The sequence below is a fragment of the Paraburkholderia saeva genome (genome assembly GCF_907164555.1).
GTDB lineage: Bacteria > Pseudomonadota > Gammaproteobacteria > Burkholderiales > Burkholderiaceae > Paraburkholderia > Paraburkholderia saeva.
Genome location: NZ_CAJQZC010000005.1, coordinates 450,506 through 507,242 on the forward strand (window position 1 = coordinate 450,506; position 56,737 = coordinate 507,242).

52 protein-coding genes and 1 other RNA gene (2 of these 53 cut by a window edge) are annotated in these 56,737 nt (G+C 63.3%); 34 read left to right on the top strand and 19 right to left on the bottom strand.

Annotation, left to right across the window (positions count from 1 at the left end; genetic code table 11):
• Positions 1-185, top strand: partial view of a molybdopterin synthase catalytic subunit MoaE gene (gene moaE / locus LPA36_RS16470; RefSeq protein ID WP_228878600.1) — the 3' portion only. Its footprint begins 286 nt before the window's first position; only the last 185 of its 471 coding nucleotides appear in the window; the start codon falls outside the window, past its left edge; the stop codon is at positions 183-185.
• Between the two features lie 63 nt (positions 186-248).
• On the opposite strand, the gene LPA36_RS16475 is transcribed toward moaE, so the two are convergent.
• Complete coding sequence (locus LPA36_RS16475) at positions 249-788, bottom strand: group III truncated hemoglobin (RefSeq protein ID WP_228878602.1); 540 nt, start codon at positions 786-788, stop codon at positions 249-251.
• Between the two features lie 280 nt (positions 789-1,068).
• On the opposite strand from LPA36_RS16475, the gene LPA36_RS16480 reads away from it, so the two are divergent.
• Together LPA36_RS16480 and clpB are read left to right on the top strand one after the other, a co-directional pair.
• Positions 1,069-1,578, top strand: a complete 510-nt coding sequence (locus LPA36_RS16480) for an RrF2 family transcriptional regulator (RefSeq protein ID WP_228878603.1) — start codon at positions 1,069-1,071, stop codon at positions 1,576-1,578.
• A gap of 119 nt (positions 1,579-1,697) precedes the next feature.
• A complete protein-coding gene (gene clpB / locus LPA36_RS16485) occupies positions 1,698-4,295 on the top strand; it encodes an ATP-dependent chaperone ClpB (protein WP_228878605.1) in 2,598 nt (865 codons plus the stop codon).
• A gap of 120 nt (positions 4,296-4,415) precedes the next feature.
• Here the strand turns inward: clpB and LPA36_RS16490 are convergent, their stop codons facing one another.
• From LPA36_RS16490 to trxA, 10 genes are all read right to left on the bottom strand, one after another.
• Complete coding sequence (locus tag LPA36_RS16490; RefSeq protein WP_228878608.1) at positions 4,416-4,850, bottom strand: YidB family protein; 435 nt, start codon at positions 4,848-4,850, stop codon at positions 4,416-4,418.
• A gap of 128 nt (positions 4,851-4,978) precedes the next feature.
• On the bottom strand, positions 4,979-5,533 hold the full coding sequence (locus tag LPA36_RS16495) for a ComEA family DNA-binding protein (RefSeq protein WP_228878615.1): 555 nt from the start codon (positions 5,531-5,533) through the stop codon (positions 4,979-4,981).
• A gap of 288 nt (positions 5,534-5,821) precedes the next feature.
• Positions 5,822-7,204: an MATE family efflux transporter gene (locus LPA36_RS16500; protein WP_228878618.1), complete on the bottom strand. Its 1,383-nt coding sequence runs from the start codon at positions 7,202-7,204 to the stop codon at positions 5,822-5,824.
• A 2-nt stretch (positions 7,205-7,206) separates the two neighbouring features.
• Positions 7,207-8,961 carry an ArnT family glycosyltransferase gene (locus LPA36_RS16505; RefSeq protein ID WP_228878620.1) on the bottom strand — a complete coding sequence of 585 codons (1,755 nt, stop codon included), beginning with the start codon at positions 8,959-8,961 and terminating at the stop codon, positions 7,207-7,209.
• A gap of 290 nt (positions 8,962-9,251) precedes the next feature.
• A complete protein-coding gene (locus tag LPA36_RS16510) occupies positions 9,252-9,515 on the bottom strand; it encodes a type B 50S ribosomal protein L31 (RefSeq protein WP_228878622.1) in 264 nt (87 codons plus the stop codon).
• Positions 9,516-9,651: 136 nt separating this feature from the next.
• Positions 9,652-10,503, bottom strand: a complete 852-nt coding sequence (locus tag LPA36_RS16515; RefSeq protein WP_228878625.1) for a M90 family metallopeptidase — start codon at positions 10,501-10,503, stop codon at positions 9,652-9,654.
• Between the two features lie 3 nt (positions 10,504-10,506).
• A complete protein-coding gene (locus LPA36_RS16520) occupies positions 10,507-12,063 on the bottom strand; it encodes an MFS transporter (RefSeq protein ID WP_228878627.1) in 1,557 nt (518 codons plus the stop codon).
• Positions 12,060-12,608, bottom strand: a complete 549-nt coding sequence (locus tag LPA36_RS16525) for a MerR family transcriptional regulator (RefSeq protein ID WP_228878630.1) — start codon at positions 12,606-12,608, stop codon at positions 12,060-12,062. Before LPA36_RS16525 ends, LPA36_RS16520 begins: the two co-directional genes overlap by 4 nt.
• 153 nt (positions 12,609-12,761) lie before the next feature.
• Positions 12,762-14,024: a transcription termination factor Rho gene (gene rho / locus LPA36_RS16530; protein ID WP_228878634.1), complete on the bottom strand. Its 1,263-nt coding sequence runs from the start codon at positions 14,022-14,024 to the stop codon at positions 12,762-12,764.
• Between the two features lie 213 nt (positions 14,025-14,237).
• Entirely contained in the window at positions 14,238-14,564 is a 327-nt protein-coding gene (trxA, locus tag LPA36_RS16535; RefSeq protein WP_006048864.1) for a thioredoxin TrxA, read from the bottom strand.
• A 454-nt stretch (positions 14,565-15,018) separates the two neighbouring features.
• Between trxA and ffs the strand changes: the two genes are divergently transcribed.
• The 8 genes from ffs to LPA36_RS16575 all read left to right on the top strand — a co-directional run bounded on the left by ffs (position 15,019) and on the right by LPA36_RS16575 (position 23,221).
• An RNA gene (gene ffs, locus LPA36_RS16540) (signal recognition particle sRNA small type) lies at positions 15,019-15,117 on the top strand.
• Between the two features lie 224 nt (positions 15,118-15,341).
• Positions 15,342-17,891, top strand: a complete 2,550-nt coding sequence (locus tag LPA36_RS16545) for a DNA polymerase III subunit gamma/tau (protein ID WP_228878637.1) — start codon at positions 15,342-15,344, stop codon at positions 17,889-17,891.
• A gap of 84 nt (positions 17,892-17,975) precedes the next feature.
• Positions 17,976-18,302, top strand: a complete 327-nt coding sequence (locus LPA36_RS16550) for a YbaB/EbfC family nucleoid-associated protein (protein WP_007182071.1) — start codon at positions 17,976-17,978, stop codon at positions 18,300-18,302.
• Positions 18,303-18,408: 106 nt separating this feature from the next.
• Positions 18,409-19,005 (top strand): recombination mediator RecR, encoded by a 597-nt coding sequence (gene recR / locus LPA36_RS16555; RefSeq protein ID WP_228878640.1) that lies wholly within the window; start codon positions 18,409-18,411, stop codon positions 19,003-19,005.
• Between the two features lie 75 nt (positions 19,006-19,080).
• A complete protein-coding gene (locus LPA36_RS16560; protein WP_228878641.1) occupies positions 19,081-20,286 on the top strand; it encodes a CaiB/BaiF CoA transferase family protein in 1,206 nt (401 codons plus the stop codon).
• Positions 20,287-20,415: 129 nt separating this feature from the next.
• On the top strand, positions 20,416-21,453 hold the full coding sequence (locus tag LPA36_RS16565; protein WP_228878643.1) for an ABC transporter substrate-binding protein: 1,038 nt from the start codon (positions 20,416-20,418) through the stop codon (positions 21,451-21,453).
• A gap of 90 nt (positions 21,454-21,543) precedes the next feature.
• Entirely contained in the window at positions 21,544-22,356 is an 813-nt protein-coding gene (locus LPA36_RS16570) for an ABC transporter ATP-binding protein (RefSeq protein ID WP_228878645.1), read from the top strand.
• A 40-nt stretch (positions 22,357-22,396) separates the two neighbouring features.
• Positions 22,397-23,221, top strand: coding sequence for an ABC transporter permease (locus LPA36_RS16575; RefSeq protein WP_228878647.1), 825 nt, complete (start codon positions 22,397-22,399; stop codon positions 23,219-23,221).
• 110 nt (positions 23,222-23,331) lie between these two features.
• On the opposite strand, the gene LPA36_RS16580 is transcribed toward LPA36_RS16575, so the two are convergent.
• Positions 23,332-24,306, bottom strand: coding sequence for an NADPH:quinone oxidoreductase family protein (locus tag LPA36_RS16580; RefSeq protein WP_228878649.1), 975 nt, complete (start codon positions 24,304-24,306; stop codon positions 23,332-23,334).
• A gap of 195 nt (positions 24,307-24,501) precedes the next feature.
• Here LPA36_RS16580 and surE point away from each other — a divergent pair, with 195 nt between their 5' ends.
• The 5 genes from surE to LPA36_RS16605 are packed head-to-tail and all read left to right on the top strand — an operon-like array spanning position 24,502 to position 29,238.
• Positions 24,502-25,260: a 5'/3'-nucleotidase SurE gene (surE, locus tag LPA36_RS16585; protein ID WP_228878650.1), complete on the top strand. Its 759-nt coding sequence runs from the start codon at positions 24,502-24,504 to the stop codon at positions 25,258-25,260.
• Positions 25,257-26,387, top strand: a complete 1,131-nt coding sequence (locus LPA36_RS16590) for a protein-L-isoaspartate(D-aspartate) O-methyltransferase (RefSeq protein WP_228878652.1) — start codon at positions 25,257-25,259, stop codon at positions 26,385-26,387. Before surE ends, LPA36_RS16590 begins: the two co-directional genes overlap by 4 nt.
• Before the next feature lie 5 nt (positions 26,388-26,392).
• Positions 26,393-27,358 (top strand): peptidoglycan DD-metalloendopeptidase family protein, encoded by a 966-nt coding sequence (locus LPA36_RS16595; protein ID WP_228878654.1) that lies wholly within the window; start codon positions 26,393-26,395, stop codon positions 27,356-27,358.
• A gap of 11 nt (positions 27,359-27,369) precedes the next feature.
• Positions 27,370-28,461, top strand: a complete 1,092-nt coding sequence (gene rpoS / locus LPA36_RS16600; RefSeq protein WP_228878657.1) for an RNA polymerase sigma factor RpoS — start codon at positions 27,370-27,372, stop codon at positions 28,459-28,461.
• A gap of 3 nt (positions 28,462-28,464) precedes the next feature.
• Positions 28,465-29,238, top strand: a complete 774-nt coding sequence (locus LPA36_RS16605; protein WP_228878660.1) for a 3'-5' exonuclease — start codon at positions 28,465-28,467, stop codon at positions 29,236-29,238.
• A 98-nt stretch (positions 29,239-29,336) separates the two neighbouring features.
• On the opposite strand, the gene LPA36_RS16610 is transcribed toward LPA36_RS16605, so the two are convergent.
• Positions 29,337-30,239, bottom strand: coding sequence for an endonuclease/exonuclease/phosphatase family protein (locus tag LPA36_RS16610; protein ID WP_228878663.1), 903 nt, complete (start codon positions 30,237-30,239; stop codon positions 29,337-29,339).
• Between the two features lie 53 nt (positions 30,240-30,292).
• Between LPA36_RS16610 and rlmD the strand changes: the two genes are divergently transcribed.
• Complete coding sequence (gene rlmD / locus LPA36_RS16615; RefSeq protein WP_267478573.1) at positions 30,293-31,741, top strand: 23S rRNA (uracil(1939)-C(5))-methyltransferase RlmD; 1,449 nt, start codon at positions 30,293-30,295, stop codon at positions 31,739-31,741.
• Between the two features lie 134 nt (positions 31,742-31,875).
• On the opposite strand, the gene LPA36_RS16620 is transcribed toward rlmD, so the two are convergent.
• Positions 31,876-32,676, bottom strand: coding sequence for an outer membrane protein assembly factor BamD (locus LPA36_RS16620; protein ID WP_228878668.1), 801 nt, complete (start codon positions 32,674-32,676; stop codon positions 31,876-31,878).
• Positions 32,677-32,825: 149 nt separating this feature from the next.
• On the opposite strand from LPA36_RS16620, the gene LPA36_RS16625 reads away from it, so the two are divergent.
• The 6 genes from LPA36_RS16625 (at position 32,826) to phaR (ending at position 40,311) form a co-directional block, all read left to right on the top strand.
• Positions 32,826-34,073 carry an RluA family pseudouridine synthase gene (locus LPA36_RS16625; RefSeq protein ID WP_228878671.1) on the top strand — a complete coding sequence of 416 codons (1,248 nt, stop codon included), beginning with the start codon at positions 32,826-32,828 and terminating at the stop codon, positions 34,071-34,073.
• Positions 34,070-34,903, top strand: a complete 834-nt coding sequence (gene pgeF / locus LPA36_RS16630) for a peptidoglycan editing factor PgeF (RefSeq protein ID WP_228878674.1) — start codon at positions 34,070-34,072, stop codon at positions 34,901-34,903. The genes LPA36_RS16625 and pgeF overlap by 4 nt, the downstream gene beginning before the upstream one ends.
• Before the next feature lie 453 nt (positions 34,904-35,356).
• Positions 35,357-37,315, top strand: coding sequence for a class I poly(R)-hydroxyalkanoic acid synthase (phaC, locus tag LPA36_RS16635; protein ID WP_228878676.1), 1,959 nt, complete (start codon positions 35,357-35,359; stop codon positions 37,313-37,315).
• Between the two features lie 140 nt (positions 37,316-37,455).
• Entirely contained in the window at positions 37,456-38,637 is a 1,182-nt protein-coding gene (locus LPA36_RS16640; RefSeq protein WP_228878678.1) for an acetyl-CoA C-acetyltransferase, read from the top strand.
• Between the two features lie 220 nt (positions 38,638-38,857).
• Positions 38,858-39,598 (top strand): 3-ketoacyl-ACP reductase, encoded by a 741-nt coding sequence (locus LPA36_RS16645; RefSeq protein ID WP_228878681.1) that lies wholly within the window; start codon positions 38,858-38,860, stop codon positions 39,596-39,598.
• Positions 39,599-39,729: 131 nt separating this feature from the next.
• A complete protein-coding gene (gene phaR / locus LPA36_RS16650; RefSeq protein ID WP_228878685.1) occupies positions 39,730-40,311 on the top strand; it encodes a polyhydroxyalkanoate synthesis repressor PhaR in 582 nt (193 codons plus the stop codon).
• A gap of 48 nt (positions 40,312-40,359) precedes the next feature.
• Here the strand turns inward: phaR and LPA36_RS16655 are convergent, their stop codons facing one another.
• Together LPA36_RS16655 and LPA36_RS16660 are read right to left on the bottom strand one after the other, a co-directional pair.
• Positions 40,360-40,644 (bottom strand): helix-turn-helix domain-containing protein, encoded by a 285-nt coding sequence (locus tag LPA36_RS16655; RefSeq protein ID WP_228878687.1) that lies wholly within the window; start codon positions 40,642-40,644, stop codon positions 40,360-40,362.
• Positions 40,637-40,951: a transcriptional regulator gene (locus LPA36_RS16660; protein ID WP_228878866.1), complete on the bottom strand. Its 315-nt coding sequence runs from the start codon at positions 40,949-40,951 to the stop codon at positions 40,637-40,639. The genes LPA36_RS16655 and LPA36_RS16660 overlap by 8 nt, the downstream gene beginning before the upstream one ends.
• A gap of 309 nt (positions 40,952-41,260) precedes the next feature.
• On the opposite strand from LPA36_RS16660, the gene rimO reads away from it, so the two are divergent.
• The 5 genes from rimO to LPA36_RS16685 all read left to right on the top strand — a co-directional run bounded on the left by rimO (position 41,261) and on the right by LPA36_RS16685 (position 46,816).
• Complete coding sequence (gene rimO, locus LPA36_RS16665; protein WP_228878688.1) at positions 41,261-42,652, top strand: 30S ribosomal protein S12 methylthiotransferase RimO; 1,392 nt, start codon at positions 41,261-41,263, stop codon at positions 42,650-42,652.
• Positions 42,653-42,655: 3 nt separating this feature from the next.
• Entirely contained in the window at positions 42,656-43,582 is a 927-nt protein-coding gene (locus LPA36_RS16670; protein WP_228878690.1) for a sugar kinase, read from the top strand.
• Between the two features lie 84 nt (positions 43,583-43,666).
• Positions 43,667-44,851 carry a beta-ketothiolase BktB gene (gene bktB / locus LPA36_RS16675; RefSeq protein WP_228878867.1) on the top strand — a complete coding sequence of 395 codons (1,185 nt, stop codon included), beginning with the start codon at positions 43,667-43,669 and terminating at the stop codon, positions 44,849-44,851.
• A gap of 39 nt (positions 44,852-44,890) precedes the next feature.
• Positions 44,891-45,502, top strand: a complete 612-nt coding sequence (locus tag LPA36_RS16680) for a hypothetical protein (protein ID WP_407674292.1) — start codon at positions 44,891-44,893, stop codon at positions 45,500-45,502.
• A 129-nt stretch (positions 45,503-45,631) separates the two neighbouring features.
• On the top strand, positions 45,632-46,816 hold the full coding sequence (locus LPA36_RS16685) for a cystathionine beta-lyase (RefSeq protein ID WP_228878691.1): 1,185 nt from the start codon (positions 45,632-45,634) through the stop codon (positions 46,814-46,816).
• Between the two features lie 84 nt (positions 46,817-46,900).
• Here LPA36_RS16685 and serB read toward each other — a convergent pair whose 3' ends face one another.
• Complete coding sequence (gene serB / locus LPA36_RS16690; protein ID WP_228878693.1) at positions 46,901-47,740, bottom strand: phosphoserine phosphatase SerB; 840 nt, start codon at positions 47,738-47,740, stop codon at positions 46,901-46,903.
• Between the two features lie 212 nt (positions 47,741-47,952).
• On the opposite strand from serB, the gene LPA36_RS16695 reads away from it, so the two are divergent.
• The 4 genes from LPA36_RS16695 (at position 47,953) to LPA36_RS16710 (ending at position 53,537) form a co-directional block, all read left to right on the top strand.
• A complete protein-coding gene (locus tag LPA36_RS16695; protein WP_228878695.1) occupies positions 47,953-49,179 on the top strand; it encodes a cytochrome P450 in 1,227 nt (408 codons plus the stop codon).
• A 184-nt stretch (positions 49,180-49,363) separates the two neighbouring features.
• Positions 49,364-50,326, top strand: a complete 963-nt coding sequence (gene ku / locus LPA36_RS16700) for a non-homologous end joining protein Ku (RefSeq protein WP_228878696.1) — start codon at positions 49,364-49,366, stop codon at positions 50,324-50,326.
• Positions 50,327-50,380: 54 nt separating this feature from the next.
• The gene (ligD, locus tag LPA36_RS16705) at positions 50,381-53,155 is read left to right on the top strand and encodes a DNA ligase D (protein WP_228878698.1); all 2,775 of its coding nucleotides are present in this window, start codon (positions 50,381-50,383) and stop codon (positions 53,153-53,155) included.
• A gap of 52 nt (positions 53,156-53,207) precedes the next feature.
• A complete protein-coding gene (locus LPA36_RS16710; protein ID WP_228878700.1) occupies positions 53,208-53,537 on the top strand; it encodes a hypothetical protein in 330 nt (109 codons plus the stop codon).
• On the opposite strand, the gene LPA36_RS16715 is transcribed toward LPA36_RS16710, so the two are convergent.
• The gene (locus LPA36_RS16715; protein WP_228878708.1) at positions 53,534-54,472 is read right to left on the bottom strand and encodes a LysR family transcriptional regulator; all 939 of its coding nucleotides are present in this window, start codon (positions 54,470-54,472) and stop codon (positions 53,534-53,536) included. The genes LPA36_RS16710 and LPA36_RS16715 overlap by 4 nt on opposite strands.
• Positions 54,473-54,646: 174 nt before the next feature.
• Between LPA36_RS16715 and LPA36_RS16720 the strand changes: the two genes are divergently transcribed.
• Positions 54,647-55,678, top strand: coding sequence for a zinc-binding alcohol dehydrogenase family protein (locus tag LPA36_RS16720; RefSeq protein WP_228878710.1), 1,032 nt, complete (start codon positions 54,647-54,649; stop codon positions 55,676-55,678).
• A gap of 199 nt (positions 55,679-55,877) precedes the next feature.
• Positions 55,878-56,426 (top strand): DUF6013 family protein, encoded by a 549-nt coding sequence (locus tag LPA36_RS16725; RefSeq protein WP_228878713.1) that lies wholly within the window; start codon positions 55,878-55,880, stop codon positions 56,424-56,426.
• Positions 56,427-56,504: 78 nt separating this feature from the next.
• Here the strand turns inward: LPA36_RS16725 and LPA36_RS16730 are convergent, their stop codons facing one another.
• A protein-coding gene (locus LPA36_RS16730) for an ABC transporter permease (protein ID WP_228878716.1) crosses the window boundary here: on the bottom strand, positions 56,505-56,737 show its end. Its footprint extends 583 nt past the window's final position; only the last 233 of its 816 coding nucleotides appear in the window; the start codon falls outside the window, past its right edge — the gene reads right to left on this strand; its stop codon occupies positions 56,505-56,507.

A 56,737-nucleotide genomic window follows, 5' to 3' on the forward strand; every position in this document is an offset into this window, starting at 1 on the left:
CGACCACCGCCGCGCATCGCGGCGAAGCGTTCGCTTCGTGCGAATTCGTAATGGATTACCTGAAGACGCAGGCGCCGTTCTGGAAGAAGGAAAAGACAGAACACGGCGAGCGCTGGGTCGATGCGCGCGTCGCGGATGACACCGCGCTGGCACGATGGGGTCTGGACTCGGGTAACGCGACGTAGCGGGTCGACGCGTGCCCGCCTTGAGGGCGTTACGCCGTCCGGCTTCTCCGTCTGAGCGCGCGCTCAATCCTTCGTTGACCGGCCGATGATCTTCGTCGGGAACGGCTCGTCGCGTGCAGGTGGCGCATCGGGCGTGTCGCCGTCTTTGCGGCGGCGCGGCGCGAGTTGCTCCAGCAGCGCCTGCTGTTCCTCCGGAATCGTATAGTCCCAGCCAAATTTCGACAGTTGCAGGCTCTGCGCGATACGGAGCGCAGGCTCCATGAAGCGTACGGCAGCCGCGGGCGCGTAGCGCGATTCCACCGTATCCAGAAACAGGTACAGCCACCGGCTGAAATGCTGCGGCTCGATCCCCAGCAACGGCTGGTGAGCCTGCTGCACGTTGCCGCGATATCCCTTCTGGCCAAGCGCGATGCTCGACCAGAACGTGCACATCTTCGGCAGATGCTCGTCCCAGCGTCCTGCCAGCTTCTGCTCGAACACAGGCCCCAGCATCGGGTCAGCCTGGACACGGTCGTAGAACGCGTAGACGAGCGCGCGGATGTTGTCTTCGGTCGGTTCGGACTCGCGCGCGACGACGGGTTGAGGCGGAAAAGTCGGATTCATTCGGTGACCACGGTGAAAAAGTGAGCGCCCCCGAAGCGGGCACGCTGTAAAACACATCGGGACAGCGCCATCTCACTGCTGCGTGTAGCCGCAACCAGCGCCTCACACAACGAACAGCGCCGAAAACACTGGCAGGCACGCTAGATAGTCGCATCCGGTCGGCATGTTATTGCGTACATAGGGGATCGACAACCCTTGCGCCGACGCGGTCTGCATTCGGTCCGCTCGTTCCGGACCGGCGCGGCGGACCGCTCTTGCCGCTCATCGCGACGACCCTGTCATGAGATTAACCGACTATACCGATTACTCCGTGCGCGTGATGCTGTACCTCGCAGTCCGGCGGGAAGGGCTGGCGACGATCCAGGATATTTCAGACGCCTACGGAATCTCCAAGAATCATCTGATGAAGGTGGTCCAGCGGCTCGGCGAGCTCGGCTGGGTCGAGACGATCCGTGGACGTAACGGCGGCCTGCGGCTTTCCGAACGCTCGGAATCGTTGACGGTCGGCGAAATCGTGCGCGCAACGGAAAACGACTTTGCGCTTGTCGGCTGCCTCGCCACGCAGCGCGGCGAGCGCGGTGAGCCCGGCCAGCGGCAGTCCTGCGTCATTCAGTCACAATGCGGATTGAAGCGCGCGCTCGAAGCCGCCCGCGCAGCGTTTTTTGCCGAACTCGACAGGCATACGATCCGCGATCTGGCTCAGCCGGCCGAGCCCCTTGCCGCGCTGCTCCGGATCGGGCAGATTGTCCCGATCGCGCCGGTTCGCACCGCCTCGTCCGGCCGACGCTAAAACGGGCTTCGGCGGTTTGTTGGCTGATTTGACAAAAAACGCCACTCGAATGCGATCAGGCGCTTGAAACCCGCACAAAACGCCTCATTTTGGTGATATTCGAAATTGGAGGTCTCTTGATGAGAATCGACAAACTCACCACCAAATTCCAGGAAGCGTTGGCGGATGCGCAAAGCCTGGCTGTCGGTCACGACAATCAATACATAGAACCCGTCCACGTTCTTGCCGCGCTCGTCGCGCAGCAGGATGGCTCGGCCCGCTCGCTGCTATCGCGTGCAGGCGTGCACGTGCAGCCGCTGCAAACAGCGTTGAACGACGCGATCACGCGCCTGCCGCAGGTGCAGGGCACCGACGGCAACGTGCAGATCGGCCGCGAACTGACTGGCCTGCTCAACCAGGCCGACAAGGAAGCGCAAAAGCTCAACGACACGTTCATCGCAAGCGAGATGTTCCTGCTCGCCATCGCCGACGACAAAGGCGAGGCAGGCCGGCTCGCGCGCCAGCACGGCCTGTCGCGCAAGTCGCTGGAAACGGCGATCGTCGCGGTGCGTGGCGGCTCGCAGGTGCACAACCAGGACGCCGAGAGCCAGCGCGAAGCGCTGAAGAAATACACGGTCGATCTGACCGAGCGCGCCCGCGCTGGCAAGCTCGATCCCGTGATCGGCCGCGACGACGAAATCCGTCGTTCGATCCAGATCCTGCAACGTCGTACGAAGAACAATCCGGTGCTGATCGGCGAGCCGGGCGTGGGCAAGACGGCGATCGTCGAAGGCCTCGCGCAGCGCATTGTCAACGGTGAGGTGCCGGAGACGCTGAAGGGCAAGCGCGTACTGTCGCTCGACATGGCGGCGCTGCTCGCCGGTGCGAAGTATCGCGGCGAGTTCGAAGAACGCCTGAAAGCCGTGCTCAACGATATCGCGAAAGACGAAGGGCAAACCATCGTCTTCATCGACGAAATCCATACGATGGTTGGCGCGGGCAAGGCCGAAGGCGCGATGGACGCGGGCAACATGCTGAAGCCGGCGCTCTCGCGCGGCGAACTGCATTGCGTCGGCGCGACCACGCTCGACGAATACCGCAAGTACATCGAAAAGGACGCGGCGCTCGAACGCCGGTTCCAGAAGGTGCTCGTGGACGAGCCGTCGGTGGAAGCGACGATCGCGATCCTGCGCGGTCTGCAGGAAAAGTACGAGTTGCATCACGGCGTCGACATCACCGACCCGGCGATCGTCGCCGCGGCCGAGCTGTCGCATCGCTACATCACGGACCGTTTTCTGCCGGACAAGGCAATCGACCTGATCGACGAAGCGGCTTCGAAGATCAAGATGGAAATCGATTCGAAGCCGGAAGAGATGGACCGGCTCGATCGTCGGCTGATCCAGCTGAAGATCGAACGTGAAGCCGTCAAGAAGGAAAAGGACGAAGCGTCGCAAAAACGTCTGCAGCTGATCGAAGAAGAAATCGAGCGGCTCGACCGCGAATATTCGGATCTCGAAGAAATCTGGACGGCCGAAAAAGCGGCGGTGCAGGGCAGCGCGCAACTGAAGGAAGACATCGAGAAAACGCGTGCGGAAATCGTGCGTCTGCAACGTCTCGGCAAGCTCGAAAAGGTGGCCGAACTGCAGTACGGCACGTTGCCGCAGCTCGAAGCGCAATTGAAGCAGGTCACGCAGGCCGAGGCGCAGGAGCAGAACAATCCGACGCGTCCGCGTCTGTTGCGCACGCAGGTGGGTGCCGAGGAAATCGCGGAAGTCGTATCGCGTTCAACCGGTATTCCGGTCTCGCGGATGATGCAGGGCGAGCGCGAAAAACTGTTGCAGATCGAAGAGAAACTGCATGAACGCGTGGTCGGTCAGGACGAGGCGATCGGCTCGGTGGCCGATGCGATCCGTCGTTCGCGCGCGGGTCTCGCCGATCCGAACCGGCCGTATGGTTCGTTCCTGTTCCTTGGACCGACGGGCGTCGGCAAGACGGAACTGTGCAAGGCGCTGGCTTCGTTCCTGTTCGATTCGGAAGATCATCTGATCCGTATCGACATGAGCGAATTCATGGAAAAGCACAGCGTCGCGCGTCTGATCGGTGCGCCGCCGGGATACGTCGGTTACGAAGAGGGCGGTTATCTGACTGAAGCGGTACGTCGCAAGCCGTACAGCGTGATCCTGCTCGACGAAATCGAGAAGGCGCACCCGGACGTATTCAACGTGCTGCTGCAGGTGCTGGACGATGGTCGTATGACGGATGGCCAGGGACGCACCGTCGACTTCAAGAATACGGTGATCGTGATGACGTCGAACCTTGGGTCGCAGGTGATCCAGTCGATGGTCGGCGAACCGCAGGACGCGGTGAAGGATGCCGTCTGGGAAGAAGTGAAACTGCACTTCCGGCCCGAGTTCCTGAACCGGATCGACGATGTCGTCGTGTTCCATGCGCTGGATCGCTCGAACATCCAGTCGATTGCGCGGATCCAGTTGCAACGTCTGCACGAACGGCTCGCGAAGCTCGACATGCAGCTCGTCGTGTCCGAAGGCGCACTGGAGCACATCGGCAAGGTTGGCTACGATCCGCTCTTTGGCGCACGGCCGCTGAAGCGCGCGATCCAGCAGGAGATCGAGAATCCGGTCGCGAAGCTGATTCTGGCTGGCAGGTTCGGTCCGAAGGATGTGATACCGGTCGAGGTGGACAACGGCACGCTGGTTTTCGAGCGCGTCGTGCATTGAGTGAGGCAAGCGGGCGGCGAGTTGCGTCGTCGCCCGCGATAAACGCGGTCATGTAAAAAGGGCAGCGAGTTTTCTCGCTGCCCTTTTTTTCGACTTTACGACAGCGCGGTCGCGCGTCTATCAAGCCGTCTTGTCATCCTTGCCGAGGAACGAAGCAAGACCGCCGAGCGCGCCGAGCACGGTCGTGGCGTTGAGCTTGCCTTCGGCCGGCACTTCGCCTTCAGGCGTCGCGGCGTTCACCACGTGCGGCAGGATCTGCGAGAGCAGGCCGCTAACCTGGTCGGGCGCGACGCCTGCCTTCGCTGCGAGATTCGTCACGGTGTCCGAACCGAGCACGTTGTGCAGCGTGTCCGGCGAAATCGCCTGATTCTCGCCGTTGCTGACCCACGAACTGATGATGTCGCCGGCGCCTTTTTCCCTGAACTGCTGGATCAGGCCGTTCAGGCCGCCCGGCTGGTTGTTCACGAATTCGAGTGCGGTGGCGATCAATGCCTGCTGTCCGCCGCCTTCGGGCGATTTGCCGAGCAGGGAACCGATGCTGTCGAGTAGGCTCATGGCTGTCTCTCTGGAGTGCCGGCGCGACACACATGCGCCAGCGGGTGAAATACGCCGCGCGGGGGCGCGGCGGGGAGGGTGCAGATCACACGGACCACGCGGCCCGCGGGATCGTCAGATGTCGAACGTCAGGCGCCCGATGCTGCCGATGCAGCCTTGGCCTTCTTCGATTTTTTCTTCGATGCTTTCGCGTCCGATGCGTCCGCCGGTGCACTGGCCGGTGCCGCCGCGGCTGCCGTAGTAGCCGGTGCCGAAGCCGTCGCGTCTGCCTTGCTCTTTTTCGACTTTTTGGTTGAAGATGCCGCTTCAGGTACGCTCGCGGGCGCCATCGTCGTCGTGGCTGCGGGCGTTGCCGGCTTGCTCGCGGGTTTCGATGCGGTGGACGTGGCAGCCTTCGCACCACTCGGTGCCGCCGTCGAACCGTTGATCGTCAAACCCGCTGCTTCGAGATTCACCACCGACTTGGTGCCGATTCCCTTCACGCGTGTCGCGAGATCGTCGGCGTCCTTGAACGGGCCGTTTTTGGTCCGCTCATCGATGATCGCTTTCGCATGGGCCGGACCAATGCCCTTGACCGATTCGAGCGCGGCCTGATCGGCTGTATTGACTTCGACGGCCGCCGCGAAACTGGCGGAAAAAGACAGGACAAGCGCAACGCAGAGCATTAACAGCTTCTTCAGCATGGCAGGCACTCCATTGAGGGCAAAAAAGTAGCCGGGAACGGACGACGCATCCAGTCAGCAGGCGCTGCCTTCCAGCATAGGATAGATTGCGCGCCCTTTTAATGAAAAGCGCCCGATTTATACCCATCGATTCGTGACAAGTAAATCAACACGGGCACTTTTTGACAATCGATGCCGTGAATAAGGCTTCCGGACGGAAAAGAAAGGCGGGCGCGGCAGATCCGCGTGCGACCGAAGTGATGCGTATTGCGTCACTTCGGAGTCAGTCGCAGATCACTTGCAACAGACCTATGCGACAGGGTCGGTGTGCGGTGTATGCGCTTCGGCGCGCCGATGGCGTGCGCTGACCGTTCGCCAGTAGAGCGCGAGACCGATGCCGGCAATCGCGAGGCTAGCCGCGTTGGCAACCCAGAAGCCGCGCGCGCCGGTAAGCCATTCGGGAATCGAGCCGCTAACGTTAAAGCCAAGCAGATAACCACCGCCAAGGCCCACGCCCCACAGCGCGACGGCATAGATCACGGTCGGTACGACGGCGACGCGATACGCGCGCAGCACGAACGCAGTGGTGATCTGGAGCGCGTCGAAGAGGTGATAGACGATCACGATCAGCACGAGCGGCATCGCGGCGAGCGCGACCTGTGCATCGGACGTGTAGCCCGCGATAATGAAGGGCCGCAATGCAAGCACGATGACGCCATAGCAGCACGCGATTGCGCACGCCATCAGGATGCCGTGCCGCGCCAGCGTATGAGCGTCAACGGGACGTTGCGCGCCGAGCGCCTGCGCGACGAGCGTCGATGATGCGATACCGATGGAAAGCGGCGTCATGTACAGCACCGCACCAAGATTGCCCGCGATCTGGTGACCCGCGAGCGTCGTTGTGCCGAAGCGCGCGATGAAGAGCGCCATGAACGTGTAGGACGTGACTTCGATCAGGTACGACAGTCCCATCGGAATGCCGAGCTTCAGCAACGCGGCCTGACGTTTCCAGACGGGCCAGCAGAAGTGCGAGAACGTAGCGAATGGCCGGAAAATATTCAGGCGCACCAGCAGCGTCATGCCGACAATCGCGAGCGTCCAGTTGATGAGGGTACTCGCGAGCGCGCAGCCTGGGCCGCCGAGCGCAGGCACGCCGGCGCCGCCGAAGATAAACCACAGGTTGAGCGGAATCTTGAGCAGCAGCGCGCCGACCTGCAGGATCATGACGAGTCGCGGCTGACCCACGGCGTTGGTCAGCGAACTGTAGACGCGAAACGCGAGGCTCGCGGGCAACCCGAACGAGAGAATCTGCAGATACGCGACAGTACGCTCACGCAGCGCTTCGGGCGCATGCGCGATGCGCAGCAGCGGGCCCGGAAAGTAGAGGATCGAAAAACCGAGCGCCATCAGGACCAGCGCGAGCCACAGCGCCTGACGCACTTCCTCGCCGATCTCGCCGTAGCGCCGTGCGCCGTAGAGCTGTCCGGTAATCGGCTGCAGCGCGGTGAGAATGCCGGTAAGACCGATATACACCGAGATATAGATCGAAGAGCCAAGGCCGAGCGCCGCGAGATCGATCGCGGAGTAACGCCCGACCATGGCGGTATCGATCACGCCGAACGCGATGATCGCAAGTTGTCCGATCAGCACAGGCCATGCGAGCGCGGCGATTTTCCGCACGTTGGCGAACATGGTCAATCCGGTTTGGGACGCGGAGTGCGGCGTTTGACCGGCGGCTTCGGACGGTCGATGCGGACATACAGACGGAAACGTTCGTCCCGGTCAGCCACGCGGCGGCCTTCCCAGACGAGCTTCCACACGAAGTTCGACATCGCGCTCGGCTCGCCAAAATCCTGCGTGTCCTGGCGCAGGATCACGTCGCAGTCGTCGTTGAACGAGAAATGCATCTGGCCGAAATAGGCGAACGTGGCGATCTGCGCATTGCCGAGCCGTACGGGCGAGATACACGTGTAATCGTCGGGCAGATGGCTCGAGATCTGTTGCGCGACGTCCTTGTACGTTCGGCTGTAGTTCACGACCGGCAGCCAGAGTGTCATCAGCAGCACCCACATGAGTGTCGTGCCGGCGCTCGACAGCACCACGCTGCGCCAGAGCACCTTCGGATGCCGCGCGATACGCCATTGAACGAGGGCGATCCAGCAGACCGTGACGGCGACCGCGCACACGAATGACAGGATCTTGAACTGTGGCGTAAAGCCCGGCGCGAGGCGCGCCAGATTACGCGCGAGCGGATGCGGGAAGCCGGTCAGACCGGCGAGCCAGACGAGCCATACGAAGGTGCCGAGGATCGTGAAGCTCAGCACGGCGAACCAGTCGATCGCGTTGATCGTGCCGCGCTTCAGCGTAGGCAGCGCGAACGTTGCGAGGACCGCGAGCGCGGGCAGCAGCAGCATGTAGAGCAGGTTCGTCGAGTAACTCTGCAGCACCGCGAGGATCAGAAGCGGAGCGATGACCGACACCGGAATTGCAACGTGTGGCGCACGGCGTAGCCCCGACCAGCTGACCCACGCCCAGATGCCAAGCGGCCACGCCGGCCAGGTAAAGAGCGGGAGATTTTTTAGCGCATAGTGCAGCACCGGGCCCGGCGGGCCGCCGAACGACGTGATGCTGACGTGGACCCACTGGTTGAGGAACCAGACGGCATCGTCGGGGAACGCAATCAGCGCTGCAACCGGCCACGCCAGCGACAGCACGAGCGCAACCGGCAAGCCGGCGAGCAGCAGCCAGCGCAACTGCGCTTCCCGCACGATGAGCGTCATGACCAGCGTCCCGACCAGCAGCGCGCAGACCAGCACCGGATTGCTCGTCAGTGCGACGAGCCCGAGCGCAAGGCCCCACAGCAAAGACCCTTGCACCGGTTTGTCGATCATCCGCACGAGCCCATACACAAGCATCGCAATGCAGACGAACTGCGCCAGCTGCGGCGTGGTTTCGTGGCCGCGTTCAGCGAGACCGAAGCAGCCGAGCAGAATCAGCAGGGCGCCGTCGGCGAGTGTGCGGCCGTAATCGCGCGGCTCAGGCTCGCCGCCGAACGCGTACTTGAATGGCTGCACTTCGGGACGACGGCCGAGCAGATACGCGGCGTACCAGACAAACGCGCAGGCCGCACAGAACAGCAGCCCCGTGAACACGCGCGACGCGTTGCTCGCATCGACCCACGGCGAGAGCACGCGGATCGAAATGGCGCCGAGCCAGTACCCGAGTGGCCCATACGCGGTGATGTATTTGCCGACGAGGTTCGGCAACAGCCAGTCGTGCGCGGTGCCTTTCGCCATTGTCCACATGACGCCGAAGCCCGCGGCATCTTCGTTCTTCCACGGATCGCGCCCGAAGAGCCCGAACGATGCATACACGATACAGATAGTAAGCAGCAGCCAGCGCGGTAGCGCGCTGGTGGCGGAAGCAGTCAGACGGACGACAGATCTCATGCAGTTGGGCGGTATCGGATAAACGGGCTGGCAGGCGGTAGACGGTGTGTCCGGGCGTGGCCGGCCCTGAGCATCCGGCATTGTAGACGGGCGGCACGGCGCGCGTCACGGAGCACGGCAGACGGCAACAGCGAGATTGCAACAGTTGACAACAGCCATGTCGGCGCGGGCGCCAGTTGCGGGGCGTCGCCCGGTTGCTGCGTAAACTATGGAGACAAAAAAAGGGCAGCGACTGCTGCCCTTTTTTTGCATCGACCGGCCTGTCAAACAGCGCCGGAGTCGAAACGGCATTACTTGGTCGCCTTGCCCGTGGCACGCGCGCCGAACTTCTTGTTGAACTTCTCGACACGGCCGGCCGTGTCCATGATCTTTTGCTGGCCGGTGTAGAACGGATGCGATTCCGACGACACTTCGATCTTGGCGAGCGGATACGTCTTGCCTTCGAATTCGGCCGTTTCGCGCGTCTGGATGGTCGAGCGGGTCACAAACTTGAAGTCGATCGACATGTCGACGAACAGGACTTCGCGGTAATCGGGGTGAATGCCTTCTTTCATGGTCTTTCCTTTAATCTGGCGGTAGCCAACCCGCGTGCCGTTGCGAACCGACGCAGCGGACTTCGGCGAGCCACTTGCCTAAGGTCGAAAAACGGCGATTATGCCAGAAAATCAGTCGCTTGACGAATTTCCCGGGCTATTTTGCGGGAGCGAGGCCGTTTTCCGGCAATAACCCGCCCACGCGTGCCGGATCCTGTCGATAAAAGCGGGCCAGAAGGCGATAAAGCTCCGGATATTCGGCCTCGAACGCCTGCGGCCGCACGAAGAGCGCCTCGCTGCATACCGCGAAAAATTCGGACGGATGGTCGGCTGCATACGGGTCGATCAGCGAATCGCGCTCGAAACGGGCCCAGCGCCGGTCCGGTACGGCGTCGACTTTTGCGCAGAACTGGTCGTAGGCCGCGTCGAACACGTCGGCCCACGCGGTTGCGTCGAGCGGCGCGTGCCAGCGACGGAAGAGCGGCGGGTGGCCGTCGGCTTCGCCCGTCAGCATGTCGATCTTGTGCGCGAATTCGTGAATGACGACGTTGTAGGCATCTGTGGCGTCGGTCATCTGTGCGTCTTCCCACGACAGCACGACGGGGCCGCCTTCCCACGCCTCGCCGCTCGCGTCGTGCTCGATTTCGTGAACCACGCCGTCTTCGTCTTCGACGGTCTTGCGGATCACGAATTCGCCGGGATAGACGATCACGCCAACCCAGCCGCGGTAAAGATCGAGGCTCAGGTTCAGCACTGGCAGCGAGGCCTGTGCCGCGATGGCCACCGTCATCGCGTCCGTCAGTTCGAGTTCGTGCGCGGTCGAAAACGACTTTTGCGCTATGAAGAGGCTCGTCAGTTCACGCAGGCGGACGAGTTCGGCGGTATCGAGATGCGCCAGAAAGGGCAGGCCTGCGAGCGTGGATTCCCACAGCGCGTCGGGGATCGCGTGCGTGCGCAGCGCGCGGTCGCGGCGGCGGGAGTCGAACCAGTGCGTGAGTTTCGAGAGCATGGGTCAGTCGATCTGTTTTTGCCACGCGGCGAAGATGCCGCCGCAGACGGCCACGCCGATCAGAAAATAGAAGCCATCCAGCGACGCAAGGAAGCTCGCCTGCTGCGCCACCCTCCGGCTCACCTCAACTATCGCCAGCGCGTGCGCTTCGCTGATTGAACGTCCGGCAGCAGCGAAACCGTTCGTCAACGTCGCGATCGTGTTCTGGAATACCGGATTGTACGGATTTGCGAACTCGGCGAGTCGCGACTGATGCAATGCCTGCCGGTGCTGCTCGACGATGATCACCGACGCCGTCGTAAGCGAGATCGTCAACTGGCGCACGACATTTTTCAGCCGGTAACCGTGCGTGAACTCTTCGACCGCAAAGATCCTGAACGTCAGATTGGCCACCGGCAGAACGATGAAAAGCAGCAACAGGCCGCGCAGCAGCAGCGGACCGGTCAACGCACGCTGGTCGACGTTGGGCGGCATATGCGCCATCCAGGCAGCGGCCAGCGCCGCGACGGCGAAACCTGGCACGATGATCCATTTCTTGCGCGGCAGCAGCTTTGCGTAGCGCAGATAGACGAAGAGCGCTGTCGACGATATCAGGGAGGTGATACCGACCAGCCGCCCCGCATTTTCGACGGGATAGCCGAGCCCCTGTTCGAGAAAGCGCGATACGAGATAACTGAAGCCGGTGGACTCATAGTAGTAGAACATGTACAGCACGAGACCGACCTGGAAGGTCTTTTCACGTAGCGCGTGCAACCGCATCAGCGGCGACGGATGATGCCATTGCTGATACGCAAACCACGCGAGCCCGACAATGCCCGCGACCGTCAGCATGATGAGACCCGGCGACGCGCTGAAGAGCTGGTAGCGCACCTGCTGCATGACGATCTGCAACGCGCCCTGCGCGAACGCGAAGATGATGTACGGCCAGAAATGCGACGCGCCACGTTCCTCCGGCACAAGGTTGCCCGAGTTGGGCAACACGAGCAGCGCGAGGCCCGCGAACAGGACGCCGGCCGGCGCGCTGCACATAAAGAGCGCCCGCCAGTCGAAATGCGCGACGAGCTGGCCGCCGACGAGCGGCGCAAGCGCACTGCCCAGCACGATCAGGATCAGGAATGCGCGTGTCGCGCCGGCACGCTGTTGCGGCGTGAAGCTGATCTGGATCAGGATGCGGCAGGTGCCCATCATCGGGCCGATGAAGTAACCCTGGAAGCCGCGCGCGAACGCCAGCTCGAACGATGTTTCGCACAGGGTCGCCGCGACTGCTCCGGCCGAAAACAGTAGCATGCAGCCGGCCACGTAGCGTCGGTAACCGACGCGCTCGACCCACCATTGCTGCTGCATGATGCCGAGCACGGCGGCGACCGCGTACGCGCTCGACGACCACACGAGTTCATCCGGCGAAGCGTTGATCCCGCCTGCGATATAGCTCGCGAAGAACGAGAAGATCGCGTTGTCGAAATAGTCGAGCCCGGTGACGAGTGCCAGCACCCACGGGAAAAAATCGCCGCGCAGCTTCGCGACGCTAAAAAGCGTCCTGCGCGAGGAGGTTGCGCTCATGCGTCGTCGTCGCCGCGAAGGGCCTTCTTGCTGAGTCGCGCTGCCGCGTCCGATCCTGTTTGCGCTTTCTTTGTCAGGCGGGCCGCGCTGCGTTGTGCGAGAAGCGCATCAGCGCTTTCGCCGGCGAGCCGGCGTTGCACGTAATCGAGGTCGTCGCTGAGTTCGGCTTTCAGGTTCTGCACTTCCTTCAGCTCGCGGCGCGCCGATTCGATGCGTGCGTCGAGCGCGTCGACCTGTTGCGCCAGCGCGTCGCGGATTTCCAGCAGGGATTCGGTGGAGTAGCGATTGCGTCCGCCTTCGCCAGGTTCGAGCGGCCGCTTGAGCATTTCGGTGATGCCTTGCAGCGAGAAGCCCAGGGCGCGAAATCGCAGGATTCGCGCAAACCGTTCGAGGTCATTTTCGTCGTAGAGGCGATAGCGACCTTCACTGCGCGTTGGCGTCACGAGCCCGCGCTCTTCATAGTATTTGAGCGTGCGCGGGGTGACGTTCAGGCGTTCCGCTGCATCGCGGACGGTCAGCAGGCTGGGAATTTCTTCGTTCGACATGGCGGCGCGGGGAGTTCGAAGTCTGCGTCGCATTATAGATCAACGTGAACGTTCACGTACAGGTTGTGGCCAGATGCGGAGTGCGGGCGAAAAAAAGCCGCCCGCGAATGAACGGGGGCGGCTTTTCTGAAGCTTGCTGCGCAGTGGCGGGTTCTAGCTGCCGCGACGCATCATGTCGAAGAACTCGGAATTGCTCTTCGTCTGGCGAATCTTGTCGAGCAGGAATTCCATCGATTCGACTTCGTCCATGTCGTGGATGAACTTGCGCAGCACCCAGATCTTCTGCAGCACTTCGGGCTTGATCAGCAGTTCTTCGCGACGCGTGCCCGACTTGTTCAGATTGATCGAGGGGTAGACGCGCTTTTCCGCAAGGCGACGCTCCAGGTGCACTTCCATGTTGCCGGTGCCCTTGAATTCTTCGTAGATCACGTCGTCCATGCGGCTGCCGGTTTCGATCAGCGCCGTGCCGATGATGGTGAGCGAGCCACCTTCCTCGATGTTACGGGCCGCGCCGAAGAAACGCTTCGGACGTTGCAGCGCGTTGGCGTCGACACCGCCGGTGAGCACCTTGCCCGAGGCCGGCACAACCGTGTTGTACGCACGCGCGAGACGCGTGATCGAGTCGAGCAGAATCACGACGTCGTTCTTCATTTCGACGAGGCGCTTCGCTTTTTCGATCACCATTTCGGCGACCTGCACGTGGCGCGCGGCCGGTTCGTCGAAGGTGGAGGCGATCACTTCGCCCGCCACCGAACGCTGCATTTCGGTCACTTCTTCCGGGCGTTCGTCGATCAGCAGCACGAACAGCACGATATCCGGATGGTTCTGTTTGATCGCATGTGCGATGTGCTGCAGCATCACGGTCTTGCCCGACTTCGGCGAGGCGACGAGCAGACCGCGCTGACCCTTGCCGATCGGCGAGATCATGTCGATGATGCGGCCCGTGACGTTTTCCTCGCCGCGCATTTCGCGCTCGAGCAGCATCACCTTGTTCGGGTGAAGCGGCGTCAGGTTTTCGAACATGATCTTGTGCTTCGAGGCTTCCGGCGGCTGGCCGTTGACCTTGTCGACTTTCACCAGCGCAAAGTAGCGCTCGCCGTCTTTCGGCGTGCGGACTTCGCCTTCGATCGTATCGCCAGTGTGCAGATTGAAGCGGCGGATCTGAGACGGGCTGATATAGATATCGTCGGTGCTCGCGAGATACGACGTTTCCGGCGAGCGGAGGAAGCCGAAACCGTCCGGCAGCACTTCGAGCGTGCCGTCGCCGAAGATCGTGTCGCCCGTCTTGGCGCGCTTTTTAAGAATGGCGAACATCAGTTCCTGCTTGCGCAGGCGATTGGCACTTTCGATCTCGAGGCCATTGGCCATCTCGATCAATTCGGACACGTGCAGAGTCTTAAGCTCGGATAAATGCATACGGAGAACCCGCCGGGGAGGAGAAGGTGCGACGAAATGGAATCTGGGAGGAGAAGTGAGCGGAACCGCTCAGGGACTTACACGTCTTTTCGACGTTTAATGGATTCTAGCATAGCACATGCCGGATTCCGCCAGTGCAGCGGAAAAGCCTGTTCACAGGGCGCGTTGTTGTCCGCTGACAACAACGCGCCCTGGGCGCATCACAAGACCGGCTTAAAGATTGCCGTCAAGGAAAGCGGTAAGTTGCGACTTCGACAGCGCGCCGACCTTCTGGGCGGCAACGGCGCCGTTCTTGAAGAGGATCAGCGTGGGAATACCGCGCACGCCAAACTTGACCGGCGTGGATTGATGTTCGTCGACATTGATCTTGGCGATCTGCAGGCGATCCGCGTAGTCCTTGGCGACTTCGTCAAGGATCGGCGCGATCATCTTGCACGGTCCGCACCATTCGGCCCAGAAGTCGAGCAGCACGGGTTTGTCGGATTTGACGACGTCCTGTTCGAACGATGCGTCGCTGATATGCTTGATTTGTTCGCTCATTGTATGAATACCTCTTTCGGATCGCGGTCGCCCTGATGGCTCGCCACGATACATCAAACCAGGAAAACTTCTGTTCGCCTCGCCGCATTCATCGCCCGGCGGGACACCCTTCGGCACTACCCGATGGACGCGCCGCGGACCATGACATTACGGGTCATTCGTTCGCCAGTTTAGCCTAAATCGCTATGCGTTGCCGGTGGTGATAGTAGTGATGCCGGCAGCGTAATGTGTGGATCGATGGCGTTCGTAAAGCCTGCTCTGCATTGACCTGCGCATTGGCAGGCGCGTTTGCACGTTGTGCTCCTTCGACGCGTATCTGGTGTCGCGCGCAGTAAAACACAAGAGCGCACAAGCGCGGCGAAAGCACGACAGTGGGGCGCCGGGATCAGGCCCTCGCGCATTTCGCCGCCATCAGGAGTCGCGTTATCCGGTGACCGGTGATAGAATGCTTCGTGACGGGCCTCCTCGCATGGAGGGATGGTCAACCTGGTCAGGTCGGGAACGAAGCAGCCACAGCCGTTTTCCACCAGTGCCGAGGGTCGGGCTCGTCACCTTCCTCCTTTTCCGCAGTTCGTTTTCTTCTTCCTTTTTCCTTCGTTTCTCCTCTCAACGGGTTCCGTCTGTTCGCACGTTTGTGCTCCCACACTTCGCGTTGCTATCGGCTGTCGTCCTGGTTTTGTTCTATTGCTTCGTTAGCAAAATACAATGAGGCGGAAGCGCGTCGTCGCGTCTTGCTGATTCGTCTTTGCATAGCATCGTTGCTGATACAATTTCCGGATGACCTATCAAGTTCTCGCACGCAAGTGGCGGCCGAAGGATTTCGCGTCGCTCGTCGGACAGGAGCACGTGGTGCGCGCGCTCACGCACGCGCTCGACGGCGGACGTCTGCATCATGCCTATCTGTTTACCGGAACCCGGGGCGTCGGCAAGACGACGCTGTCGCGCATTTTCGCCAAGGCACTCAACTGCGAAACCGGCATCACCGCGACACCATGTGGCGTGTGCCGCGCGTGCCGCGAGATCGATGAGGGCCGTTTCGTCGATTACGTCGAGATGGACGCGGCGAGCAACCGCGGCGTCGACGAGATGGCGGCGCTGCTCGAGCGCGCGGTCTACGCGCCAGTCGACGCGCGCTTCAAGGTCTATATGATCGATGAAGTGCACATGCTCACGAACCACGCGTTCAACGCCATGTTGAAGACGCTGGAAGAGCCGCCTTCGCACGTCAAGTTCATCCTGGCGACCACCGATCCGCAGAAGATTCCCGTGACGGTGCTGTCGCGCTGTCTGCAGTTCAATCTGAAGCAGATGCCGGCCGGGCACATCGTCTCGCATCTCGAGCGGATTCTCGGCGAAGAAAAAATCCCGTCGGAAGCGCAGGCGCTGCGCCTCCTCGCGCGCGCGGCCGACGGCTCGATGCGTGATGCGCTTTCACTGACCGATCAGGCGATCGCCTATTCGGCCAATCAGGTCACCGAGGAAGCCGTGCGCGGCATGCTCGGCGCGCTCGACCAGAGCTATCTGATCCGTCTGCTCGACGCGCTTGCAGCCGGCGATGGCGCGGGCGTGCTGGCAGTCGCCGACGAAATGGCGCTGCGCAGCCTGTCGTTTTCGACGGCGCTGCAGGATCTCGCGAGTCTGCTGCATCGGGTGGGCTGGGCGCAGTTTGCGCCTTCGTCCGTGCTCGACGAATGGCCGGAAGCGGGCGATATCCGCCGTTTCGCGGAGACATTGAGCCCGGAGCAGGTCCAGCTTTTCTATCAGATCGCGACAGTGGGGCGCAGTGAACTGGGTCTCGCACCCGACGAATACGCCGGTTTCACGATGACGCTGCTGCGGATGCTCGCGTTCGAGCCAGCGCCGAATGGCGGTGGTGGCGGGGTCGCGCCCGCCACGCGACCGGCAGGCACAGGCGCTGCGGCAGCTTCACGAACGGCCGCGCCTGTGGCGGCCGCCCGCCAAAGCGGCGCTTCCGGCAACGTGCGTACGGCTGTCGACGCAGCGGCGCCAGCGGATCGTGAACCGGTGAGTGCCCAGCCTGACAGGGGCGCGCGGCCGGTTGCGCCCGCGTCTGCGTTGGCTGATATCGCGCCGCGCGGCATGCAGCACGACCACGGCGCTACGTCCGCTTCGGTGAATGCGGATGCGCCGGCAGCGATCGAAGCTAATGAGGCCATTGCCAGAACTGTCGCTGCTGGGTTGCCCTCGAGCGAAGCGCCAGCCGAAGTCGCATTGCCGATAGGAATTGCGCGCGAAGGCGAGCAGCCAGTCGAAGCCTCTGCTTCGGCGGATCCGGTCTCGCGTGCCGACGAAAACCCGCACGCGCCGACCGTCAACGAACCCGTTGCCGGCGCACAGGAACAGCCGGCTGCTTTCGCACCCATTCCCGAATTTCCACCGCGCGAAACCGCGTCGGCCGTACCGTTGCAACAGGAATTCGCGGCCGTTCCGCGCCGCGCGGGCGGCGCGAGCGCGGCGCTCGACGTGCTGCGCAGCGCGGGCCTGAAAGTATCGTCCGATCGTGGCCGCGCCGCCGCGCCTGCCGCTGCCGCGCCTGCACCGAAGACCGCGATGCCAAAGCCGGCGCCGCGCGTCAATGTTCCGGTGCCGACACCTGGCGCACCGCGCCGTGCGCAGGAAACCGCACCCGCCCGCACGCCGGCGCAATCACAGGCCCGCAATAACGGCGGTCAGGGCGGTTCGCCCGTTCCGCCGTGGGATGACATTCCGCCGGACGACTACATGCCGGTCTCGTCGGACGAAGCGTTCTTCGCGCCGCCCGATGACAACTACATGCCCGTGTTCGACAGCGGCCCCGACGATGTGCGTCTCACGCCCGCTGCAAAGGAACCCGTACCCGTCGTCGACACGCGTCCGCTGCCGCCGGCCGTTCCGCTCGATGCAATTGGCTTCGAAGGCGACTGGCCCGCGCTTGCCGTCGGGCTGCCGCTGAAGGGCATCTCGTATCAACTGGCGTTCAACAGCGAACTGATGTCGCTCGATGGCACGACGCTCAAGCTGAACGTTCCCGTGCCGCAATACGCGGATGCCGCGCAGGTCGCGAAGCTGAAGGCGGCGCTTGCCGAGCGCCTCGGCAAGACGGTCGACGTGCTGGTCGAAGTGGGCGCCGCGCGCCGTACGGCCGCCGCGCTCGATGCCGCCGCGCGCGCGCAGCGTCAGCAGGACGCCGAGCGCGAGATCCGTCAGGACCCGTTCGTGCAATCACTGATTCGCGATTTCGGCGCGAGCATCGTGCCGGATTCGATCAGGCCGATCGCGCCGGATGCCGGGCAGGGCACGGCCGGCGGTGCATCCGCCTCGCATTAGACTGAACACACACCGAAAGGCGCGGCAGTTGCGAAGCGCCGTCGCCAGACCCCTGAATTTCAAACGATCAAGAAGGAGCACGCCATGATGAAAGGTCAACTCGCCGGGCTGATGAAGCAGGCCCAGCAGATGCAGGAAAACATGAAGAAGATGCAGGAGCAGCTCGCCCTGATCGAAGTCGAAGGACAGTCGGGCGCGGGCCTCGTCAAGGTGACGATGACCTGCAAGAACGACGTGCGCCGCGTATCGATCGACCCGAGCCTGCTCGCCGACGACAAGGACATGCTCGAAGACCTCGTCGCCGCGGCATTCAACGACGCCGTGCGCAAGGCCGAAGCCACCGCGCAGGAAAAGATGGGCGGTATGACCTCGGGCCTGCCGTTGCCGCCGGGATTCAAGCTGCCGTTCTGATCCGGCAGCGTCAGCATCGCGGGTTTTGCAACGGCCGATCCCCGGACCGGCCCGAAGCACGACCCGCAGCATTTTCGATTTGCCTTTTTGACGACGCCGATTTCGCATGAAACAACCTTCCGCCCTGTCGGCGCTCGTCGAAGCGCTGCGCGCGCTGCCCGGAGTCGGGCCCAAATCCGCGCAGCGCATGGCGTATCACCTGATGCAGCACGATCGCGACGGCGCCGAAAAGCTCGGTCGCTCGCTGCTGTTCGCAACGGAACATCTCCAGCATTGCGAGAGGTGCAACACGTTCACCGAGGCGCAGATCTGCGAGGTCTGTCTCGATGAGGAGCGCGATCCGTCATTGCTGTGCGTCGTCGAGACGCCGGCCGACCAGATCATGCTCGAGCAGACGATGACCTGGCGCGGCCTCTATTTCGTGCTGATGGGACGGCTTAGCCCGCTCGATGGCATCGGTCCGAAGGAGATCCATTTCGACCGCCTCGTGAAGCGCGCGTCAGATGGCGTCGTCAAGGAAGTCGTGCTCGCAACCAATTTCACCAACGAAGGCGAAGCCACTGCGCATTACCTCGGCCAGACGCTGAAGGCGCGCGGTCTTGCCGTGACGCGTCTGGCGCGCGGCGTGCCGGTCGGCGGCGAACTCGAATACGTGGATGCCGGCACCATCGCCCGCGCCATGCTCGACCGGCGTTCGATGTAACGCATCGCTCCTGTGCGCTGACGCGGATACCGGAAGCATCACTTCTCGCAGACACCAGCCAAACGAAGGAGACACATGAGCGCAACCCAGGGCCCGCTCGCGGGCGTCAAGGTGCTCGAACTCGGCACGCTGATCGCAGGTCCGTTTGCGGCGCGTTTCATGGGCGAGTTCGGTGCCGAGGTCATCAAGATCGAAGACCCGAAGGGCGGCGATCCTCTGCGCAAGTGGCGCAAGCTCTATCCGGAAGTCGGCGGTACCTCGCTGTGGTGGGCCGTGCAGGCGCGCAACAAGAAGTCGGTGACGATCAATCTGAAAGCCGAAGAAGGCAAGGAAATCGTCCGGCGTCTTGCGAAGGAAGCCGATGTCGTCATCGAGAATTTCCGGCCCGGGCTGCTCGAGAAGCTCGGCCTCGGCTACGACGTGCTGTCCGCAGAAAATCCCGGTCTCGTGATGGTGCGGCTTTCCGGCTACGGCCAGACGGGTCCGTATCGCGACCGGCCAGGTTTCGGCGCGATTGCTGAATCGATGGGCGGGTTGCGTCACATCACCGGTTATCCGGACCTGCCGCCGCCGCGCATCGGCATTTCGATTGGCGACTCGATCGCGGCGCTGCATGGCGTGATCGGCGCGCTGATGGCGCTGCATCACAAGCAGGTGAACGGCGGCAAGGGACAGGTCGTCGACGTCGCGCTGTACGAGGCCGTCTTCAACATGATGGAGAGCGTCGTGCCGGAGTACGGCGTGTACGGCATGGTGCGCGAGCGTACAGGGGCATCGTTGCCGGGCATCGTGCCGTCGAATACGTATCCGTGTCTCGACGGCAGCATTGTGATCGGCGGCAACAGCGATCCGATTTTCAAACGGCTGATGATCGCGATCGATCGCGAGGATCTCGCGAACGATCCTGGCCTCGCGCAGAACGATGGCCGCGTGCCGCGCACGCTCGAGATCGACGCCGCAATTGCGACGTGGCTTGCCACCCGCACGATCGACGAGGCGCTCGCCGTGCTGAACGCGGCGGACGTGCCGGTCGGGCGCATCTACAGCGTCGCCGACATGTTCACCGATCCGCAGTACCTCGCCCGTCAAATGATCCAGCGCTTCAAGTGGCAGGGCGACGCCGAAATCACGCTGCCGGGCGTCACGCCGAAGCTCTCGGACACGCCAGGCGAAACGCGCTGGCTTGGCCCGGAACTGGGTGAACATACCGATGAAGTCCTTCATTCGCTAGGTTATGATGCGGACGACATTGCCCGGATGCATGCGGCGCAGATCGTTTGACGTGACGTCCACGCATGGAGGCGTGAGGCGGCAGAACATGTGACACCGCGAGGCCAGCGTCTGGCCCGCAACAATCCGGCACACGGGGCTGGGTACAACAAAAAACACAATGAGAACGGAGACACCAGGATGCAACGCAGAACGTTCCTGAGCGGCTCGGCCGCACTGGCTGGCGCCGCGCTTGCCGGCACGCCGCTCGCCTTCGCGCAGGGCAAGCCGGAGACGACGAAAGTATCGATCGCCGTCGGCGGCAAGAACCTGTTCTACTACCTCCCGCTCACGATCGCGGAGCGCCGCAACTTCTTCAAGGACGAAGGCCTCGAGATCGAAATCTCCGATTTCGCCGGCGGCTCGCAGGCGTTGAAGGCTGCGGTCGGTGGCAGCGCGGATGTGGTTTCCGGTGCGTTCGAGCACACGCTGTTGCTGCAGGCGAGAAGCCAGATGTTCCGCGAATTCGTGTTGCAGGGTCGCGCGCCGCAGATCGTGCTCGCCGTCTCAAAGAAGGCGATGCCCGACTACAGGACGATCGCCGATCTGAAGGGCAAGAAAATCGGCGTCACAGCGCCCGGTTCGTCGACGTCGATCATGGCGAGCTTCGTGCTCGCGAAAGCGGGGCTCACTGCGAAGGATGTCTCGTTCATCGGCGTGGGCGCGGGCGCGGGTGCGATCTCGGCGCTGCAATCCGGCCAGATCGACGCAATGGCCAATCTCGATCCGGTGATGACAAAGCTCGAACGCGCGGGCGACATCCGGGTAGTGTCGGATACGCGCACGCTCGCCGATACGCGCACGGTGTTCGGCGGCAACATGCCGGCGGGCTGCCTGTACGCGTCGCAAAGCTTCATCACGAAGAATCCGAATACGACGCAGGCGCTGACCAACGCGATGGTGCGCGGGCTCAAATGGCTGCAGACGGCCACCGGCAGCGAGTTGATCAATACGGTGCCGGAGGGCTATCTGCTCGGCGACCGCGCGCTCTATCTCGACGCATGGCAGCACGTGAAGGAAGCGATGTCGCCGGACGGCCTGATGCCGGCCGACGGTCCCGCGACGTCGCTGAAAACGCTCCAGACGTTCGACGACACGATCAAGGGCAAGCCAATCGATCTGTCGAAAACGTGGACGAACGACTTCGTCAAGAAAGCGTTGGCGAACGTCAAGGCCTGAACGCCATTTCGCGTATGACGGGCCCCGGTGGCCGTTTCACGGCCCGTCACGCACACGAATTCCACCGCATCCGGAGAAGCGAGCCGAACGATGACCGTTCCTGCACTGGCGCTCGACAACATCACTTGCACATTCGCGTCGCGCAACGACCGCACGCAACGCTATACGGCCGTCAAGGACACGACGCTTCACATCGCGCCGGGCGAATTCGTGTCGGTCGTGGGTCCGACGGGTTGCGGCAAGTCGACGTTGCTGAACGTCGGCGCCGGACTGCTCGAACCCTCGTCGGGTAAGGTGACCGTATTTGGCGAGACGCTGACGGGCATCAACCGGCGCGCCGGCTACATGTTCCAGGCCGATGCGCTCATGCCGTGGCGCTCCGCGATCGATAACGTGATGGCTGGCCTCACGTTCCACAACGTGCCGCGCGACGAAGCCCGCCGGCGCGCTGACGAATGGCTGAAGCGCGTGGGCCTCGGCGGCTTCGGCGACCGGTATCCGCATCAACTGTCGGGCGGCATGCGAAAGCGCGTCGCGATGGCGCAGACGCTGATTCTCGATCCTGACATCATCCTCATGGACGAGCCGTTTTCCGCGCTGGATATCCAGACGCGTCAGCTGATGGAAAACGAACTGCTCGACCTGTGGGCCGCGAAACGCAAGGCGGTGCTCTTCATCACGCACGATCTTGACGAAGCGATCGCGATGTCGGACCGCGTCGTCGTGCTGTCGGCGGGGCCGGGCACGCGTCCGATCGGCGAATTCAAAATCGATCTGCCGCGCCCGCGCGATGTGGCCGAGATCCGCTCGCATCCGCGCTTCGTCGAACTGCATGCGCAGATCTGGAGCGTGCTGCGCGACGAAGTGCTCAAGGGCTACCAGCAGCAACTGACGGCCGCGTGAGCGCGGCCTTCCACCAACGGTCAACAAGGTGACGAAAGACATGTGGAAGCGTGTGCGCCCGAATCGCGCCAATCTGGTGATCTGGCAGTGGATGCTGCTCGTGCTGAGCTTTCTGCTGTGGTACGTGCTGACGAGCCCGACGCTGTTGCCCGCGTTCTATTTCGACGATGCGAACAAGGCGGCGTTCTTCTTCGGCGAACCGCAGAAAGTGCTCGTGCGCATCTGGGAATGGTTCTCGGGCGGCGAAATCTATTTGCATCTGTGGATTACGTTGATCGAAACAGTGCTTGCGTTCGCGATCGGCACGATCTCTGGCCTCGGCATCGGCCTGTGGCTCGCGCTCTCGCCGATGGCGAGCGCGTTATTCGATCCGTATATCAAGGCCGCGAACTCGATGCCGCGTGTGATTCTCGCGCCGATTTTCGGCGTGTGGTTCGGGCTCGGCATCTGGTCGAAGGTCGCGCTGGGCGTGACGCTCGTATTCTTCATCGTGTTCTTCAACGTCTATCAGGGCGTGAAGGAAGTCAGCCCCGTTGTGCTCGCCAACGCGCGCATGCTCGGCGCGAACCGCAAGCAGTTGTTGCGCAACGTCTATCTGCCAAGCGCGATGAGCTGGGTGTTCTCGAGCCTGCATACGTCGGTGGGGCTCGCGTTCGTCGGCTCGGTGGTCGGCGAATATCTGGGCTCGGCGCGTGGCGTCGGTTATCTGATCCTGCAGGCTGAGGGCACGTTCGATATCAATACCGTGTTCGCGGGCATCCTCGTGCTGACCGCGTTTGCGCTGATCCTGGACGGCATCGTTGGTGTGGCGGAGCGTCGTTTGATGAAGTGGCAGCCCCAGAATGGCGAAACCGGGAAGCTGTAAAAAAGACCTGGGAGAAAGCAGGTCAGCAAACGAAAAAGCGGCACGCGATGCGCATCCATCGCGCGCCGCTTTTCGTTGCGGCTCTGGAGCGTCGCAAATAACGCAGCGCTTCAGGGTGTGATGACGATCTTGCCGATCACGCGCCGTTCCGCCATGTCGCGCAACGCACGCGGCGTGTCTTCGAGCGCGTAGCGCGCCGAGATGTGCGGACGCAGCTTGCCCGCCTTCATCCAGCCGAGCATCTGCTCGAAGCCTGCAACGTTGTTCTGCGGCTCGCGACGCGCATAGTCACCCCAGAACACACCGACGATGCTCGCGCCTTTCAGCAGCGTCAGATTCAGCGGCAGCTTTGGAATCTCGCCGTTCGCGAAGCCGACCACCAGATAGCGGCCGCGCCAGCCGATGCTGCGAAAGGCGGGCTCCGAATAGATGCCGCCGACCGGGTCATAAATGACGTCTGGACCTTTGCCGTCGGTCAGCGCCTTGATCCGCTCGCGCAGATCCTCGCGGCTGTAGTTGATCGTCGCGTCCGCGCCGTGTTCGACACAGGTCGCGAGTTTTTCGTCCGTCGAAGCTGCCGCGATCACCCGCGCGCCGAGTGCCTTGCCGATCTCGACCGCGGCGAGGCCCACGCCGCCTGCGGCACCGAGCACGAGCATCGTCTCGCCGGCTTTCAGTTGCGCACGATCGACGACAGCATGATGCGACGTGCCATACGCCAGCGTGAACGCGGCGGCGACGGCGAAGTCGGCGTCGTCGGGCAGCGGCACGCAGGCGGACGCGGGCGCGACGGCCTGCTCGGCGAACGCGCCCGAGCCCGTGAATGCGACGACGCGCTGGCCCACCCTGAAATCGCGTACGCCGTCACCGACCGCGCGCACGACGCCCGCGGCTTCCGAGCCCGGCGTGAACGGCAGCGGCGGCTTCATCTGATACTTGTTCTCGATGATCAGCACGTCCGGAAAATTGACGCTGGCCGCCTTGACATCGATGACCACTTCGCCGGCCTTCGGTTCGAGATCGGAAAGCGTTTCGACGGTCAGCCTTTCCGGCGGACCATACTGATTGCAGCGAATTGCGCGCATCGTGTCTCCTTCATGATTGATCGGCGTGAACGATCGAGTGTAAAGCAATCCGTACGACCGTGCTATTCATGTCGGGCCGCGCTGAGCATCGCGTGTGGGCCTGGGAGCGGTCGAGCAGCGGGCCAGAAAGGCGAGACCTTACGGTGAGACCGTAACGCATGTTTAATCGCCATGTTCCTCGGTTACAATCGCCGCATGCGAATCCTGATCAGTAATGACGATGGTTATCTGGCACCCGGTCTCGCCGCGCTGCACGAAGCGCTGAAGCCGCTCGCCGATGTAACGGTGATGGCACCCGAGCAGAACTGCAGCGGCGCGTCGAACTCGCTGACGCTGTCGCGGCCGCTCTCGGTGCTGCGCTCGTCGAATGGTTTCTATTACGTGAACGGCACGCCGACGGACTCCGTCCACATCGCGCTGACGGGCATGCTGGACCACACGCCGGACCTCGTCGTCTCGGGCATCAACAACGGCCAGAACATGGGCGAGGACACGCTCTATTCGGGCACCGTCGCCGCCGCTACCGAAGGCATCATGTTCGGCGTGCCGGCCATCGCATTCTCGCTCGTCGACAAGGACTGGGCGCATCTCGAAGACGCCGCACGCGTCGCCGCCGAAATCGTCGCGCATTATCTCGCGCATCCGCTGTCGGGGCACCCACTGCTCAACGTCAATATTCCGAATCTGTCTTACGACGCACTCGGTGACTGGCAGGTGACACGACTGGGCAAGCGCCATCCGTCGCAGCCGGTGATTCGCCAGACCAACCCGCGTGGCGAACCGATCTACTGGATCGGGCCGTCGGGCAGCGCGCGCGATGCGAGCGAAGGCACCGATTTTCATGCTGTCGCGAACGGTCATGTGTCGATTACGCCGTTGCAACTCGATCTGACCCACACGCAGATGCTGCCCGCGGCGCGCGACTGGGCGCGCGCCGGGACGAGCGCTCAATGACGAGCGAACGCGCAAAGCGCTTTCCGCTCGGCCTCGCCGATCTCGTGCGTGAACCACGCCGCGCTGAAGGCCGCGCAGGCGAGACGCGTGCGGTGGCGAGCGGCAAGCCGTCCGTCGCGAAGCCCGCCACAACGGCCGCGCTGAAACCAGCGGCGCTCAAGCCCGCGATCCTGAAGCCGGCGAACGCCACGCCCGCGACCGTCAAACCGTTGCACGCCCGACCGGCCCCACCGATTGCCCGTCCAGCAGGCAGCAAGCCTGTCGTGGCCCAACCTGCGGCCGCGCAACCGGCGATCGTCAAACCGGTTGCCGTTAAAGCCGCTGCTGTCAAAACCGCCGCAGGCAAACCGTCGCCGGCCAAACCCGTGCCAGCGGCGACACCCGCTTTGAAACCGTCGCCGGCCAGACCGTCTCAGATAAGACCGGTCGCCACACACGCCGGACGCATGGCCGCACCAAACGTCGCGCTCAGCAGCGCGATGGCGCTGACATCGGAACGCGTTCGCGAGCGCATGGTCGAACGCCTGCGGGCGAACGGCGTGACCGACCAGCGCGTGCTGAATGCGATGGCCGTCGTGCCGCGCCACATGTTCGTCGACCCGGGTCTCGCGACCCAGGCTTACGAAGATGCGGCACTGCCGATCGGTCATCACCAGACGATCTCGAAGCCGTCAGTCGTTGCGCGCATGATCGAGCTGGCCGCGGCCGGCCGGCCGCTCGCGAATGTGCTCGAAATCGGCACCGGCTGCGGCTATCAGGCAGCCGTGCTGAGCCAGGTCGCACGCGATGTCTATTCGATTGAACGTATCAAGCCGCTTTTCGAGCGGGCCAAGACCAATCTGCGGCCGTTGCGCATTCCGAACATCCGTCTGCATTACGGCGACGGTCGCATTGGCCTGCCGGCGGTTGCGCCGTTCGATGCGATCGTGATCGCCGCCGCGGGCCTCGACGTGCCGCATGCGCTCCTCGAACAGCTGGCGATCGGCGGACGGCTCGTCGCGCCGGTCGGCTCGCAGGAAGGGCAGTCGCAGGTGCTGACGCTCGTCGAGCGCACGGGCCCCGCGCAGTGGCGCGAGTCGCGGCTTGATCGCGTTTTCTTTGTACCCTTAAAATCCGGAGTGATCTGAAACCGATGAGTATGTTGCGCGCGATGCAAACAACCAGCCTGAACGACTCGACCGTCATGACCGTAGCCCGGCGTAGTGCGTGCGTAGTCGCGCTCTCCCTGTTGACGGCCTGCGCGACGCGCTTTGACGCCGCGCCCGTCGTCGACCGCTCGGGTACGGGCGCGATCGGCACGCAGGCCGGCACCTCGGCGACGCAGCCGGCCGTGCCGCTCGGGCCGCCCCCTCCGGGTTACTACCGTGTGAAGCCGGGCGATACGCTGTACCGGATCGCGCTCGAAAACGGCCAGAACTATCGCGACATCGCGACCTGGAACAACCTGACGAACCCGAACCAGATCGAAGTCGACCAGTTGCTGCGCGTGGCGCCTCCGGGTGCCAACGTCGGCGCGCAGACACCGGGCGTTGCCACCGCGCCGATCGGCGGTGGCGGCGTGCAGGCCGCGCCGCTTGCCGGCAGCCCGGCACCCGGCGCCGTGGGTGCCGCCGGCGTCACAACGGGTGTTACTGCGGCGCCGCCGGTCTACGGTTCCGGCCTGACCGCGACGACTCCGCCCGTCGCCACGCCGCAGGCACCCGCAAGCGACGCCAATGCGGCCGCGAACGGCAACGTCGCATTTGCGTGGCCGGTACGCGGCCCGATCCTCGGCACCTTCGACGATTCGAAGAACAAAGGCGTGAATATTGGTGGTGCGGCGGGCGACCCGGTGAAGGCTTCGGCGGATGGACGTGTCGTTTATGCTGGAAATGGGCTGCGCGGATACGGCAATCTCATTATCATCAAACATGACGCGACTTATCTCACCGCATATGCACATAACCGTGCTTTGATGGTAAAAGAGGGTGACGCTGTAACCCGGGGGCAAAAGATCGCCGAAATGGGTAACAGCGATTCGGACCGCGTGATGTTGCATTTCGAAGTTCGCCGGCAGGGCAAGCCTGTCGACCCACTGAAGTATTTGCCGCCGCAATAAGCGATACGACCATGCCGAAATCGAAGCGCCGCCCGCTGCAAGCCGGAACCGAGACAGTCAGCCGTGCCACGTCTGTTTCAGTGGACGACGGCGGTGCTGTGAACGACGACGACAGCGTGGACGAAATCGACAATGCCGCCGAGCTTGACGAGCGTCAGGCCGGCGCGGAAGAGGGCGCTGATGCGCGCGATGGCGCAAACGATTCCGCTCCCGATGCGGACGATTTTCGCGCGCTACTGCAGGCGGAACTCACCGCCGACACGATCCAGCATTACCTGAACCGCATCAGCGTCAAGCCGCTTTTGACCGTCGAGGAAGAGCAGCGTTACTCGCGGCTCGCCAAGGCCGGCGAGTTCGAGGCGCGGCAGGTGATGATCGAGCGCAATCTGCGGCTCGTCGTCAGTATCGCCAAGGGTTATCTGAATCGCGGCGTGCCGCTGCTCGATCTGATCGAGGAAGGCAACCTCGGCCTCATGCATGCGATCGAGAAGTTCGATCCCACGCGCGGCTTCCGCTTCTCGACGTATGCCACCTGGTGGATCCGCCAGAGCATCGAGCGCGCGATCATGAATCAGGCACGCACGGTGCGTCTGCCGGTGCATGTGATCCGCGAGCTCAATCAGGTGCTCCGTGCGAAGCGCCATCTGGAAAAGAATTCGATGAACGCCGGCCCGGCGGCCGACCGCCGCGACGCCAGCATCGACGATATCGCCTATCTGACCGGCAAAACCACCGACGAAGTCACCGACATCCTCGCGCTGAACGAGCACACGGCTTCGCTCGATGCGCCGCTCGATCTCGACCCGGCGAGCAGCCTGCTCGACCTGTTATCGGACGACCAGAGCCAGTCGCCGGATGCCGAAGTCCAGCACCGCGAGCTCGAAACGCTGACACGCGCCTGGCTCGCACGGCTATCTGACAAGCATCGTCATGTGATCGAGCGCCGGTTTGGCCTGAATCACATCGAGCCGGCCACACTCGAAGAACTCGCCGACGAAATGGGCCTGACGCGGGAGCGTGTACGCCAGATCCAGCAGGAGGCGCTGGTGCGCCTGAAGCGGTTCTTCGCCTCTAACGGTGTGCGCAAGGACGCCGTTCTGTAACTGATGACACCTATTCTTGTTTTCGACATCGAGACGATTCCCGATGTCGCCGGTATTCGCCGTCTCGAAGCACTCCCCGCCACACTGACCGACGACGAAGTCGCCGAACACGCCTTTGCCGCACGTCGCGAGAAGACGGGGAGCGATTTTCTCCCACATCATCTGCAGCGCATCGCGGCAATTTCGTGTGTGTTTCGTGACAACGCGGGCTTTCGCGTGCGCTCGCTCGGCACGCTAGCAGACGGCGAGGCGGCGCTGATCCAGTCGTTCTACCGCGTGATCGAGAAGTACACGCCGCAACTCGTGTCGTGGAACGGCGGCGGCTTCGATCTGCCGGTGCTCAACTACCGGGCGCTCGTGAACGGCATTCCGGCATCGCGTTTCTGGGATCTCGGCGAGGACGACCGCGATTTCAAGTGGAACAACTACATCAGCCGCTATCACGCGCGTCACACCGACCTGATGGACGTGCTCGCGATGTATCAGGCGCGCGCGAACGCGCCGCTCGACGCGCTTGCGAAGATGTGCGGCTTTCCGGGCAAACTCGGCATGGACGGTGGTCAGGTGTGGCACGCGTTCCAGCAGGGCCGTATCGAGGAAATTCGCAACTACTGCGAGACGGACGTGGTAAACACGTACCTGCTGTATTGCCGCTTCCAGTTGCTGCGCGGCGGTTTTTCGGCGGCGGAATACGAGGACGAAATACTTCTCGTCAAGAATGCGCTCGCCGAAGAGCCTGCGGCGCATTGGGCCGAGTATCTCGCGGCGTTTGGTTAAACCAGTCTTGCCGGTTCTCTTGTTCGTATGCCGCAGCGCAGCGCTATGGCCGCTGCACGTCGGTTTTCAGCTTGCACCGGCCGCGCACAGGCTCTTCGCTAATCCAGCTCCAGCACAACCGGTTGGTGATCTGACGCGCGCGTCACGCCGTCGATTTCGCAACGGCGTAGCCGGTCGCGCAGATCTTCGGTCGCGAAGATGAAATCACAGGTCAGCGAGCCGTTCTTCCATTGCACCGTGTCATAGACGCCCGCCGTCGGCGGCGGCGTCGCGCCGGGATGAAGCGTCGTCCAGCAATCGATGAAAGCGGGGCTGCCTGCCAGCGGTGCCAGCATGCGCTGATACGCGTCACTTCCGTACGCGCTGTTGAAGTCGCCGCATACGAGCGCGCTGACGGGGCGGCCTGTCGCGTTGAACGGGCCGATGGCGTCTTCGGCGGGCGCGGGATGTTCCGCATGATCGACGGCCTCCCGCTGAAGCCGGCGCAGTGCGTCGACCTGCGCGAGCCGTTGCGTCAGCGAATAAAACTCCAGATGCGTCACCAGCACGCGCAGCGCGCCGCCAGGCGCCTCAAGCACGGCTTCGAGCGCGACACGCTGCATCGACGGCGCCGCCGGATCGGCCGGCCACGGCAAAGTGTGCCGGATGACGCGCTGGACCGGCAGGCGCGTCACCAGTGCATTGCCGAACTGGCGGCGCAGCGGCGCGCCGGGCTGGCTCATGGTGCCCGAGGCGCCCGAGGCAATTGACGGCCCGGACGCGGCCGCCGGCAAATCCGCGCCGATGGCATCCAGCACCGTGTAGCCGGGCAACAGACGCGCCAGTTCGGCAAACTGATCGTCACCCGGATGGCCGGCCAGCGCGCTCAGGCCGCGGGTGACTTCCTGCATGCACAGCACGTCGAAATCGGCGAGGCGCCGTGCCTCGTCGAGCGTATACGCGAGATCTACCACGCCGTCCGCGCTGCGTCCCCACTGCACGTTCCAGCTGATCAGTCGCATGGTCAAATCTCCGGTGCCGGTTGCGCTTCGTCTACAATCTCGCCTTTCCCCACATGTCTGTCAGGAAGCCGCAGGTGTCTCGAACTGCCCATCATCGCTCGCGTAGAAACAGAACCCGGTCAGGGGCCGCGTCCGCCAGGACGGCCGCCGGGGACGCACCCGTTATTGCCCCCATTCTCGAAATCGAATCGCTCGACATGGAAGCGCGCGGCGTCGGTCGCACGGTCAATGAAGACGGCGAGCCGGGCAAGGTGATTTTCGTCGAAGGCGCATTGCCGGGCGAGCGCGTCAGTTATTTGAGTTATCGCAAGAAGCCGAAGTTCGAGCAGGCGACGGTCGTCGACGTATTACGCGAAAGCGTCATCCGCACCCGGCCGAAATGCCAGTTTTTCGGCACGTGCGGCGGCTGTTCGATGCAGCATCTGGATATTCGCGCGCAGATCGCCGTCAAGCAGCGCGTGCTCGAAGATAACCTGTCGCATCTCGCAAAGCTGCGCCCCGAAACCGTGTTCCGGCCGATTCACGGCCCGTCGTGGGGCTATCGCTACCGCGCGCGCCTGACCGTGCGCGACATCGAGAAGAAGGGCGGCGTGCTGGTCGGCTTCCACGAAAAGAAGAGCAGCTACGTCGCCGACATGACGTCCTGCGAAGTGTTGCCGCCGCACGTGTCGGCGATGCTGGTGCCGATGCGTCGTCTGGTGGAAGGGCTATCAATACGCGATCGCATGCCGCAGATCGAACTCGCGGTGGGCGCGTCGGTGACGGCGCTCGTGCTGCGGGTGCTGGAGCCGCTCAACGCCGCCGACGAACAGTTGCTGCGTGATTTCGCCGATGCGCACAACGTGCAGTTCTGGCTGCAGCCGAAGGGACCGGAGACCGTCACGCCGTTCTATCCGCTCGACGCACAGCTGGACTACACGCTGCCGGAATACGACATCCGGATGCCGTTCAAGCCGACCGATTTCACGCAGGTGAACCACCAGATCAACCGTGTGCTGGTGAGCCGCGCGTTGCGTCTGCTGGCGCCCGCCGCGACGGATCGTGTGCTCGACCTGTTCTGCGGCATCGGCAATTTCACGCTGCCGCTCGCGCGGGTGGCGAGGGAAGTCGTCGGTATCGAAGGCAGCGAGGTCCTCACGACGCGCGCGCTCGCCAATGCAGAGGCAAACGGCGTGGCGGGTCATACGTCGTTTGCATGCCGCAATCTCTTCGAAGTCACCGCCGACGACATGCGCGCGCTCGGTCACTTCGACAAGTTCCTGATCGATCCGCCGCGCGAAGGCGCACTGGCGGTCGCGAAGGCGCTCGCCGAAATCGCGCAGAGCGGCGAGGGTCCGCTGCCGAAACGCATGGTCTACGTATCGTGCAATCCGGCGACGCTCGCGCGTGACGCCGGGCTGCTGGTTCACGAGGCGGGTTATCGTCTGAAAGGCGCGGGCGTGGTGAACATGTTCCCGCATACGTCGCACGTCGAATCGATCGCGCTGTTCGAGCGGGACTGAACGAGGCGACCTGACGCCGGACTGCGAACCAAAACGCAGGTGCCACAAACGAAAACGCCACGGAAAAATTCCGTGGCGTTTCTGTTTGACCCGACCCGGCGCGACTCAGATCATGGCATGCGGTAACGGCGGGATTAGAACTGCCACCACGACTTCGCGGCACCCGGACGCGCGCGACCGGTGACATACGGGCTGTCCGGGAACGTGCCGGCCAGCACACGCTTCGTATCGTCGGCCAGTTGCGGCTGATCGAGTTTCTCGTAAGACAGCAGCATGATATGCAGCGCGTCTTCGATTGCAGGGGCGTTCTTGTATTCCTTGATCGCAAGCTGCGCGCGATTGATGGCCGCGACATACGCGCCCCGACGATAGTAATAATCGGCGGCGTGCACTTCGTGCGAAGCCAGCGCATTCACGATGTAGCGCATGCGCTGCGCGGCATCCGGCGCGTACTTGCTGTCCGGATACTTGTCGACGACCACCTTGAACGCGTCATACGACTCGCGCAGCGACTTCGGATCGCGCTCGCTCATGTCCTGACCCGAGAAGCGGCCGAACAGACCCAGATCGTCGTTGAAGTGGATCATGCCCTTCAGGTAGTACGCGTAGGAAATGTCCGGGTGATCCGGATGCAACTGGATGAAGCGGTCGATGGCCTGATCGGCGTTCGCGGTTTCGCCGTCTTTCCAGTTGCAGTACGCCACGTTGATCTGCGCCTGCTGCGCAAAATGGCCGAACGGGTCGCGACCTTCAAGCTGTTCGAAGTACTTGGCACACTTGCCCCAGTCGCCGCCGGAGAGCGCGTCCTGCGCCTCCGTATATAATTTGTTGTTGGTCCAGACGGCTGTCTCGTCCGTCTTTTCGGGCAGACCGTGGCAGGCTGCCACGATCGCGAGCGCTGCTGCACAGGCAAGGTAACGGGCGACATTTTTCATGCTGCGGGCGGCTTTCAGCGCCGTTGCATCTGCTGCCGCTTGTGCCGCTGCTTTTGCAGCGACCCGTGCCGTTGTTTGGGCCGTATTAGTAATGATGTTCAAGGCTCGCATTTTCCAGTCTAGCTTTACGTCCAGGTGACCCAGACTCAATGACCCGCTCAAAAACTCCGGGTACCGTTGCCGGTACTCCGGATAGCAACAAAGATTATAGCCCAAGCGCCGAGCCCGACGACGCGCTGGCAGCCGATTCCCTCGACGACGACCTCGGTAGCGACGCCCTTGTGCCACACGCCGCACAGATGGTGCCGAGCCGGCCGGTCGACGAAGCACCGCGAATCGCGCAGGTGCCGGACGACATGGCGGGCGACCGCCTCGACAAGGTACTCGCGAAACTGTTCCCCGAATTCTCGCGTAACCGGCTGCAAAGCTGGATCGAGGCGCAGCGTGTGCGTGTCGATGGCGCGCCCGCGAAAATCCGTCAGCCGGTGCCGCTTGGCGCCACCATCGAGCTGATTCCCGATCTTTTGCCCGAGCAGCTGGCATTTACGCCGGAGCCGGTCCCGCTCGACATCGTCTACGAAGACGACACCCTCGTCGTCATCAACAAGCCGGCCGGTCTCGTCGTGCATCCGGCGGCGGGCAACTGGGGCGGCACGGTCCTCAACGGCCTCCTGTACCGCTACGGCGCGTCGGCGGCCGGCCTGCCGCGCGCGGGCATCGTGCACCGGCTCGACAAGGAAACGTCCGGGCTGATGGTTGTCGCGCGCTCGCTCGAGGCGCAGACCGATCTCGTGCGCCAGTTGCAGGCGCGCACGGTGAAACGGCGCTATCTCGCGCTCGTGTGGGGCAACATGCCGGAAGAGGGCACGATCGATGCGCCGATCGGCCGCGATCCGCGTGAACGCACGCGCATGGCCGTGGTTACGAGCGCATCCGGCAAGGCCGCGCGCACGCACTTCCGGCGCATCGATTCGACGATGTGGGAGCGCCAGCCGGTGTCGGCGATTCACTGCGACCTTGAAACCGGCCGCACGCATCAGATTCGCGTGCACTGCGCGCATATCGGTCATCCGCTTCTCGGCGATCCGGTGTACGGACGCGCACGCGGCAAACGCTCCGTGACGCCGTTGCCGGACGGCTTCGCGCGCCAGGCGCTGCATGCGTGGCGTCTCGGTCTCATCCATCCGGAGACGGGGCGCTCGATGCAATGGCGCGCGGACGTGCCGGACGACATGGCGACGCTGTCGGCGGCGCTCGGTCTCGGTCGCGACGACGAAGGCACATTCGAAGACGAGTACGGCGAGGACTACGAGGACTACGACCACATCGATGACGATGACGACGCATCCGCCGACCTGCCGCACGGTGACGACGAAGACACGGACGATCCACGATGAGCTCGCCTGATCTGACGTTCGCCGACGTACTGCAGCCCGCGTGGCGTGTGTCGCCGCGGGTGCAGGCGCTTGTCACGACGCGTAACGGCGGCGTGAGCGAGCCGCCATTTGGACGCTGGGCCGATGGCGTCGATCAGCCGGGCGGCCTGAACCTGGGCCGGCGCGCCGGCGACGATCCCGAGGCCGTCGAAATCAACCGCGCGCGCCTTCTCGCGCTGACGGGTACGCCTGCGGCATGGCTCGAGCAGATCCACGGCGCGCAAGTCGTGAACGCCGCCGACGTGCTGGCAGGCGCGCAGCAGGGCGCGGCGCCCGTGCGCGCCGACGCCAGCGTGACAGACCAGCCGGGCGTGATGTGCATTGTGATGATCGCCGACTGCATGCCGGTATTGCTGTGCGATGCAAACGGCCGCGCCGTGGGCGCGGCGCATGCGGGCTGGCGAGGTCTCGCTGCTGGCATCGTCGAGAAGACGGCGGCACGGGTTGCGCAACTCGCGGGCAGCGGACACGAACGGCTCCACGCCTACCTTGGTCCGTCGATCGGTCCCACCGCATTCGAAGTCGGGGCAGACGTGCGTGACGCCTTCATGAACGGTGTCGACGGGGCACAACGGGATGCCACGTCGAAGGCGTTCGTTCCGCGAGCCGGAATGCCGGGTAAATACCTTGCCGATCTTCCTGCGCTCGCGCGCATTCGTTTGAATTGGATCGGAGTTACTCAGATCACCTGCGCAAACGCCTGTACCGTAACTGAACGATCGCGCTTTTATTCGTATCGTCGCGATGCCGAAACGGGACGTATGGCGGCAATGATCTGGCTCGCCGATTGAGCGAATCGCGTACAGACTGAACGCGCGCGGCACGCGGCGTGATGCCCGTATCCGCGTGATTCACGCGGCGAAATTTGCTGCGCCGCCGGAATCGCATCCGGCGGCACGTGTGATATCACGGCGTCCGCGAACGGGATTGCGCAACCGCTGCATAAAATGCCGTCAAGCCGTCAATAAATGTAAAACAACGGGGCATTCACACTCTTTTTACTGTTATCCACTGCATTGACAAATTGCGATTTCAATGTCCGTTAAAAGGACATGGGGAAAACGATAATTAAAAAAATATCGCACTGCGGCAAAATCGGGATCAAGCATTGACATGCCTTGCAATGGGGAGCAAGAATGTTCCTCACCACGGGACAGGGCGTGACGAGGTCGCGAGCAATCGCCCACGTGCGCATACACCTGCCTCTCAACCAGTCCGTCAGGACTTACCGGTAAAAAGCAGGTATGGCAGCATCAAAACGTTCTACTACTTCTTCCCGTAAGCCCGCTGCAGCCGATGCCCCGCAGCCGGAAGCCGCACCCGATACCGCGGCTTCGTCCGCCGGGATGCAGCAGATGTTCGAAGCCTGGATGAATGCATGGCGTGCGGCCGGCGGTACGGCCCAGCCTGCGCAAGGTGCCGCGGCGGACAGTGCGGCGGCGCCCTGGTGGACAGCTGCCGGATTCGGTGCGAACGGTTCGCCATTCCAGATGCCCGCCATGCCAGCATTTGCCGGCATGCCGCAGATGCCGTTCCCCGGCATGCCCGATTTCAGCAAGGCCGCAGCGGCGATGTCGCCATTTGCCGCGTTGAAGGTGCCTTCGGCGGCGATTCCGCCGGAGCGTCTCCAGCAACTGCAGTCGGACTATTCGCGCGAAGCGATGCAACTGATGCAGCAGGCCGCCGATGCAAAACCGAACCTTCCCGAGCTGAAAGACCGGCGTTTCAGCGCCGAGGCCTGGAGCGCCGCGCCTGCGTATGCGTTCACCGCTGCGTGGTATCTGCTGAACGCACGCTATCTGCAGGAACTCGTCGACGCGATCGAGACCGATGCGAAGACGCGTGAGCGCATTCGTTTCGCTGTCCAGCAATGGACCGCGGCGGCATCGCCCAGCAACTTCTTCGCGTTGAATCCCGAAGCGCAAAAGACACTGCTCGAAAGCCAGGGTGAAAGCCTGCGTCAGGGCGTGATGAACCTGTTGGGCGACCTGCAGCGCGGCAAGATTTCGCAGACGGACGAATCCGGCTTCGTGGTGGGCAAGAACCTCGCGAATACCGAAGGCTCGGTCGTCTTCGAAAACGAACTGCTTCAGCTGATCCAGTACAAGCCGCGTACGGCAACGGTGCGCGAGCGGCCGTTGCTGATCGTGCCGCCTTGCATCAACAAGTTCTACATTCTCGATCTGCAGCCGGAGAATTCGCTCGTTGCGCATGGTCTCGATTCAGGGCATCAGGTATTCCTGATTTCATGGCGCAACGCAGATGCCTCGATTGCCAGCAAGACGTGGGACGACTACATCGACGGCGGCGTGCTCACCGCGATCGAAACCGTTCGCCAGATCAGCGGACGTGAGCAGATCAATACGCTCGGCTTTTGCGTCGGCGGCACGATGCTCGCCACCGCGCTTGCCGTTGCGGCTGCGCGCGGCGAGCATCCGGCTTCATCGATGACCCTGCTTACCGCGATGCTCGACTTCAGTGACACCGGCGTGCTCGACGTGTTCGTCGATGAAGCGCATGTGAAGATGCGCGAGCAGACGATTGGCGGTATCGGTGGCGGCCAGCCTGGTCTCATGCGCGGCATCGAGTTCGCCAATACGTTCTCGTTCCTGCGGCCGAACGACCTCGTGTGGAATTACGTCGTCGACAATTACCTGAAGGGCCGCACGCCCGTGCCGTTCGATCTGCTCTACTGGAACAGCGATTCGACGAGCCTGCCAGGTCCGATGTACGTCTGGTATCTGCGCAACACGTATCTCGAGAACAGGCTGCGCGAACCGGGCGCGTTGACCGTATGCGGCGAGCAGGTCGACCTGTCGCGTATCGACGTGCCGACCTTCATCTACGGTTCGCGTGAAGACCATATCGTGCCGTGGCCTACGGCGTACGCGTCGGTGCCGCTGCTCACCGGGCCGGTCAAGTTCGTGCTCGGCGCATCTGGACATATCGCGGGCGTGATCAATCCGCCGAAGAAGAACAAGCGCAACTACTGGGTGCTGCAAGGCGAAGCGAAGACACTGCCGGAGACAGCTGACGACTGGTTCGAACAGGCTGCGGAAGTGCCGGGCAGCTGGTGGCCCGAGTGGACGGCATGGCTCGACCAGTACGCCGGAAAGAAGGTGAAGCCGCGTGCCGAGCCCGGCTCGGCGGACTATCGCGAGATCGAACCCGCGCCGGGTCGATACGTGCTTCAGCGTGACTGACAGTGAAGGGATGGCGTAGCAACAGCGGCGGCAGCAGGAGCAAGGGAAACGGCAATCGAAGCACGCCGCAATCGAAGCAGATGGATTTTTAACTTGACGGGCTGCGGAGTATCAGACCGCGACGCCCGGAGGAAATGAAAATGACTGATGTTGTGATCGTATCGGCCGCACGTACTGGAGTCGGCAAATTCGGCGGGTCGCTGGCGAAAATCGCCGCGCCCGATCTAGGCGCGACGGTTGTCCGCGCGGTTCTCGCGCGCGCGGGCCTGAAGCCTGAGCAGATCAGTGAAGTCATCCTCGGTCAGGTGCTGACAGCAGGCTCGGGCCAGAACCCGGCGCGCCAGGCGCTGATCAAGGCCGGATTGCCGACGGCCGTGCCGGGCATGACGATCAACAAGGTGTGCGGCTCGGGCCTGAAGGCCGTGATGCTTGCCGCCAACGCGATCATTGCGGGCGACGCGGATATCATCGTCGCCGGCGGTCAGGAAAACATGAGCGCCGCGCCGCACGTGCTGCCGGGCTCGCGCGACGGCTTCCGCATGGGCGATGCGAAGCTCATCGACAGCATGATCGTCGACGGCCTGTGGGATGCGTTCAACCACTATCACATGGGCACCACGGCGGAAAACGTCGCGAAGGAATACGACATCACGCGCGAGCAGCAGGATGCGTTTGCAGCGTTGTCGCAGAATAAGGCGGAAGCCGCACAGAAGGCCGGCCGTTTCGATGATGAAATCGTCCCGGTCGAAATCCCGCAACGCAAAGGCGATCCGGTACGCTTCGCGACCGACGAATTCGTGCGCCACGGTGTGACCGCCGAATCGCTCGCAGGCCTGAAGCCGGCGTTCTCGAAGGAAGGCACGGTGACGGCCGCGAATGCGTCGGGTCTGAACGACGGCGCGGCAGCCGTGGTTGTGATGTCGGCGAAGAAGGCCGAAGCACTCGGTCTCACGCCGCTCGCGCGCATCAAGGCATATGCGAACGCGGGCGTCGATCCGAAGGTGATGGGCATGGGTCCGGTGCCGGCGTCGCGCCGCTGCCTCGAACGCGCGGGCTGGAGCGCGTCGGACCTCGACCTGATGGAAATCAACGAGGCGTTTGCAGCACAGGCGCTCGCCGTGCACAAGCAGATGGGCTGGGACACGTCGAAGGTCAACGTGAACGGCGGCGCGATCGCAATCGGTCACCCGATCGGCGCGTCCGGTTGCCGGATTCTCGTCACGCTGCTGCACGAAATGCAGAAGCGCGATGCGAAGAAGGGCCTCGCGTCGCTGTGTATCGGTGGCGGGATGGGCGTGGCGCTGGCAGTCGAGCGTTATTGACGGTGGGCGGCGCGGTTGTCTGTGCGGCACGGCGCTGCCTTGTGCAGCGTCGTCAGGACGAGGCAACGGCCGTCATGCGGTTCGCGCGAAGGCGGAGTCGCGGCAGGGAGGCTGGCCGGGATTCCCGCAGGGCAGAGGGCATGGAGACAGTAGTGGCGAGGGTTGAAGCTGCCGGTCAATACCGGTGGGCACCTTGCACAACGATAATGGAGTGTGGTTTATGTCACAGCGAATTGCGTATGTAACGGGCGGGATGGGCGGCATCGGCACGAGTATCTGCCAGCGTCTGCACAAGGAGGGTTTCAAGGTCGTCGCTGGCTGCGGCCCGAATTCCCCGCGTCGTGTGAAGTGGCTGGGCGAGCAGAAGGCGCTTGGGTTCGATTTCATTGCGTCCGAAGGCAACGTCGGCGACTGGGAATCGACGAAGCAGGCATTCGACAAGGTGAAGGCCGAAGTCGGCGAGGTCGATATCCTCGTCAACAACGCCGGCATCACGCGCGACGTCGTGTTCCGCAAGATGACGCATGAAGACTGGACGGCGGTCATCGACACTAACCTCACGAGTCTCTTCAATGTGACGAAGCAGGTCATCGACGGCATGGTGGAGCGGGGTTTTGGCCGCATCATCAATATTTCGTCGGTGAACGGACAGAAAGGGCAGTTCGGCCAGACGAACTATTCGACTGCCAAGGCCGGCATTCACGGCTTTACGATGTCGCTGGCGCAGGAAGTCGCGACGAAGGGCGTGACGGTCAACACCATTTCGCCGGGCTATATCGGTACGGACATGGTGAAATCGATTCGCCCCGATGTGCTGGAAAAGATCGTGGCGACGATTCCGGTGCGCCGTCTTGGGCATCCGGACGAAATTGGCTCGATCGTGGCGTGGCTCGCGTCCGACGAATCGGGCTTTTCGACAGGCGCCGATTTTTCACTGAACGGCGGCCTGCATATGGGCTGATCCTGCTTGCGCCCCGTTCCGGCGGGGCGTTGCGGATCAGATGGTTCCGGCGGCGTCTCGCATTGCGCAAGGGTTCGATTGCGCGTGCGACTGGCGCCGTTTCTGCGCTCTCGGGCGCTTAAAGGCGTTAAATGACAACGACTACTACAAAGAAGACGACGGCCGAACGACTCATCAAGAAGTATCCGAACCGCCGGCTGTACGATACGGAGACAAGCACGTACATCACGTTGACGGACGTGAAGACGCTCGTACTGGATCAGGAAGACTTCAAGGTCATCGACGCCAAGAGCAACGAGGACCTGACGCGCGCGATCCTGCTGCAGATCATTCTCGAAGAAGAAAGCGGCGGCCTGCCGATGTTTTCTTCATCGATGCTCTCGCAGATCATCCGTTTTTACGGGCACGCGATGCAGGGCATGATGGGCACGTATCTTGAGAAGAACATCCAGGCGTTCATCGATATTCAGGCAAAACTCACCGATCAGTCGAAGACGCTCTACGAAGGCAACGCGATGAACCCGGAAGTCTGGTCGCAGTTCATGAACATGCAGGCGCCGATGATGCAGGGGATGATGACGAGCTACATCGAGCAGTCGAAGAACATGTTCGTGCAGATGCAGGAACAGATGCAGACCCAGGCGAAATCGATGTTCAGCACGTTCCCGTTCAACAAGCAGCCGAATCCGAATCCGGAGCCGGAGAAGAAGTAAGGAAGCGCGGCGGCAATGCCGGAAAGCGGCGGATCCGTGCTGCCTGTGTCACGCCGCCTGCAGGTCGCGTAGCGCATCCGGGTGTAGCGCAGCAACCCGCAGCAGGGTTTGCGCTGCCCCGGTGGGTTGCCGCCGGCCTTGCTCCCAGTCCTGCAGCGTCCGGGTCGATACGCCAAGCAGCGCGGCAAATGCGCTCTGCGACAGGCCGACTTTCGCGCGGGCAAGGGCCGCCGCGGTTGGCTCGACTTTCGTGATGCGCGCCGCGCGCCCCGCCTTCATGTCGCGGACAGACTTCAGCAAGTCCGCCTGGACCTGTTCCATTTCCTTATCCATGTTCAATCTCCTGGCGTAGCCGGTTGAGAAACGTGGCGGGCAGATCGTCGAACTTCGCTTTCGTGTACGCGATCAGAAACCAGATGCAGCCATGCTCTAGCAGGTTGTAGTAGACGGCACGCGCGCCACCCCGTTTTCCCATACCCGGTCTCGACCACCGCACCTTGCGCAGGCCTCCTGTTCCGGGGATCACATCTCCGGACAACGGATTGCTGGCAAGCCACTCAATAAACGACTCACGTTCATCTTCGTACCAGATTTCCTCCGCGTAGCGTTGGAACACCTTTGTCTCGATGATCGTGTATATCGGTCTGAATTATACGGCCTTGCCGTATATCAAACAAGAATTCATTTGTTAAGAATGATGGGGCCGGGCATGGGGCCGGTTGAGTCGACGGGGCGAGACGCGGCGCAGGAAACACGCGGGATGGCACGTCAGCGCAGGGTTCGTATCGAATGCTATTGCTGCAGTGCCGCATCGACAATTCAGCCGATCGGACGACTGGCGGGGCTTTGGCCGCCCCGCGCCAATCCCGCGCCCCGTCCTTGGCCGACCGGCCCCGGCGGCGCGGTACAATGCGGGGTTACGTCACCGCTATCCGCCGGACCATCCCCTATGCCGCAGAATGCCTCCCCCATCACGCCGACCCAGGCCGCCCCGAAAGTCGGGTTCGTGTCGCTCGGCTGCCCCAAGGCGCTCGTCGATTCCGAGCAGATCATCACGCAGCTGCGCGCCGAGGGTTACGAAATCTCCGGCACGTATGACGGCGCGGATCTCGTCGTCGTCAACACCTGCGGGTTTATTGACGAAGCCGTGCAGGAAAGTCTCGACGCAATCGGCGAGGCGCTGACCGAAAACGGCAAGGTAATCGTCACCGGCTGCCTTGGCGCGAAAAAGAGCGCGAGCGGCAGCGGTCTCATCGAAGAAGTGCACCCGAAGGTGCTCGCCGTCACCGGCCCGCACGCGCTCGGCGAAGTCATGCAGCACGTGCACAACCATCTGCCGAAGCCGCACGACCCGTTCGTCGATCTCGTGCCGGCCGCGGGCGTGAAGCTCACGCCGCGTCATTACGCGTATCTGAAGATTTCCGAAGGTTGCAATCACCGCTGCACGTTCTGCATCATCCCGTCGATGCGCGGCGACCTCGTGTCGCGTCCGGTCGCCGAAGTCATGCTCGAAGCGGAGAACCTCTTCAAGTCCGGCGTGAAGGAACTGCTCGTCATTTCGCAGGACACGAGCGCGTACGGCGTCGACGTGAAGTACCGCACGGGCTTCTGGAACGGCAAGCCGATCAAGACGCGCATGACGGACCTCGTCGGCGCGCTCGGCGAACTCGCCGCGCAATACGGTGCGTGGGTGCGTCTGCATTACGTGTATCCGTATCCGAGCGTCGACGAAGTCATTCCGATGATGGCCGAAGGTCCGTACAAGGGTCACGTGCTGCCATATCTCGACGTGCCGTTCCAGCACGCGCATCCCGAAGTGCTGAAGCGCATGAAGCGCCCGGCCAATGCCGAAAAGGTGATGGAGCGCGTGAAGAAATGGCGCGAGATCTGCCCGGATCTGACGATCCGCAGCACGTTCATCGCCGGTTTCCCGGGAGAGACAGAAGAGCAGTTCCAGACGCTGCTCGACTTCATCCGCGAGGCGGAACTCGATCGCGTCGGCTGCTTTGCGTATTCGCCGGTCGAAGGCGCGAGCGCAAACGAACTCGACGGCGCATTACCCGACGAAGTGCGGGAAGAGCGCCGTGCGCGCTTCATGGAAGTCGCCGAGGAAGTCTCGGCGAAGCGCATCGCGAAAAAGGTCGGCAGGACGCTGAAGGTGCTCGTCGACGAAATCAACGCCGACGGCGGCATCGGCCGCACGGCGGCGGATGCGCCGGAGATCGACGGCGTCGTGTACATCGCGCCGGCCGTGAAGGCGTCGAAGCGCTACAAGGTGGGCGACTTCGTGTCGGTGAAGATCACCGGGGCCGACGGCCATGATCTGTGGGGCGAGGTGTAAGCCATGAGCGCAGCGTTTCCCGGGATTCTCGCGCTGGGCGAGGCGATGGTCGAATTCAACCAGTCGTCGAAAGACCAGCCGGACTACCTGCAGGGCTTTGGCGGCGATACGTCGAACTTCTGCATCGCGGCTTCGCGCCAGGGCGCGCGTACCGGTTTCGTATCGGCAGTCGGCGACGATCACTTCGGGCGCCTCCTCGTCGACCTGTGGAAGACTGAAAACGTCGATACGTCGATGGTGCGCGTCGACGGCGGCGCGCCCACGGGCGTCTATTTCGTCTCACACGGCCCGGCCGGTCACCAGTTCGACTATCTGCGCGCCGGTTCGGCCGCGAGCCGCTATGCGCCGCGCGACCTGCCGCTCGATGCCATCGCGGCCGCGAAGGTCATTCATCTGTCGGGTATCAGTCTCGCGATCAGCGTGAGCGCGTGCGATGCCGCGTTCGCTGCGATCGGCCATGCCCGCGCAAACGGCGTGGCCGTGAGTTTCGATACGAACCTGCGTCTGAAGCTGTGGCCGCTCGCGCGGGCGCGCGCGGTAATGCTCGAAGCGATCCGCCAGACGGACATCTGCCTGCCAAGCTGGGACGACGTCACCGACCTCACGGGCCTCACGGGCCGCGATGAGATCGTCGACTTTCTGCTGGCCCAGGGTCCGCGCGTCGTTGCGCTGAAACTCGGCAAGGAAGGCTCTTACGTGGCGACGCCGGACGAACGCCGCGTCGTGCCGGGCCGCGTCGTGAAGGCGGTCGATGCAACCGGCGCCGGCGACTGCTACGGCGGCGCATTTATCGCGCGCATCGTCGCGGGCGACGACCCGTTCGAAGCCGCGCGGTATGCGAACGCGGCAGCGGCGCTGTCGACGCAGGGCTTTGGTGCAGTGGCGCCGATTCCACGGCGCGAGGCTGTCGAGGCGCTGCTCGCCGGCTAGAACACGATACGGGCGCGTGTCGGGTATCCGGGCAGCCGGCTCGCACGTCGCCATCCAGATCATTCAAGAAGAGAGGAGCAGATGATGGAACGCGAAGTCGTAGTAGTGAGTGCAGTACGTACGGCCATTGGCGACTTTGGTGGCAGCCTGAAGGATTTCTCGCCAACGGATCTGGGCGCACGCGTGGTGCACGAAGTGCTGGCACGCGCGAACGTTTCAGGTGAGGACGTCGGCCATGTTGTGTTCGGCAACGTCGTTCATACCGAGCCGAAAGACATGTATCTCGCGCGCGTCGCGGCGATCAACGGCGGCGTTGCGCAGCACGCGCCGGCGCTCACCGTGAACCGCCTGTGCGGTTCGGGCCTGCAGGCGATCGTCTCGGCCGCGCAGGGCATTCTGCTCGGCGACTCGGACATCGCGATTGCCGGTGGCGCCGAAAACATGAGCCGTGCGCCGTACATGATGCCGGCCGCGCGCTTCGGTCAACGCATGGGCGACGCCCGTCTCGTCGACATGATGCTCGGCGCGCTGAACGATCCGTTCCAGTCGATCCACATGGGCGTGACCGCCGAAAACGTCGCGAAGAAGTACGACATTTCGCGTGACACACAGGACGCGCTCGCGCTCGAATCGCATCGCCGCGCGGCCCATGCAATCCAGAACGGTTACTTCAAGGACCAGATTCTCCCGATCACGATTCCGTCGAAAAAGGGCGATACCGTATTCGATACCGACGAGCACGTGCGGCTGAACGCATCGCCTGAAGATTTCTCGAAACTGAAGCCGGTATTCGCGAGGGAAAACGGCTCGGTTACCGCCGGCAACGCGTCGGGTATCAACGATGCCGCAGCAGCAGTCGTGCTGATGGAGCGCGGCGAAGCCGAGAAGCGCGGCGCGAAGCCGCTTGCGCGCCTCGTCGCCTACGCGCACGCGGGCGTCGATCCGGCGTACATGGGTATCGGTCCGGTGCCGGCCACGCGCAAGGTGCTGGAGCGCGCGGGCCTGACGGTTGCCGACCTCGATGTGATCGAGGCGAACGAAGCGTTCGCCGCCCAGGCGTGCGCCGTCAGCAAGGAACTCGGGCTCGATCCGGCGAAGGTCAATCCGAACGGCTCGGGCATTTCGCTCGGCCACCCGATCGGCGCAACCGGCGCACTGATCACCGTGAAGGCGCTTTACGAACTGCAACGCACCGGCGGTCGTTATGCGCTCGTGACGATGTGCATCGGCGGCGGTCAGGGCATCGCGGCGATCTTCGAGCGCATCTGACGGGCTGCAACGCGTGAGCACGAACGAAGGAACGAACGGATGCAACAAACGAAGCCGATGAAGCATCGCAGGGCGTGGCGCAGCCTGATGGACGGCGCGGTGGCGCTGTCCATGCTGTGCGGCGCGTGTGTGGTGGCGCTCGCCATGCTGTCCATGCCCGCGCACGCACAGAGCGACGCGGTGAAGGAACTGGCCGCGCCGCCGCCCATCGAGCTGCCGCTAAAACCGAGCCGCGAATTCGCGAAGTTTCCGCGCTACGTGGGCATGCTCGGCAACCGGCAGATCGTGCTGCGACTCGGCCCGAAATCCGACGATCCTTCGGGCGTGCACGGCGAATATCAGTTCACCGATAACGGCGCGGTGATCCTGATTGCCGGCGATCGCGACGGCGATACGCTTGAAGTCGAGGAATCGAACGACGGCACGCATATCACCGGCAACTGGGTTGGCAAGTTCGCCCCTGACGGCACGCTCGCCGGTGAGCGGATGAACGTCGACGACTCCGATCCGCAGCCGTTCGATCTTGGTCCGCTGGCGGCGGGCCAGCCGGTGCCCCCGCCGGTCGCCGCAAAGGCGCCGGCTGAGACGTCCGCGCCTGCATCGGGCGGACATCCGGTGGGCGGCGTGAGCAACGTCACGACGGGCGACTGACCGACGCCGCCGGGCGTGCGCGTTGCAGCGGGAGCGCATGCCGGCGCAAGCTGTCCGATGCACCCGCGCAACATGCATGCGCAGCCCTTGCAACACGATTAACCACGTTCTTATCTGACCGGATTCACCATGACTGACACTCCCTCCAGACGCGGCCTGCAGACCCGTATCGTGCGCGCGGAAGACGACCTTACACCCGGCTTCGAATCGTTTGCCGTACCGGTCACGCGCGCGTCGACGGTGGTGTTTCCCGATCTCGCCGCGATGCGCGCGCTCGACTGGCGCAACGACGCGCAGTGGCGCTACGGCCTGCATGCGACGCCGACGTCGCTCGTCCTCGCGCAGCGGCTCGCCGCGCTCGAAGGCGGCAATCATGCGCTGTTGCAGCCGTCGGGGCTGTCGTCGATTTCGAATGTGTACTTCGGCCTCGTGAAAGCGGGGGACGATGTGCTGATTCCCGATAACGTCTATTCGCCGAACCGCGATCACGGCGACTGGCTCGCGCGCGATTTTGGTATCACCGCGCGTTACTACGACCCGATGGTGGGCGCCGGCATCGCTGACCTGATCCAGCCCAATACGCGGCTGATCTGGCTCGAAGCGCCGGGCTCCGTGACGATGGAAGTGCCCGACGTGCGCGCCATCACGACCGTGGCGCGCGCGCGCAACGTCGTGACTGCGATCGACAACACGTGGTCGGCCGGTCTCGCGTTCCGTCCGTTCGAGCAGGGCGTCGACATCTCCGTGCAGGCGTTGACGAAGTATCAGTCGGGCGGCGGCGACGTGCTGATGGGCGCGACAATTACCGCCGACCGCGAACTGCATCTGAAGCTGAAGGCGGCGCGCATGCGCATGGGGATCGGCGTGTCGTCGGACGACTGCTCGCTGATTCTGCGCAGCCTGCCGAGCATGAAGATCCGCTTCGAGCAGCACGACCGCAGTGCGCTCGCGCTCGCGAAGTGGCTGAAGACGCGTCCGGAGATCGCGGCGGTCCTGCATCCCGCGTTGCCGGATTGCCCGGGCCACGAATTCTACGAGCGCGACTTCACCGGTGCGGGCGGCCTGTTTTCAGTCGTCTTCGACGGCAAGTACAGTGCGGCGCAGATCGATACGTTCTGCGAGTCGCTGGAGCTGTTCTCGCTCGGCTGGAGCTGGGGCGGCGCGCACAGTCTCGCGATGCCGTACGACATCGCATCGATGCGTACCGAGGCGCAATGGCCGCATCGCGGCACGCTGGTGCGGTTCTATATCGGGCTGGAGGAAGAGGCCGATCTGCGCGCGGATATCGAGCAGCGTCTTGCGGCGCTCGCCTGAGCGCTGTCGCACCGGTTCGCCGCAAGGAGAAACGCCACCTTTCGAGGTGGCGTTTTGCGTTTTACGCGCTTCGCAATGTGTGGATCAGAAGAGGCGCAAGAGGCCATCGAGCCCGACGAAGTTAAACGCCACGCTCGCCGCTTCGCGCACCACCGGCTTCGCGCGAAAGGCCACGGAAAGACCCGCTTCGGCCATCATCTTCAGATCGTTCGAACCGTCGCCCATCGCGATGGCACGCGTTGGCTCGATGCCGAGCTGCGCGCAGGTTTCGCGCAATGTGCGCGCCTTGACATCGGCGTTGACGATTTCGCCCGTCACACGCCCGGTCAACTTGCCGTCCACGATTTCGAGCGTGTTCGCGCGGGTGAAATCGAGCCCGAGACGCGACCTCAGTTTTTCGGTGAAGAACGTGAAGCCGCCGGAAACCAGCAGCGTTTTCAGGCCGGCCGCTTGCGCGCCTGCGAGCATCTGCTCAGCACCCGGCGAAAGCCGGAGCCGCTCTTCGTACACCCGTTCGAGCGCACCTGCGTCGAGCCCTTCGAGCAGCGCGACCCGCCGCGTCAGGCTTTCGTTGAAGTCCTTGATTTCGCCGCGCATCGACGCCTCGGTGATCGCCGCGACCTCTGCCTTGAGTCCGCAGAAATCCGCGATTTCGTCGATGCATTCGATCGTGATGAGCGTCGAATCCATGTCCATCGCGACGAGGCCGAAATCGCGCAGCGCGCGACCCGGTTCGACAAACGCGTAGTCGAGCTGGTGCGTTCCGCAGTAGACGTCGAGATCGGCGCGCTGCGACGGGTTCGCCGCTTCGATCCGAAGCGTGTGGGTGTCGAGCGGTGTCAGGCGCGTACCGCGCGCAAGCGCGACGAGCGGTTTGAAATGCGTTTCGGCGATCGGCGCAAGGCTTTGGATGACGAGGTTCATGACGACGCAGGTTGGGGCGGAAGGCGGGTAACGGTCGGGCGCGCACGCGCGGGAAATCCGGCTATTGTAACGGTTCGGCGTGCGCGCTTTCGGAGGGCGCACGCGCGGTGCTGCATACTCGCCCGACCGACGGCATGCCCGCGCAGCACGCCGGCAACGCACACCGGGCGCAAACACAGACGGACGCAAACAACGACAGCCGGAGACCTGCCATGCTCCCAGACAGCGACGAACGCGCACTTGCCCGCGGTTTCAACCTGCGTCACCTGACGCCCGCGTTCCATGCCGACCCGTATCCCGTCTATCGCGCGCTGCGCACGCATGAGCCGGTCAGGCGCATGCCGGACGGGTCGATCTTCCTCACGCGCTATCGCGACGTGCAGGCGGTTTATCGCGATCCGAAGACGTTCAGCTCCGACAAGACGGTCGAGTTCCGGCCGAAATATGGCGCATCGCCGTTGTACGAACATCACACGACGAGCCTCGTCTTCAACGACCCGCCGCTGCATACGCGCGTACGCAAGCTGATCGCGGGCGCGCTGACCGCGCGCGCGATCGCGGCGATGGAGCCAGGTCTGATCCGGCTTGTCGACGCTCTGCTGGATGCGACCGCCGAACGCGGCGAGATCGATCTGATCGATGCGTTTGCGTCGGCGATTCCGGTCGAGGTCATCGGCAATCTGCTCGACGTGCCACACGAGGAGCGCGAGCCGTTGCGCGCGTGGTCGCTCGCGATTCTTGGCGCGCTCGAACCCGTGCCGACCGAAGCGCAACTCGAACGCGGCAATCGCGCAGTGACGGATTTCGTGAGCTATCTGAAGGGACTCGTCGCCGCGCGTCGTCGCACGCCGGGCGATCCGCAACACGACGTGCTGACACGCCTGATTCAAGGCGAAACGGATGGCGAGCGTCTTTCAGAGGCTGAGTTGCTGCAAAACTGCATCTTCATTCTCAATGCAGGTCATGAGACGACGACGAACCTGATCGGCAACGGCATCGTCACGCTCAGCGAATGGCCTGACGAACGCGCGGCGCTGCAACGCGAACCGGAGCTGATTGCGAGCGCGGTGGAAGAATGCCTGCGCTTCGAAAGTTCGAACCAGCTGGGCAATCGTATGACGACGGTCGATACAGAAATCGGCGGTGTCGCGGTCGCGTCGGGCACGCCGGTCACGTTGTGCATCGGCGCCGCGAATCGCGACCCGGAACAGTTCGCGAACCCGGAGCGGTTCGACATACGGCGTGAACCGAACCGGCATCTCGCGTTCGGCTTCGGCATCCACCAGTGCGCGGGACTGTCGCTCGCGCGACTCGAAGCGCGCATCGCGATAGGCCGTTTTGTGCAGCGTTTTCCGGCGTACCGGCTGAGCGGCGAACCAGTGAGAGGCGGACGCGTGCGTTTTCGCGGCTACGCAAAAGTGCCCTGCCAGGTGCGCTAGTGCCACATGGAAGCGCGCTGAAGTCCGCATCTTTTTCCGGCGCAACGCAAGACTTACAGCTTCTTCACGCGGCGCTTGCGGGTGCCTGAAACGCCGGGGCACGGCGCGCGTGGCGGCTACAGCGTTTGTTGCCGCGTGGCACGCTTGGTGCTTCGCTCCAGTTCCAGGCTTCGAGGAGCGCACGATGGCACACATGATCTGGAAGGGCGCGATCAGCTTCGGACTCGTGCATGTTCCGGTGCAACTGTATCCGGCCACGAAGTCCGAAAAAGTCGGTTTCAACCTGCTCGACAAGCGGACGATCGATCCGATCGGCTACCGGCAGATCAACAAGCGCACCGGCAAGGAAGTCACACGCGAGCACATCGTACGCGGCTTCGAATACGAGAAGGGACAGTACGTCGTGCTCTCCGATGCGGAGATCCGCTCGGCCAACCCGGAATCGACGCAGACGGTCGACATCCTCGCGTTCGTCGATGCGCCCGATATTTCGTTTCTGTATCTCGACACGCCGTACTACCTTGCGCCCGATCGCAAGGGCGAAAAGGTCTACGCGTTGCTGCGCGAAGCGATGAAATCGTCGGGCAAGATTGGCGTCGCGAACGTCGTGCTGCACAACAAACAGCATCTTGCCGCGCTGATTCCCGTGGGGCCGGTGCTCGCGCTCAACACGCTGCGCTGGGCCGACGAAGTGCGCCCGTTCGATGAACTCAAGTTGCCATCGGAAGGCGTGAAGGCGTCGGGCGTGAGCACGCGCGAGCTCGACATGGCGAAGAAACTCATCGATGACATGAGTGATGCGTGGGACCCGTCCGCGTATCACGACACGTTCCGCGACGACATCATGGCGCTCGTCGACAAAAAGGTGCGCGCGGGCAAGACCGAGGAAATTACCGAGGTCGAGGAAGACGCACATCCGCATCGCTCTGCCGACATTCTCGACCTGTCCGATCTGCTGAAGCGCAGTCTGAGGCGCGGCAAGGGCAAGCCCGCATCGCGCGCCTCGAGAGAAGAAGCGGACGAAGAGGAGGTCGAAGTGCCCGTCAAGCGCGCCGCGTCGCGGAAAAAGGGACCCACGGCCACGCGCCGCGCAGGCAGCGGCGACGGCCCGAAGAACGCGCCACCGCGCCGGCGTCGCGCGGCATGACGAAGCGTGTACGCGCGCCTGCTTTCCACGCATCCGCTCGCAGCTACGACGATCATGACCGACAGACTCGACACCTATACGCGCAAACGCCGCTTCGATGAAACGCCAGAACCGTCCGGCGTGCCGGCGAAAAAGCGCGCCTCGGCGAAGACGTCGACGCAGAGGCGCACGCATGCACTTTCATACGTAATTCAGGAACACGATGCGCGCCGGCTTCATTACGACTTCCGTCTCGAACTCGACGGCGCGCTGCTGTCGTGGGCTGTACCGAAGGGGCCGAGTCTCGATCCGTCGGTGAAGCGCCTTGCGGTGCACGTCGAAGATCATCCGCTGGAATACGGCTCGTTCGAAGGCACGATCCCGGAAGGCAACTACGGTGCAGGCGACGTGATCGTCTGGGATCGCGGCACGTGGGAGCCAGCGGAAGGCGAAGCGCACGCGCGCGAGGCGTACAAGGCAGGCAAGCTCAAGTTCGAACTGCATGGCGAAAAGCTGCGCGGCGGCTGGACGCTTGTGCGTAGCCACATGCGCGGCTCCGGCGACAAGGAGCAGTGGCTGCTCATCAAGGAACGTGACGTAGAAGCACGCGACGAAAGCGCCTACGATGTGCTGAAGAAAATGCCGGGCAGCGTGCTCGACGTGAACAGACGCGGCGCATCGAAGAAGAAAACGCCAGCGACAAAAAAAGCGGTCGCGAAAAAACTTTCGGCTGCGGCCAGTTCGAAGAAGACGGACATCGTCGCGACGCGCAGCGCGAAATCGCTACGTGAACTCGCAGCGACCCCCGCTATCGAAGGTGCAAAAAAAGCGACGCTGCCAGCGAGCCTCAAGCCGCAACTCGCGACGCTCGTCGACACCGCACCGCCTGGCGACGAGTGGCTCTACGAGATCAAGTTCGACGGCTATCGTGTGCTCGCGCGCATCGATCATCGCGCGAACAGGGAGGCGCCGGTGAAGATATTCACCCGTGCGGGCAATGACTGGACATCAAAATTTCGCCAGCAGGCCGACGCGCTCGCGAAACTCGACATCGAATCGGCGTGGCTCGATGGCGAAGCCGTCGTGCTCGACAACAACGACGTGCCAAGCTTCCAGCTTCTGCAGAACGCGTTCGACGCCAACCGCGCGCAGGACATCACGGTCTATTTCTTCGACGTGCCGTTTCTGAACGGCTACGACCTGCGGGGCGTGCCGCTCGTGCAGCGTCGCGCGATTCTCAAGGCGTTGCTGGAACCGTTGAAGCACAACGTGCTGCGTTATTCGGACGACTTCGGTTTCAGCGCGGACGCGCTGCTCAAAAGCGCATGCGACATGGCGCTCGAAGGCATCATCGGCAAACGTCGCGACAGTCTCTATGGCGCGGGGCGCACGTCGTCGTGGGTCAAGCTGAAGTGCCGGCGGCGTCAGGAGTTCGTGGTCGGTGGTTATACGGGACCGGCTGGCAGTCGTGCGGCTTTTGGCGCGCTGCTGCTGGGCGTCTACGACGCGCACGGCAAGCTGCAATACGCGGGGCGCGTCGGTACGGGTTTCGATGCGGCAACGTTGCGTTCGGTGAAGAAAGAACTCGACGCGCTCGAAACGCAGCGGATGCCGTTCGCGAATGCGCCGCGCGAACGCAGTCGCACGCCGGTGCACTGGGTCAGGCCGGAACTCGTCGCCGAATGCAATTTCGCGGAATGGACCAGCGAGCGGATCGTGCGGCAGGCGTCGTTCGTCAGTCTGCGTCGCGACAAGCCAGCGCGGCAGATCGTCAGGGAAGCGCCGCGCAAAGGAGCCGAAGTGGAACAGTCATCAGGTGAAGCCGTCTCTTCCGCGTCCACGCCGAAAAAGCGCGCCGCAAGGCAGACCGGCAGCGAGTTAGCCGCGGGAACAGCGCCCGCAAAGCCGACCACTAAACGCGCGACAAAAAGTGCTGCTGCGAAAGCCGGCGAAACATCGGTTGCGGGCGTGCGCGTCTCGCATCCGGACCGCGTGATCGACAAAAGCACCGGCACGCGGAAGATCGATCTCGTGCGCTACTACGAATCGGTGGCGCGCTGGATGCTGCCGCACCTGGAGGACCGTCCCGTTTCGCTCGTGCGCGCGCCAGAGGATATCGGCGGCGAACTGTTCTTCCAGAAGCACAGCCAGAAGCTCTCGATCCCCAACGTGACGCAGCATCCGGGTCTCGATCCGGAGCATCCGCCGCTGATCACGATCGAGAGTGTCGAGGCGCTCGTCGGCGCCGCGCAGATGGGCACGATCGAACTGCATACGTGGAATGCGGTGGCGTCGAACATCGAGAAGCCGGATCGCGTGGTGTTCGATCTCGATCCTGACCCGTCGCTTGGCTGGGACAAGATGATCGAAGCTGCGTTGCTTACGCGTTCGCTACTCGAGGAACTCGGCCTCGCGTCGTTCTGCAAGACGAGCGGCGGCAAGGGCTTTCATGTTGTCGTGCCGCTCGCGAAACAGGCCGGCTGGGACGAAGTGAAGGCGTTTTCGCAGGCCATCGCGCAACACATGGCGACGACGCTGCCCACGCATTTCGCCGCGAAGATGGGCGCGCAGAACCGCAAGAAAAAAATCTTCGTCGACTATCTGCGCAACAATCGTGGCTCCAGCACCGTGGCGGCGTTTTCCGCACGCGCACGGCCGGGGCTCGGCGTCTCGGTGCCGCTCGCGTGGGACGAGGTGCCGGCGACCCAGGCCGGCGATCAATGGACCATCGCGAACCTGCACGAACGGCTCGACGCATTGAAGACAGACCCGTGGGCCGGTTACGCGAAGACACGTCAGCGCATCACCGCCGCGATGAAAAAGCGGCTCGACGAAGCCGGATCCGTATGAGCCCAGGCGTCGCCCGCCTGAAGACGTGACGAACCCGAACTGGAGAAAGACGATGAAAACATCACCCCAACCTTCGACGACGGCCCATGGCCGCGAGACGTCCAGAAAAAGCGGGCAGGACTCGTCGACGGGCCATGCGAGCCCGCCCACCGACGACAACGTGCCGCTGCCGCACGAAGCGGATCAGGACCCTGGCGGCCATCACGATCAGGAGCCGCATCGGGTCGGCAAGCAGGCGCATCACGATGTCGAACACGGTCTGGAAGACACCGACCGGCGTGGCGGCGACGCGTACCAGCAACGCACGCAGAACGAGTCGAATGCAAACCGGAACTCGGCGTCAAAGCCGAAGAGCGGCCGCGCGAACGGCATTGAGCGCTAGCGCGGCGCCTGGTCCCAGTACGGCGGATCGCCGAAATGCGCGCTGAGAAAGTCGATGAAGGCGAGGGTCTTCGGCGGCACGAAGGTACGCGTCGGGTACACGGCCCAGATTGCGACGGTCTCTGCCAGCGGGTAGCTGTCGAGGACCGTCACGAGTTCGCCGCTGCGCAGGTACCCAGCGACGTCCCACGTCGACTTGAGCGCGATGCCGAAGCCGTCGAGCAGCGCGGCGCGGATCACTTCGCCGTTGTCGGTGGCGAACCGGCCGTTCACGCGCACGTTGATCCGGCCAGTCGGCGTCACGAAGCCCCAGTCGCGCTGGTCAGAGAGAATCACGCACTCGTGGTCCTCCAGGTCGGACGGATGGCGCGGCTCGCCGTGCGCTTCCAGATACGCGGGCGAGCAGCAGATCACGCGATGGTTCACCGCAAGCCGGCGCGCCACCAGCGACGAATCCTTCAGTGCACCGAGCCTGATCGCGACATCGATCCCGGCGTCGACCAGGTCGATCATCTGGTCGGTCAAACGCAGGTCGACGCTGACGCCCGGAAATTGACGCAGAAACGCCGGCATCACAGGCGACACGTGCTGGCGACCGAACGACGATGGCATCGTCACCCGCAACCGGCCTTGCGGGCCCGACTGCGCGTTGCCGACCGAGCCGCGCGCCGTATCGGCCGCGTCGAGCAGCGTCTGCGCGTGCGTCATGAATGCTTCGCCGTCCTGCGTGAGACTGAGGCGGCGCGTGGTGCGATGCAGGAGTCGCGCGCCTAGCACGTGTTCCAGACTGGCGATCCGCGCGCTCGCCACCGCGGCTGAAAGGCCAAACTCGCGTCCAGCCGCCGAAACGTTGCTGAGGAGCGCCGCGCGCACGAACAGCGCCACATCAAGCAGATCGAGCCGTTCACGCTCTCGCAGCGGTCGGGAAGGGGTCATTATTCGGAAAATCAGGAAAATGTTTCAGTCATTATGACGGTTTTAGCAGAAGAAAGAACGGCCTACGATGCCATCAGTCCCGATCGAAAAGCGCCGTTCAAGGGCATGAAAGAGCCCGTCGCGGCGCACCGGTCGCCCATTTCGAACTGACATCCGTAAATCCAGGAGTGCGCCATGAAAGCCGTCGGTCTTCATCGTTATCTGCCCATCGACAATCCCGAATCGCTCATCGACCTTGAGATCGCCATGCCGGAAGCACGCGGGCACGATCTGCTCGTCCAGGTGGAAGCAATTTCCGTGAATCCGGTGGACACCAAGGTCCGCGCGCCGAAGGATCAGACCGAGGCCACGCCGCGCATCCTCGGCTGGGATGCCGCCGGAACGGTGGCCGCTGTCGGCCCCGACGTCACGCTCTTCAAGGTCGGCGACCCGGTGTTCTATGCAGGCAGCATCACGCGGCCGGGCGCGAACAGCGAATACCACCTTGTGGATGAACGGATCGTCGGACGCAAGCCGGCCTCGCTCGAGTTTTCGCATGCGGCTGCCTTGCCGCTGACCGCGATCACCGCGTGGGAAGCACTTTTCTCGCGCCTCGGCATTTCGCCGGAAGGCAGGGACAGCGGACGATCGGTGCTGATTGTCGGCGGTGCGGGCGGCGTGGGTTCGATCGGCATCCAGCTCGCAAAGCAGCTCGGCAAGCTGAAGGTGATCGCGACCGCGTCGCGGCCCGAATCGGCGAAGTGGGCGACCGAACTCGGCGCGGATCATATCGTCGATCACTTCAAGGACATCCCGGCGCAGCTGAAGGCGCTGGGTCACGAACAGGTTGACTACGTGCTGATCTTCAACGACACCGACCGGCATTTTCCGGCGGCCGCCGCTGTCATCAAGCCGCAAGGCGGCATCTGCACGATCGTGGAAAACAGTGCGCCAGTCGCCGTCGAACTGCTGAAGGCAAAGAGTGCGGCGTTCCATTGGGAATTCATGTTCACGCGTTCGATGTTCGGTACGCCCGACATGATCGAGCAGCACAAACTGCTGACCGAAGTGGGGCGCCTGATCGATGCCGGCACGCTGCGCACGACGCTCGGCGAGAACCTCGGACCGATCAACGCGGCGAACCTGCGCCGTGCGCACGCACTGCTCGAAGAAGGCCGCGCGATCGGCAAGCTGGTACTGACCGGGTTCCGAGGTGACGGGAGGTAGCCCGACATTGCCGGACTACCGCACGTAACGGAACGGAACGCAAAAGCAGAAACGGCGCTGCCGCAAGCGGGGTAATACCCGATTCGCCGGAAGCGCGCGCGTGGCCACGAGGCAGTAGACTAGACTGTGTGGGCATCGCGTAACAACGGCTGCGTGGCCGCACGACGGGCGCGCAGCGGCACAACAACGAGGTGACGATATGAGTCCCAGCCTTAGGTGTTTCGCCGTTTCTGTTGCTGCTTCACTGGTGTGCGGGTTGGCGACGCTGTCGCACGCCGCCACGCCGATCACGGTCACGTCGCAATCGGCGATGGACGGGCCGATCAAGTACACGGTCAAGGTCACGTCGAAGCAGTTTGGCAACTCGCAGGAGACACGCCAGATCCGCTCCGGCCAGATGGATGACTACACATGGAAGACCGTGCCGCCGGGCGGCCCCGTGCCGGGCACCGACCAGTGCCCGAACTATGCGTCGCTGCCGCTCGATGCGAACGGTGCGATGATCCGTCAGACCCAGGTGCGCCTGGCGCCGGTCGTTGCCAGTGACGGCACCGCCACCGTGCAGATGAACTTCCAGGCACAGGCGCCGAAGGGCACGAAGTCGGTGACGGCGGGTGGACAGACGCTCAAGTGTCCGAACGACGTGACGGTGAGCCAGGTGGTCCGTTTCACGATGCCGACCAACGGCACCGCGAAGACGATCACGATCAGCGACGGCACCCAGGTCGTTGTGACGGCAAAGCGTTGATCGCTTGATCCGGCTTCGCGCCGACGTGAGCGAAAGCAGACGGCGTTGAAATCCCGTCGCCCGATCGATGGCGGGATGTCAGCGTCGTGACTGCACCTGGCGGTCGAGCAGGCGCGATGCGAGAAACCGGTGTTCCGCGGAAAAGAGCCGCCGGTAGGTCAGCAGCACGGCGCCCACGGTGCCAAGCGCTGAAGAGGCCGCGATCAGGAACATGATCACGATCTGATAGCGTACCGCCTGCAGCGGCGATTGTCCCGCCAGCACCTGGCCCGTCATCATGCCAGGCAGGCTCACCACGCCGACGACAGCCA

What these genes read in the sequence shown, in the direction of transcription:
- LPA36_RS16480 (WP_228878603.1), top strand. Translation starts at nt 1,069, where the DNA reads ATGAGATTAACCGACTATACCGATTACTCCGTGCGCGTGATGCTGTAC.
- LPA36_RS16645 (WP_228878681.1), top strand. Translation starts at nt 38,858, where the DNA reads ATGTCACAGCGAATTGCGTATGTAACGGGCGGGATGGGCGGCATCGGC.
- LPA36_RS16550 (WP_007182071.1), top strand. Translation starts at nt 17,976, where the DNA reads ATGATGAAAGGTCAACTCGCCGGGCTGATGAAGCAGGCCCAGCAGATG.
- LPA36_RS16620 (WP_228878668.1), bottom strand. Translation starts at nt 32,676, where the DNA reads ATGAAAAATGTCGCCCGTTACCTTGCCTGTGCAGCAGCGCTCGCGATC.
- LPA36_RS16605 (WP_228878660.1), top strand. Translation starts at nt 28,465, where the DNA reads ATGACACCTATTCTTGTTTTCGACATCGAGACGATTCCCGATGTCGCC.
- LPA36_RS16695 (WP_228878695.1), top strand. Translation starts at nt 47,953, where the DNA reads ATGCTCCCAGACAGCGACGAACGCGCACTTGCCCGCGGTTTCAACCTG.
- LPA36_RS16515 (WP_228878625.1), bottom strand. Translation starts at nt 10,503, where the DNA reads ATGCTCTCGAAACTCACGCACTGGTTCGACTCCCGCCGCCGCGACCGC.
- LPA36_RS16720 (WP_228878710.1), top strand. Translation starts at nt 54,647, where the DNA reads ATGAAAGCCGTCGGTCTTCATCGTTATCTGCCCATCGACAATCCCGAA.
- LPA36_RS16655 (WP_228878687.1), bottom strand. Translation starts at nt 40,644, where the DNA reads ATGGATAAGGAAATGGAACAGGTCCAGGCGGACTTGCTGAAGTCTGTC.
- rimO (WP_228878688.1), top strand. Translation starts at nt 41,261, where the DNA reads ATGCCGCAGAATGCCTCCCCCATCACGCCGACCCAGGCCGCCCCGAAA.
- ku (WP_228878696.1), top strand. Translation starts at nt 49,364, where the DNA reads ATGGCACACATGATCTGGAAGGGCGCGATCAGCTTCGGACTCGTGCAT.
- LPA36_RS16475 (WP_228878602.1), bottom strand. Translation starts at nt 788, where the DNA reads ATGAATCCGACTTTTCCGCCTCAACCCGTCGTCGCGCGCGAGTCCGAA.
- phaR (WP_228878685.1), top strand. Translation starts at nt 39,730, where the DNA reads ATGACAACGACTACTACAAAGAAGACGACGGCCGAACGACTCATCAAG.
- LPA36_RS16490 (WP_228878608.1), bottom strand. Translation starts at nt 4,850, where the DNA reads ATGAGCCTACTCGACAGCATCGGTTCCCTGCTCGGCAAATCGCCCGAA.
- serB (WP_228878693.1), bottom strand. Translation starts at nt 47,740, where the DNA reads ATGAACCTCGTCATCCAAAGCCTTGCGCCGATCGCCGAAACGCATTTC.
- LPA36_RS16640 (WP_228878678.1), top strand. Translation starts at nt 37,456, where the DNA reads ATGACTGATGTTGTGATCGTATCGGCCGCACGTACTGGAGTCGGCAAA.
- LPA36_RS16710 (WP_228878700.1), top strand. Translation starts at nt 53,208, where the DNA reads ATGAAAACATCACCCCAACCTTCGACGACGGCCCATGGCCGCGAGACG.
- clpB (WP_228878605.1), top strand. Translation starts at nt 1,698, where the DNA reads ATGAGAATCGACAAACTCACCACCAAATTCCAGGAAGCGTTGGCGGAT.
- LPA36_RS16565 (WP_228878643.1), top strand. Translation starts at nt 20,416, where the DNA reads ATGCAACGCAGAACGTTCCTGAGCGGCTCGGCCGCACTGGCTGGCGCC.
- LPA36_RS16680 (WP_407674292.1), top strand. Translation starts at nt 44,891, where the DNA reads ATGCAACAAACGAAGCCGATGAAGCATCGCAGGGCGTGGCGCAGCCTG.
- LPA36_RS16625 (WP_228878671.1), top strand. Translation starts at nt 32,826, where the DNA reads ATGACCCGCTCAAAAACTCCGGGTACCGTTGCCGGTACTCCGGATAGC.
- LPA36_RS16580 (WP_228878649.1), bottom strand. Translation starts at nt 24,306, where the DNA reads ATGCGCGCAATTCGCTGCAATCAGTATGGTCCGCCGGAAAGGCTGACC.
- LPA36_RS16595 (WP_228878654.1), top strand. Translation starts at nt 26,393, where the DNA reads ATGAGTATGTTGCGCGCGATGCAAACAACCAGCCTGAACGACTCGACC.
- LPA36_RS16520 (WP_228878627.1), bottom strand. Translation starts at nt 12,063, where the DNA reads ATGAGCGCAACCTCCTCGCGCAGGACGCTTTTTAGCGTCGCGAAGCTG.
- rlmD (WP_267478573.1), top strand. Translation starts at nt 30,293, where the DNA reads ATGTCTGTCAGGAAGCCGCAGGTGTCTCGAACTGCCCATCATCGCTCG.
- LPA36_RS16725 (WP_228878713.1), top strand. Translation starts at nt 55,878, where the DNA reads ATGAGTCCCAGCCTTAGGTGTTTCGCCGTTTCTGTTGCTGCTTCACTG.
- LPA36_RS16575 (WP_228878647.1), top strand. Translation starts at nt 22,397, where the DNA reads ATGTGGAAGCGTGTGCGCCCGAATCGCGCCAATCTGGTGATCTGGCAG.
- LPA36_RS16610 (WP_228878663.1), bottom strand. Translation starts at nt 30,239, where the DNA reads ATGCGACTGATCAGCTGGAACGTGCAGTGGGGACGCAGCGCGGACGGC.
- LPA36_RS16590 (WP_228878652.1), top strand. Translation starts at nt 25,257, where the DNA reads ATGACGAGCGAACGCGCAAAGCGCTTTCCGCTCGGCCTCGCCGATCTC.
- LPA36_RS16505 (WP_228878620.1), bottom strand. Translation starts at nt 8,961, where the DNA reads ATGAGATCTGTCGTCCGTCTGACTGCTTCCGCCACCAGCGCGCTACCG.
- LPA36_RS16500 (WP_228878618.1), bottom strand. Translation starts at nt 7,204, where the DNA reads ATGTTCGCCAACGTGCGGAAAATCGCCGCGCTCGCATGGCCTGTGCTG.
- surE (WP_228878650.1), top strand. Translation starts at nt 24,502, where the DNA reads ATGCGAATCCTGATCAGTAATGACGATGGTTATCTGGCACCCGGTCTC.
- trxA (WP_006048864.1), bottom strand. Translation starts at nt 14,564, where the DNA reads ATGAGCGAACAAATCAAGCATATCAGCGACGCATCGTTCGAACAGGAC.
- rho (WP_228878634.1), bottom strand. Translation starts at nt 14,024, where the DNA reads ATGCATTTATCCGAGCTTAAGACTCTGCACGTGTCCGAATTGATCGAG.
- bktB (WP_228878867.1), top strand. Translation starts at nt 43,667, where the DNA reads ATGGAACGCGAAGTCGTAGTAGTGAGTGCAGTACGTACGGCCATTGGC.
- LPA36_RS16570 (WP_228878645.1), top strand. Translation starts at nt 21,544, where the DNA reads ATGACCGTTCCTGCACTGGCGCTCGACAACATCACTTGCACATTCGCG.
- LPA36_RS16510 (WP_228878622.1), bottom strand. Translation starts at nt 9,515, where the DNA reads ATGAAAGAAGGCATTCACCCCGATTACCGCGAAGTCCTGTTCGTCGAC.
- LPA36_RS16670 (WP_228878690.1), top strand. Translation starts at nt 42,656, where the DNA reads ATGAGCGCAGCGTTTCCCGGGATTCTCGCGCTGGGCGAGGCGATGGTC.
- rpoS (WP_228878657.1), top strand. Translation starts at nt 27,370, where the DNA reads ATGCCGAAATCGAAGCGCCGCCCGCTGCAAGCCGGAACCGAGACAGTC.
- ligD (WP_228878698.1), top strand. Translation starts at nt 50,381, where the DNA reads ATGACCGACAGACTCGACACCTATACGCGCAAACGCCGCTTCGATGAA.
- LPA36_RS16495 (WP_228878615.1), bottom strand. Translation starts at nt 5,533, where the DNA reads ATGCTGAAGAAGCTGTTAATGCTCTGCGTTGCGCTTGTCCTGTCTTTT.
- LPA36_RS16685 (WP_228878691.1), top strand. Translation starts at nt 45,632, where the DNA reads ATGACTGACACTCCCTCCAGACGCGGCCTGCAGACCCGTATCGTGCGC.
- phaC (WP_228878676.1), top strand. Translation starts at nt 35,357, where the DNA reads ATGGCAGCATCAAAACGTTCTACTACTTCTTCCCGTAAGCCCGCTGCA.
- recR (WP_228878640.1), top strand. Translation starts at nt 18,409, where the DNA reads ATGAAACAACCTTCCGCCCTGTCGGCGCTCGTCGAAGCGCTGCGCGCG.
- pgeF (WP_228878674.1), top strand. Translation starts at nt 34,070, where the DNA reads ATGAGCTCGCCTGATCTGACGTTCGCCGACGTACTGCAGCCCGCGTGG.
- LPA36_RS16560 (WP_228878641.1), top strand. Translation starts at nt 19,081, where the DNA reads ATGAGCGCAACCCAGGGCCCGCTCGCGGGCGTCAAGGTGCTCGAACTC.
- LPA36_RS16545 (WP_228878637.1), top strand. Translation starts at nt 15,342, where the DNA reads ATGACCTATCAAGTTCTCGCACGCAAGTGGCGGCCGAAGGATTTCGCG.
- LPA36_RS16715 (WP_228878708.1), bottom strand. Translation starts at nt 54,472, where the DNA reads ATGACCCCTTCCCGACCGCTGCGAGAGCGTGAACGGCTCGATCTGCTT.
- LPA36_RS16525 (WP_228878630.1), bottom strand. Translation starts at nt 12,608, where the DNA reads ATGTCGAACGAAGAAATTCCCAGCCTGCTGACCGTCCGCGATGCAGCG.